The 57671-nt window shown below is 24.8% G+C and carries 76 protein-coding genes (2 of these 76 only partly in view); 59 read left to right on the top strand and 17 right to left on the bottom strand.

The genetic code is table 4. The annotated features are described in order from the left end of the window. The 11 genes from ACICQF_RS01310 to ACICQF_RS01260 all read left to right on the top strand — a co-directional run. A protein-coding gene (locus ACICQF_RS01310; RefSeq protein ID WP_395473393.1) for a hypothetical protein crosses the window boundary here: on the top strand, positions 1-350 show its end. The gene continues 748 nt to the left of window position 1, outside the view; only the last 350 of its 1098 coding nucleotides appear in the window; its start codon lies beyond the left edge, outside the window; its stop codon occupies positions 348-350. A gap of 213 nt (positions 351-563) precedes the next feature. Beyond that, a complete protein-coding gene (gene rpmG, locus ACICQF_RS01305; RefSeq protein WP_174481441.1) occupies positions 564-713 on the top strand; it encodes a 50S ribosomal protein L33 in 150 nt (49 codons plus the stop codon). 11 nt (positions 714-724) lie between these two features. Next, complete coding sequence (gene secE, locus ACICQF_RS01300) at positions 725-1156, top strand: preprotein translocase subunit SecE (protein WP_338958642.1); 432 nt, start codon at positions 725-727, stop codon at positions 1154-1156. 19 nt (positions 1157-1175) lie between these two features. Beyond that, positions 1176-1808, top strand: a complete 633-nt coding sequence (locus tag ACICQF_RS01295; RefSeq protein ID WP_338980176.1) for a transcription termination/antitermination protein NusG — start codon at positions 1176-1178, stop codon at positions 1806-1808. Between the two features lie 178 nt (positions 1809-1986). Further along, a complete protein-coding gene (rplK, locus tag ACICQF_RS01290) occupies positions 1987-2433 on the top strand; it encodes a 50S ribosomal protein L11 (protein WP_338958646.1) in 447 nt (148 codons plus the stop codon). Position 2434: 1 nt separating this feature from the next. Next, positions 2435-3115 carry a 50S ribosomal protein L1 gene (gene rplA, locus ACICQF_RS01285; RefSeq protein WP_338958648.1) on the top strand — a complete coding sequence of 227 codons (681 nt, stop codon included), beginning with the start codon at positions 2435-2437 and terminating at the stop codon, positions 3113-3115. Between the two features lie 177 nt (positions 3116-3292). After that, positions 3293-3673 carry a hypothetical protein gene (locus ACICQF_RS01280; protein WP_395473392.1) on the top strand — a complete coding sequence of 127 codons (381 nt, stop codon included), beginning with the start codon at positions 3293-3295 and terminating at the stop codon, positions 3671-3673. 19 nt (positions 3674-3692) lie between these two features. After that, on the top strand, positions 3693-4058 hold the full coding sequence (locus ACICQF_RS01275) for a hypothetical protein (protein WP_338958650.1): 366 nt from the start codon (positions 3693-3695) through the stop codon (positions 4056-4058). Positions 4059-4197: 139 nt separating this feature from the next. After that, positions 4198-4692, top strand: coding sequence for an alkaline phosphatase family protein (locus ACICQF_RS01270; protein ID WP_395473391.1), 495 nt, complete (start codon positions 4198-4200; stop codon positions 4690-4692). Between the two features lie 86 nt (positions 4693-4778). Beyond that, entirely contained in the window at positions 4779-5477 is a 699-nt protein-coding gene (locus ACICQF_RS01265) for an IS30 family transposase (protein ID WP_395473266.1), read from the top strand. A gap of 492 nt (positions 5478-5969) precedes the next feature. Next, positions 5970-7592, top strand: coding sequence for an MATE family efflux transporter (locus tag ACICQF_RS01260; RefSeq protein ID WP_395473390.1), 1623 nt, complete (start codon positions 5970-5972; stop codon positions 7590-7592). Between the two features lie 173 nt (positions 7593-7765). Here ACICQF_RS01260 and ACICQF_RS01255 read toward each other — a convergent pair whose 3' ends face one another. After that, positions 7766-8080 (bottom strand): HU family DNA-binding protein, encoded by a 315-nt coding sequence (locus tag ACICQF_RS01255; RefSeq protein ID WP_286641782.1) that lies wholly within the window; start codon positions 8078-8080, stop codon positions 7766-7768. A 222-nt stretch (positions 8081-8302) separates the two neighbouring features. Here ACICQF_RS01255 and ACICQF_RS01250 point away from each other — a divergent pair, with 222 nt between their 5' ends. The 7 genes from ACICQF_RS01250 to ACICQF_RS01220 all read left to right on the top strand — a co-directional run bounded on the left by ACICQF_RS01250 (position 8303) and on the right by ACICQF_RS01220 (position 14813). Continuing rightward, the gene (locus ACICQF_RS01250; RefSeq protein ID WP_395473389.1) at positions 8303-8674 is read left to right on the top strand and encodes a spiralin repeat-containing protein; all 372 of its coding nucleotides are present in this window, start codon (positions 8303-8305) and stop codon (positions 8672-8674) included. A gap of 186 nt (positions 8675-8860) precedes the next feature. Beyond that, a complete protein-coding gene (gene rpsL, locus ACICQF_RS01245) occupies positions 8861-9280 on the top strand; it encodes a 30S ribosomal protein S12 (RefSeq protein ID WP_252320120.1) in 420 nt (139 codons plus the stop codon). A 14-nt stretch (positions 9281-9294) separates the two neighbouring features. Next, positions 9295-9762: a 30S ribosomal protein S7 gene (gene rpsG, locus ACICQF_RS01240; protein WP_174481359.1), complete on the top strand. Its 468-nt coding sequence runs from the start codon at positions 9295-9297 to the stop codon at positions 9760-9762. Positions 9763-9777: 15 nt separating this feature from the next. Further along, positions 9778-11880, top strand: coding sequence for an elongation factor G (fusA, locus tag ACICQF_RS01235; RefSeq protein ID WP_338958672.1), 2103 nt, complete (start codon positions 9778-9780; stop codon positions 11878-11880). Positions 11881-11983: 103 nt separating this feature from the next. Further along, positions 11984-13240, top strand: a complete 1257-nt coding sequence (tuf, locus tag ACICQF_RS01230) for an elongation factor Tu (protein WP_395473388.1) — start codon at positions 11984-11986, stop codon at positions 13238-13240. Positions 13241-13342: 102 nt separating this feature from the next. Then, positions 13343-13993 carry a nitroreductase family protein gene (locus ACICQF_RS01225; protein ID WP_395473387.1) on the top strand — a complete coding sequence of 217 codons (651 nt, stop codon included), beginning with the start codon at positions 13343-13345 and terminating at the stop codon, positions 13991-13993. A gap of 22 nt (positions 13994-14015) precedes the next feature. Beyond that, entirely contained in the window at positions 14016-14813 is a 798-nt protein-coding gene (locus ACICQF_RS01220; RefSeq protein WP_252320128.1) for a hypothetical protein, read from the top strand. 55 nt (positions 14814-14868) lie between these two features. Here ACICQF_RS01220 and ACICQF_RS01215 read toward each other — a convergent pair whose 3' ends face one another. Then, entirely contained in the window at positions 14869-15087 is a 219-nt protein-coding gene (locus ACICQF_RS01215) for a hypothetical protein (RefSeq protein ID WP_342266614.1), read from the bottom strand. Between the two features lie 666 nt (positions 15088-15753). On the opposite strand from ACICQF_RS01215, the gene ACICQF_RS01210 reads away from it, so the two are divergent. From ACICQF_RS01210 to ACICQF_RS01195, 4 genes are read left to right on the top strand one after another with little or no spacing between them, the layout of a single operon-like run. Next, the gene (locus tag ACICQF_RS01210; protein ID WP_395473386.1) at positions 15754-16404 is read left to right on the top strand and encodes an NAD(P)-dependent oxidoreductase; all 651 of its coding nucleotides are present in this window, start codon (positions 15754-15756) and stop codon (positions 16402-16404) included. A gap of 27 nt (positions 16405-16431) precedes the next feature. Continuing rightward, positions 16432-17307, top strand: coding sequence for an aldo/keto reductase (locus ACICQF_RS01205; protein WP_395473385.1), 876 nt, complete (start codon positions 16432-16434; stop codon positions 17305-17307). 24 nt (positions 17308-17331) lie between these two features. Continuing rightward, entirely contained in the window at positions 17332-19995 is a 2664-nt protein-coding gene (locus ACICQF_RS01200; protein ID WP_395473384.1) for a cation-translocating P-type ATPase, read from the top strand. A 20-nt stretch (positions 19996-20015) separates the two neighbouring features. Then, entirely contained in the window at positions 20016-20537 is a 522-nt protein-coding gene (locus tag ACICQF_RS01195) for a hypothetical protein (protein ID WP_338958691.1), read from the top strand. A gap of 69 nt (positions 20538-20606) precedes the next feature. Here the strand turns inward: ACICQF_RS01195 and ACICQF_RS01190 are convergent, their stop codons facing one another. Beyond that, positions 20607-20777 (bottom strand): hypothetical protein, encoded by a 171-nt coding sequence (locus tag ACICQF_RS01190; RefSeq protein ID WP_395473383.1) that lies wholly within the window; start codon positions 20775-20777, stop codon positions 20607-20609. A 40-nt stretch (positions 20778-20817) separates the two neighbouring features. Between ACICQF_RS01190 and ACICQF_RS01185 the strand changes: the two genes are divergently transcribed. After that, positions 20818-21768 carry an IS30 family transposase gene (locus ACICQF_RS01185; RefSeq protein WP_395473382.1) on the top strand — a complete coding sequence of 317 codons (951 nt, stop codon included), beginning with the start codon at positions 20818-20820 and terminating at the stop codon, positions 21766-21768. Positions 21769-21787: 19 nt separating this feature from the next. On the opposite strand, the gene ACICQF_RS01180 is transcribed toward ACICQF_RS01185, so the two are convergent. From ACICQF_RS01180 to ACICQF_RS01145, 8 genes are all read right to left on the bottom strand, one after another. Continuing rightward, the gene (locus ACICQF_RS01180; RefSeq protein WP_395473381.1) at positions 21788-22306 is read right to left on the bottom strand and encodes a hypothetical protein; all 519 of its coding nucleotides are present in this window, start codon (positions 22304-22306) and stop codon (positions 21788-21790) included. A gap of 790 nt (positions 22307-23096) precedes the next feature. After that, the gene (locus ACICQF_RS01175) at positions 23097-23264 is read right to left on the bottom strand and encodes a hypothetical protein (protein ID WP_174480246.1); all 168 of its coding nucleotides are present in this window, start codon (positions 23262-23264) and stop codon (positions 23097-23099) included. Positions 23265-23284: 20 nt separating this feature from the next. Beyond that, positions 23285-23641, bottom strand: a complete 357-nt coding sequence (locus ACICQF_RS01170) for a cation:dicarboxylate symporter family transporter (protein ID WP_395473686.1) — start codon at positions 23639-23641, stop codon at positions 23285-23287. 38 nt (positions 23642-23679) lie between these two features. Continuing rightward, complete coding sequence (locus ACICQF_RS01165) at positions 23680-24783, bottom strand: cation:dicarboxylate symporter family transporter (RefSeq protein ID WP_395473380.1); 1104 nt, start codon at positions 24781-24783, stop codon at positions 23680-23682. A 59-nt stretch (positions 24784-24842) separates the two neighbouring features. Further along, positions 24843-25322, bottom strand: coding sequence for a hypothetical protein (locus ACICQF_RS01160; RefSeq protein ID WP_395473379.1), 480 nt, complete (start codon positions 25320-25322; stop codon positions 24843-24845). Between the two features lie 77 nt (positions 25323-25399). Then, the gene (locus tag ACICQF_RS01155; protein WP_395473378.1) at positions 25400-26266 is read right to left on the bottom strand and encodes an FAD-dependent oxidoreductase; all 867 of its coding nucleotides are present in this window, start codon (positions 26264-26266) and stop codon (positions 25400-25402) included. Positions 26267-26336: 70 nt separating this feature from the next. Next, positions 26337-27350 (bottom strand): alpha/beta hydrolase, encoded by a 1014-nt coding sequence (locus tag ACICQF_RS01150; protein WP_395473377.1) that lies wholly within the window; start codon positions 27348-27350, stop codon positions 26337-26339. A gap of 30 nt (positions 27351-27380) precedes the next feature. Continuing rightward, positions 27381-27692: an HU family DNA-binding protein gene (locus tag ACICQF_RS01145; protein WP_174480240.1), complete on the bottom strand. Its 312-nt coding sequence runs from the start codon at positions 27690-27692 to the stop codon at positions 27381-27383. Between the two features lie 171 nt (positions 27693-27863). Here ACICQF_RS01145 and ACICQF_RS01140 point away from each other — a divergent pair, with 171 nt between their 5' ends. From ACICQF_RS01140 to ACICQF_RS01110, 7 genes are all read left to right on the top strand, one after another. Continuing rightward, positions 27864-28844 (top strand): IS30 family transposase, encoded by a 981-nt coding sequence (locus tag ACICQF_RS01140; RefSeq protein ID WP_395473376.1) that lies wholly within the window; start codon positions 27864-27866, stop codon positions 28842-28844. Between the two features lie 397 nt (positions 28845-29241). Beyond that, positions 29242-30246, top strand: a complete 1005-nt coding sequence (locus ACICQF_RS01135) for a fructose-bisphosphatase class II (RefSeq protein WP_395473375.1) — start codon at positions 29242-29244, stop codon at positions 30244-30246. Positions 30247-30267: 21 nt separating this feature from the next. Next, complete coding sequence (locus ACICQF_RS01130; protein WP_395473374.1) at positions 30268-30840, top strand: GNAT family N-acetyltransferase; 573 nt, start codon at positions 30268-30270, stop codon at positions 30838-30840. Between the two features lie 268 nt (positions 30841-31108). Next, entirely contained in the window at positions 31109-31897 is a 789-nt protein-coding gene (locus ACICQF_RS01125; protein WP_395473373.1) for a hypothetical protein, read from the top strand. 491 nt (positions 31898-32388) lie between these two features. Then, positions 32389-32685, top strand: coding sequence for a DNA methyltransferase (locus ACICQF_RS01120; protein ID WP_395473372.1), 297 nt, complete (start codon positions 32389-32391; stop codon positions 32683-32685). A gap of 97 nt (positions 32686-32782) precedes the next feature. Next, the gene (locus tag ACICQF_RS01115) at positions 32783-33172 is read left to right on the top strand and encodes a hypothetical protein (protein ID WP_395473371.1); all 390 of its coding nucleotides are present in this window, start codon (positions 32783-32785) and stop codon (positions 33170-33172) included. 57 nt (positions 33173-33229) lie between these two features. After that, positions 33230-33385, top strand: coding sequence for a hypothetical protein (locus ACICQF_RS01110; RefSeq protein ID WP_395473370.1), 156 nt, complete (start codon positions 33230-33232; stop codon positions 33383-33385). A 19-nt stretch (positions 33386-33404) separates the two neighbouring features. Here the strand turns inward: ACICQF_RS01110 and ACICQF_RS01105 are convergent, their stop codons facing one another. Next, on the bottom strand, positions 33405-34355 hold the full coding sequence (locus ACICQF_RS01105; RefSeq protein WP_395473369.1) for an IS30 family transposase: 951 nt from the start codon (positions 34353-34355) through the stop codon (positions 33405-33407). A 308-nt stretch (positions 34356-34663) separates the two neighbouring features. Between ACICQF_RS01105 and ACICQF_RS01100 the strand changes: the two genes are divergently transcribed. Then, the gene (locus ACICQF_RS01100; RefSeq protein WP_395473368.1) at positions 34664-35452 is read left to right on the top strand and encodes an exonuclease domain-containing protein; all 789 of its coding nucleotides are present in this window, start codon (positions 34664-34666) and stop codon (positions 35450-35452) included. A 574-nt stretch (positions 35453-36026) separates the two neighbouring features. After that, a complete protein-coding gene (gene mnmG, locus ACICQF_RS01095) occupies positions 36027-37910 on the top strand; it encodes a tRNA uridine-5-carboxymethylaminomethyl(34) synthesis enzyme MnmG (RefSeq protein ID WP_395473367.1) in 1884 nt (627 codons plus the stop codon). On the opposite strand, the gene ACICQF_RS01090 is transcribed toward mnmG, so the two are convergent. Beyond that, positions 37907-38263, bottom strand: coding sequence for a hypothetical protein (locus tag ACICQF_RS01090; RefSeq protein WP_395473366.1), 357 nt, complete (start codon positions 38261-38263; stop codon positions 37907-37909). The two genes, mnmG and ACICQF_RS01090, sit on opposite strands and share 4 nt — an antisense overlap. A gap of 521 nt (positions 38264-38784) precedes the next feature. Between ACICQF_RS01090 and ACICQF_RS01085 the strand changes: the two genes are divergently transcribed. The 5 genes from ACICQF_RS01085 to ACICQF_RS01065 all read left to right on the top strand — a co-directional run bounded on the left by ACICQF_RS01085 (position 38785) and on the right by ACICQF_RS01065 (position 44065). After that, a complete protein-coding gene (locus tag ACICQF_RS01085; RefSeq protein ID WP_395473365.1) occupies positions 38785-39903 on the top strand; it encodes a hypothetical protein in 1119 nt (372 codons plus the stop codon). A gap of 2 nt (positions 39904-39905) precedes the next feature. After that, the gene (locus ACICQF_RS01080; protein ID WP_395473364.1) at positions 39906-41600 is read left to right on the top strand and encodes an ATP-binding cassette domain-containing protein; all 1695 of its coding nucleotides are present in this window, start codon (positions 39906-39908) and stop codon (positions 41598-41600) included. 3 nt (positions 41601-41603) lie between these two features. Continuing rightward, entirely contained in the window at positions 41604-42806 is a 1203-nt protein-coding gene (locus tag ACICQF_RS01075) for an ABC transporter permease subunit (RefSeq protein WP_395473363.1), read from the top strand. 2 nt (positions 42807-42808) lie between these two features. Further along, positions 42809-43723 (top strand): ABC transporter permease subunit, encoded by a 915-nt coding sequence (locus ACICQF_RS01070; protein WP_338958854.1) that lies wholly within the window; start codon positions 42809-42811, stop codon positions 43721-43723. A gap of 138 nt (positions 43724-43861) precedes the next feature. Beyond that, the gene (locus ACICQF_RS01065; RefSeq protein WP_395473362.1) at positions 43862-44065 is read left to right on the top strand and encodes a hypothetical protein; all 204 of its coding nucleotides are present in this window, start codon (positions 43862-43864) and stop codon (positions 44063-44065) included. 80 nt (positions 44066-44145) lie between these two features. On the opposite strand, the gene ACICQF_RS01060 is transcribed toward ACICQF_RS01065, so the two are convergent. From ACICQF_RS01060 to ACICQF_RS01050, 3 genes are all read right to left on the bottom strand, one after another. Continuing rightward, positions 44146-44532, bottom strand: coding sequence for a hypothetical protein (locus ACICQF_RS01060; protein ID WP_395473361.1), 387 nt, complete (start codon positions 44530-44532; stop codon positions 44146-44148). A gap of 243 nt (positions 44533-44775) precedes the next feature. Further along, the gene (locus tag ACICQF_RS01055) at positions 44776-45135 is read right to left on the bottom strand and encodes a hypothetical protein (protein WP_395473360.1); all 360 of its coding nucleotides are present in this window, start codon (positions 45133-45135) and stop codon (positions 44776-44778) included. A gap of 460 nt (positions 45136-45595) precedes the next feature. Next, entirely contained in the window at positions 45596-46153 is a 558-nt protein-coding gene (locus ACICQF_RS01050; RefSeq protein WP_395473359.1) for a hypothetical protein, read from the bottom strand. A gap of 49 nt (positions 46154-46202) precedes the next feature. Here ACICQF_RS01050 and ACICQF_RS01045 point away from each other — a divergent pair, with 49 nt between their 5' ends. The 18 genes from ACICQF_RS01045 (at position 46203) to ACICQF_RS00960 (ending at position 53149) form a co-directional block, all read left to right on the top strand. Next, complete coding sequence (locus ACICQF_RS01045; protein WP_395473358.1) at positions 46203-46637, top strand: hypothetical protein; 435 nt, start codon at positions 46203-46205, stop codon at positions 46635-46637. Between the two features lie 211 nt (positions 46638-46848). Then, positions 46849-47043, top strand: coding sequence for a hypothetical protein (locus tag ACICQF_RS01040; RefSeq protein ID WP_342257314.1), 195 nt, complete (start codon positions 46849-46851; stop codon positions 47041-47043). Between the two features lie 134 nt (positions 47044-47177). Beyond that, positions 47178-47342 (top strand): hypothetical protein, encoded by a 165-nt coding sequence (locus tag ACICQF_RS01035; RefSeq protein WP_395473357.1) that lies wholly within the window; start codon positions 47178-47180, stop codon positions 47340-47342. Between the two features lie 2 nt (positions 47343-47344). Next, positions 47345-47782, top strand: coding sequence for a hypothetical protein (locus ACICQF_RS01030; RefSeq protein WP_338957565.1), 438 nt, complete (start codon positions 47345-47347; stop codon positions 47780-47782). Then, on the top strand, positions 47772-48065 hold the full coding sequence (locus ACICQF_RS01025; protein ID WP_338957564.1) for a hypothetical protein: 294 nt from the start codon (positions 47772-47774) through the stop codon (positions 48063-48065). The genes ACICQF_RS01030 and ACICQF_RS01025 overlap by 11 nt, the downstream gene beginning before the upstream one ends. A gap of 3 nt (positions 48066-48068) precedes the next feature. After that, the gene (locus ACICQF_RS01020) at positions 48069-48230 is read left to right on the top strand and encodes a hypothetical protein (RefSeq protein WP_338957563.1); all 162 of its coding nucleotides are present in this window, start codon (positions 48069-48071) and stop codon (positions 48228-48230) included. 65 nt (positions 48231-48295) lie between these two features. Next, on the top strand, positions 48296-48454 hold the full coding sequence (locus tag ACICQF_RS01015) for a hypothetical protein (RefSeq protein WP_395472769.1): 159 nt from the start codon (positions 48296-48298) through the stop codon (positions 48452-48454). Next, positions 48454-48633 (top strand): hypothetical protein, encoded by a 180-nt coding sequence (locus tag ACICQF_RS01010; protein WP_395473356.1) that lies wholly within the window; start codon positions 48454-48456, stop codon positions 48631-48633. The genes ACICQF_RS01015 and ACICQF_RS01010 overlap by 1 nt, the downstream gene beginning before the upstream one ends. Before the next feature lie 100 nt (positions 48634-48733). Beyond that, positions 48734-49246 carry a hypothetical protein gene (locus ACICQF_RS01005; RefSeq protein WP_395473355.1) on the top strand — a complete coding sequence of 171 codons (513 nt, stop codon included), beginning with the start codon at positions 48734-48736 and terminating at the stop codon, positions 49244-49246. After that, positions 49246-49389 (top strand): hypothetical protein, encoded by a 144-nt coding sequence (locus tag ACICQF_RS01000; RefSeq protein WP_338957559.1) that lies wholly within the window; start codon positions 49246-49248, stop codon positions 49387-49389. Before ACICQF_RS01005 ends, ACICQF_RS01000 begins: the two co-directional genes overlap by 1 nt. Next, complete coding sequence (locus tag ACICQF_RS00995) at positions 49382-49657, top strand: hypothetical protein (protein ID WP_338957557.1); 276 nt, start codon at positions 49382-49384, stop codon at positions 49655-49657. Before ACICQF_RS01000 ends, ACICQF_RS00995 begins: the two co-directional genes overlap by 8 nt. Continuing rightward, on the top strand, positions 49626-49898 hold the full coding sequence (locus tag ACICQF_RS00990) for a hypothetical protein (protein ID WP_342257221.1): 273 nt from the start codon (positions 49626-49628) through the stop codon (positions 49896-49898). The genes ACICQF_RS00995 and ACICQF_RS00990 overlap by 32 nt, the downstream gene beginning before the upstream one ends. A gap of 115 nt (positions 49899-50013) precedes the next feature. Then, positions 50014-50397 (top strand): hypothetical protein, encoded by a 384-nt coding sequence (locus ACICQF_RS00985; RefSeq protein ID WP_395473354.1) that lies wholly within the window; start codon positions 50014-50016, stop codon positions 50395-50397. 15 nt (positions 50398-50412) lie between these two features. Beyond that, complete coding sequence (locus tag ACICQF_RS00980; RefSeq protein ID WP_338957552.1) at positions 50413-50571, top strand: hypothetical protein; 159 nt, start codon at positions 50413-50415, stop codon at positions 50569-50571. A 34-nt stretch (positions 50572-50605) separates the two neighbouring features. Next, positions 50606-50797: a hypothetical protein gene (locus tag ACICQF_RS00975; protein ID WP_395473353.1), complete on the top strand. Its 192-nt coding sequence runs from the start codon at positions 50606-50608 to the stop codon at positions 50795-50797. A 16-nt stretch (positions 50798-50813) separates the two neighbouring features. Next, complete coding sequence (locus ACICQF_RS00970; protein ID WP_395473352.1) at positions 50814-51191, top strand: hypothetical protein; 378 nt, start codon at positions 50814-50816, stop codon at positions 51189-51191. Positions 51192-51209: 18 nt separating this feature from the next. Then, positions 51210-52394, top strand: a complete 1185-nt coding sequence (locus ACICQF_RS00965; RefSeq protein WP_395473351.1) for a hypothetical protein — start codon at positions 51210-51212, stop codon at positions 52392-52394. Positions 52395-52405: 11 nt separating this feature from the next. After that, on the top strand, positions 52406-53149 hold the full coding sequence (locus ACICQF_RS00960; protein ID WP_395473350.1) for a hypothetical protein: 744 nt from the start codon (positions 52406-52408) through the stop codon (positions 53147-53149). Positions 53150-53161: 12 nt separating this feature from the next. Here the strand turns inward: ACICQF_RS00960 and ACICQF_RS00955 are convergent, their stop codons facing one another. Further along, positions 53162-53992: an IS30 family transposase gene (locus ACICQF_RS00955; RefSeq protein WP_395473349.1), complete on the bottom strand. Its 831-nt coding sequence runs from the start codon at positions 53990-53992 to the stop codon at positions 53162-53164. A 40-nt stretch (positions 53993-54032) separates the two neighbouring features. Between ACICQF_RS00955 and ACICQF_RS00950 the strand changes: the two genes are divergently transcribed. The 4 genes in view from ACICQF_RS00950 to ACICQF_RS00935 are tightly spaced (at most 13 nt apart) and all read left to right on the top strand, a layout consistent with a single transcriptional unit that may run on beyond the window. Beyond that, on the top strand, positions 54033-54932 hold the full coding sequence (locus ACICQF_RS00950; RefSeq protein WP_395473348.1) for a hypothetical protein: 900 nt from the start codon (positions 54033-54035) through the stop codon (positions 54930-54932). Between the two features lie 3 nt (positions 54933-54935). After that, positions 54936-56828, top strand: coding sequence for a hypothetical protein (locus tag ACICQF_RS00945; protein WP_395473347.1), 1893 nt, complete (start codon positions 54936-54938; stop codon positions 56826-56828). A 4-nt stretch (positions 56829-56832) separates the two neighbouring features. Beyond that, positions 56833-56955, top strand: coding sequence for a hypothetical protein (locus ACICQF_RS00940; RefSeq protein WP_395472761.1), 123 nt, complete (start codon positions 56833-56835; stop codon positions 56953-56955). A gap of 13 nt (positions 56956-56968) precedes the next feature. After that, positions 56969-57671, top strand: partial view of a hypothetical protein gene (locus tag ACICQF_RS00935; RefSeq protein WP_395473346.1) — the 5' portion only. Its footprint extends 536 nt past the window's final position; the window shows 703 of its 1239 coding nt (coding positions 1-703); the start codon lies at positions 56969-56971; its stop codon lies off the right edge, out of view.

The raw sequence follows: 57671 nt of genomic DNA, 5'->3' as shown, positions 1-57671 counted from the left end.
ATAAATATTTAAAGGAAATATATGAGTATTTAGAAAAAAATAATTGAGATAAGTTTGAAATGAGACATTCAGATAAAACAATTCCTAGTTTTGTTAAACCCGGAAAAATAAAAGATTGAAGACCAACATTGACAAAGTTTAAAGAATGAATAGATAATTATACTCCCGAAAATAAAAAGGTGGAATTAGTAACGGAGATTGAAGATAGTAGTCAACGAGAAAGAATAAAGTTAAAAATTCCTGATTATGAGTTTGAACCGGAATTTGTTACAAATGCAAATAATGATATGCCAGAAGTTATCATAGAACCCAATGAAAGACAACCACTTTTAGGAAGTATTAATGGTTAATTAAAATTAGTTTTTATATTATAATGTTTTTTTAAAAAAACATTATTTTTTATTTATTATTTTATTTTTTCTTGTACAATTATTTTAGAAATGATGAATTTTAAAGAAAGATTAAAAATTTAACTTTGTTTTTAAAATAAAAATATTTTAAAATTGACACTTATTTTAAATAATAATATAATTAAAAATGGTTAAATTTTCTAGGTGAATTTAATGAACGAAAAAATAATTTTAATTTGTACTGTATGTTTAAATCGTAATTATCATACATACAAAAATAAGATTAAATATAAAGAGCGTATGGAACTAAAAAAATATTGTGAACATTGTCAAAAACATACTTTACATAAGGAATCACGTTAGGAGAAATTTTCATGAGTGCAGAAGACAAATCAAAAGAAAAACCAAAAGTTAATCCTGAAAAATTGGCTCTTTTAAAAAGTAAATTTAATATTTTACGTAAAATTAAACCTTTAAGAACAAAAAGAACTTCTGAAGGAAAACCAAGTTTTGATCCACGAACAGCCGATAAAAATAAAAAGGTTAATATTAGCGAAATTTGAGAAAAAGAACGTAAAAATCGTACGCCTGAAGAACGTTTTTATTATAAAAAAGAAGCGAGAACTTATCATAAATATTTTTTCTTATACTTATCAAGAGAAATTAGAAGAACTCGTTGAACACCAAGAAAACAATTAAATAATAAATTTATTACAACAGTATTATTTATTGCTGTCTTAGCACTATTCTTTTATGGAATTGAGCAGTTATTACTATTTGTATTACCTTTATTAAAAATAATGTAAAAAATGGAGATGCCAAAAAATGAGCGAAAGAATAAAAAAAGAAACCCCTTTAGTGAAAACTACATCATTAGAAGAAACACATAAACATCGAATTGAGCAAGCACAATGATATATTGTTAATTGTAACAAAGGTCATGAAGATAAAGTTGCTGCTGATTTGAAAAATAAAATTGAAAAAAAATTAAATTTAAAAGATAATATTTTTCAAGTTAGAGTTGTTAAAGAAGCAATACCAGATAAAGATAAAAAAATAACTGAAAAAAATATTTTTCCGGGTTATATTTTTGTTCATATGATTTTAACCGAAGATACTTGATATGATATTCGTAATACAACAGGAATTAATGGTTTTATTGGTTCTAGTGGTAAAGGTGTACCACCAACTCCACTTTCTACTAAAGAAGTTAATGAAATGTTATATCGTAATTCTAAAAATTCATCACAACCTAAAGTTAAAGAGACCAAAAAAATTATTCGTGATTTTGAGTTAAATGATTTTGTTCATATTACTTCTGGTGCTTTACAAAGCCGAGAAGGACAAGTTATTAAATTAGATGAAGATAAGGGTGTTGCAACAGTTTCTGTTGATATGTTTGGTCGTCAAACCGAAATTAAAGTAGAATATGATAGTTGTAAAAAAATTAAAGTTTAGTTTAAACTATTTAATTTTTATGTAAAATAAAATTAAAATATATTTGACTACTAATTATAATGATGTTATTATTTGTAAAGTACTATTTATATATATAAATAGACTTTAATTATGTTTAAACTTGTGGAAGATTTATTCGTTTGGACCACAGTGAGAATCCATTTAGGAGGAGTTGCTCATGGCAGATAAAAAAAATATTAATCGTGAAGGTATTATTCAATTACCAGCTGGTAGTGCCAAACCAGGTGCTAGTTTAGCATCATTCGGTATTGATATGCCACGTTTTTGTAGAGAATTTAACGATAAAACCAAAGATCAAAAAGATGATGTTAATCCGGTTCCAATTCCAGTTTTTATTACATCATATAAAGATAAAACTTTCGACTTTAAAATAAAAACTGCACCAACAACATTTCTTTTAAAAAGAGCATTGAAACTTGCAAAAGGTTCATCAAATGCTAAATTAACAAAAGTAGGAACACTTACTATTGCTCAAATTACAGAAATTGCTCAAATTAAATTACCTGATTTAAATGCTTATTCTTTAGAAGATGCAATTAAAATTGTTGCAGGAACAGCCAAGAATATGGGCATTACTGTTGAAGATGGAAAGCAAGGTGTTTAATATGAATAGAAGTAAAAGATATCTTGCAGTTGCAAAATTAGTTGATAACACTAAAGTTTATCCAATTGATCGTGCTTTAGAATTAGCTAAACAAACTTCATCATTAAAATTTGATGCAACAGTTGAAGCAGCATTTCGTTTAAATGTTGATCCAAGACATGCTGATCAAATGTTACGTGGTTCTATTGTTTTACCAGCAGGGACTGGAAAAACACAACGTGTTTTAGTGATAACTACTACTAAACAAAAAGAGGCAATGGAAAGTCAAGCTGATTTTGTTGGTGGTAAGGAAATGATTGAAAAAATTCAAAAAGGTTGATTTGATTTTGATGTTATTATTGCAACACCCGAAATGATGGGTGAATTAGGAAAAATTGGTAGAGTATTAGGACCAAAAGGATTAATGCCTACAGCAAAACTAGGAACAGTAACAATGGATGTTCAAAAAGCAATAGCTGATATTCGTAAAGGTAAAGTTGAATATCGTGTTGATAAACAAGGTAATATTCATGTTATTCTTGGTAAAGTGTCATTTGCACAAGAAGGGTTAAAAGATAATTATTTAGCAATTCTTAACACTTTAAGAAAAGTTAAGCCTGCAGCAGTTAAGGGCGCTTATATTAAAAATATAAGTATTACTACGGCAATGGGCCCTGGTATTAAAGTATTAATTGAAGAATAATATAATAATATAAAAAAATCATTAGTAAAAGTACTAATGATTTTTTTATGTTTTTATTCATAATTTTTTTATTATTTAAAAAAATTTTACGCTATAATTTATTTATTGTGATAATACCAATTAATACATTATTTTGGTAAAATAATAAAATAATTAGGTAGTAAAGGAGAAACCTTAATGAAAAATCTTATAAATATTTTTAAGAAACAAAATTGAAGAATAAAAATTGGCTTTTCCTCACTGGTAATTAGTTTGCTTTGTTTAGCATTAGGACTAATTTTAATTGCAACAGCCAATTTTAAAGCCCCAAGTGGAGGAAGTTCACAATATGCTGGAAATGGCTTTCATGCTATTTCTATATGAGGACTTGATAGTTTTTTAAGCAAAGCTGGCTATGATCAAATGTGAACAGATGCTACTAGTGATAAGCTTTTAACTTATCCTCTTGCGCAAGTAGTTGTCGGAATTGTATTTACAGTAATTTTAACTGCTATCTTTCTTGGTGTTAGTGTTTTATCTTTAATATTTGGTTATTTTAAACGTTGATTATATTCTTAGTGTTTAGTAAGTGTTAAATATGGATAAAAATGTAGAATATAAAAAAGTTACATCTTGGGATTGAAAGCAAAAACTAGGATTATTCTTATGCATTTTAACTTTGTTTTTTCTAATAATTAGTTTAATATTATTTGGAACAGCTATTTTTAATGATCATTATAATAATTTTCTTGGTAACGGTTTTTGAAGTTTAAAACACTATGGTATTATTAATTTGTTTTATAATTGAGATCAACTAGATATAGAAGCGGCTAAAAATACTTATGTTTCTCATCCTTTTGAACAAGTTTATTTTGCAATTATTTTTTTAATTATTATTGTACCAATATGTTTTGTTCTTGGAGTTAGTTTATTAGTTAGAGGATGATGAAAGTCAAGAATTTAATATATAGTTACTTCATAAATTTATTTATAGTAAAATTTAATAATCATTATTTCATTAAAAAGGGTGTATTATGATGTTTAATTCTAAAAAAATAATTGTTTTTTTACTAATAAATATTGTGTGAGTAGTAGTTTGGATTATGATAACTATTAGTTACGATAGTTATCATGATCCAATTTTAAATTATGTACCACATAGTAACGATTATTTAACAAATGAACCAACTAATCAATTGGTTCCCAAAGCAAAAAAACCTAAACATGTAGTTATGGTGGGTGTTGATGGTATGGCCAGTTATGCATTAAAAAGTGGTTATAGTCCAAATATGAACTATTTAATGCATCATGGTGCGTATACACTGGAAGCACGTGATGTTTTACCAACTTCTTCTGCTGCAAATTGAGCAAGTGTTATGTTTGCTACAGATCCTATTAAGCATGGTGTTGTTGATCAAGATTTGTGGAATGTTCATCATACTGTTCATGCTGAAGTAAAAGCTGATCAAGTAAGTATTTTTAGTTCTATTATTGATAAGTATGATCCTTCAAAAAAATTATTTGGTTATGCTAGTGAAGGTGAAATGATTGCTAATTTTCAACCCAAAGGCCAAGAAAATGCTGAATTATACTTGTAAGTGCAAGTAAATAAAATTGCAAAAAATTCTCATATAAAAATTTCATAATGCTAAATTTAGTTTAGAAAAAAGTAAGGAGTTTTTATATGAGTTATAAACATCTTGGCATAGATGAAAGGATTTATATTGAGAATCAATTGAAATTTAAATTTAAAATTAGTGAAATAGCTAAAAATCTTAATCGAAGTATTAGTACTATTATTCGAGAAATTAATAGAAATAAAGATAATAATCATTATTTTTCATTAATTGCACAAAATAAAGCTGAAAATCGAAAACAATCACATATTAGTTTTCATAAGTTTAAAAATAAGAATTTAGTAAAATATGTACAACAAAAATTACTATTAGGTTGATCACCTGAACAAATTTATGGCAGAATTAAAAATTTTCATAAAGAGTGAGTTATTAGTTTTAAAACAATTTATACTTGAATTTATTTTGGAATGCTTGATAAAGTTACTAGTAAAAATTTAAGAAGAAAAGGTAAAAAACGAAAATCTAAAGAAAATCGTGGCAAGTTTAATGGTAAATCAATTAAAGAACGAGATATAAATGTTAATGATCGTATAACACTTGGTCATTGAGAAGGAGATACTATAGTATCATCACGAGGTAAAAGCAAATCATGTTTAATAACTTTAGTTGAAAGAGTATCACGATTTACTTTAGCAATATTAGTTAAAAACAGAACTACTAAAGTTATTAATAAAAATGTCAGTTATTATTTATCAATTCTTCCTAAAAACATTGTTAAAACTATTACTTTTGATCGTGGCAAATAATTTTCAAATTGACAACAACTTGAAAAAAATTTAGATGTAAAAATTTATTTTGCCAATCCATATTCACCTTGACAAAGAGGTACTAATGAAAATACTAATGGTTTAATTAGAGAAAAATTTCCTAAAAAATTTATTTTTTCAAAAACTAATAAAAATGAAGTTCATAAATTTATATTGTCTTTAAATCAAAGACCGAGAAAAATATTAAATTATCTTTCACCAATCGAATATTTGGATAGAAAAATAATTTAGTTGCACTTACCTTTACAATTTAGCAAATTAAAGAGATTATTTTTAAATATTTATTTATTATTAGGTTATAATGTGATTATATTTTTTATAAAAATTTATATTTTAATTTTTTTCTTCTAACATTTTTTAAAATACTAAACATGTTTTTTATTTGTGACAGCAATAGATATTTTAGTTATGAGCTTTTATAAAATATAATATTAATTAGATTAATTTTGTTAGATTAGAAAGGATAATATTATGGAAAAAGAAAATCTTGCTAAAGTTACTTTCAATAAAAGAACAGAAAGAAATTCAATAAACAAGTTGAAAAGACAAGCTATTTTTAGCACGACAAATCCATGAAAAGCAATCTTTATTATGGTCACACCACCTTTAATTGCTGTAATTATTTTTTCTACTTATCAAATTTTTGATAAATGAATTGCTACACAATGAGGTGGACAAAGTATTATTGTTCGTTATAATAATTATCAAAATTCAGGAATAATGATAACTGCTGAACAAGCATTAAAAATTATTAATATTGCTACTACTTATGCTGCTGTTCCTTCTTCAATGATGGTTTCCTTTGCTTTAATGGTTGCTACTGGAACAGGTATTAAGTTTTCAATTGCATATGGTCAAAATAAACGAGAACAAATGTCAGAATATTTAGGAAATGGCTTTCTATTATCTTTTTTAGTTTCTATTGTTCTTATGATCATTATGTATTTTAGTTGTCAGAGTATTATTGAATTTCAAGCTGGAAGTGATGCTGGAAGTAATCCAGTAATTAGGGAAATAATAATTAAAGAAGCAGTTAGATTTTCACAAATTTTAATTCTTGCTACACCATTACTTTTTTTTGCTTATTTTTTAGTTTCATTGTTACGTAGTGAAGGAATGATGTTATGAACAATTTTAATTAATGTTGCAGCTTGTTTAGTAAATATATCTTTAGATTTTATTTTTGTTATTCCTGATAAATTAGGAATGGAAGGTACTGCATATGCAACTATTATTGCTTGAGCAAGCATTAATTTATTTTCAATAGGTATTATTTGATATAGTGCCGATAATTTAAGATTTAAAGTAGCACACTTAAAACTTAAATGAGTAATAGTAACGGGCATTTTATTAATTGGTGCAACTTCTTTATTACAAAATATTGCCCAAAGTATTTTGGCAATGGTTACTACTAAAATTTTAAATACATTGCCACCTCCAGACTATCATGGTGGAGGAAGTACTGGTATTCCGGTTTTTGTTCAATTATATGGTGGTATTATGCCTTGGTTAATTTTAATTAATGCACCTATTATTGGAATTACGCAGGGAGCAAGAGCATTAATTGGTTATGTTTATGGTTCAAAGGACTTTAGTCGTGTTTGACAATTGATGTGACGTTTAACTTTATTACTTTTATTGTTGCTAATTGGTTCAGTATTATTAGTAGTAATAGTAGGACAATATATGATGCATTTCTTTGGCGTAGATTTAGAAATGGCAAGATTCTTTAAAGTTTATATCATTATGCAGTTTGCTTTTTATCCATTAGCTACACTACATTATGTTGCTGTTATTTTCTATCAATCAATTAATCGTGGTAAATTGTCATTATTTGCTAGTTTACAACGAACAATTATAATGCCAATTGTTTGTTTAAATTTAGGATATTATGTTGCACATGTTTCTCATAATGGTTTTTATTTTTATTTATTTCTTGGCTTTATTGATTTATTTGCTGCTTTTATATTATTACCATTATTAATTTATACATTTTTAAAATCTAAACCATTTATTCATACAACTAAAGATAAAAAAATGCAAATATCTAATTTATCAGAAAAAAAAGTACTTAATAAAAATATAATAGATTAAGTAATTTATAAAAATATATCTTAATATTAATATATGAAGAAAATAAAAAATACTCATTTAAAACAGAGTATTTTTTTAATTATTTAAGATTAAAAAAGGTTGCTAATTTTACAAATTAAAAGGAATGAATATACAATCTATATTTGATTGAAGTCATTCCTAAAATAAAATATTTATTTACCTTCATTAACTCTTTTTTTTAATGCTTTACAAGAATTAAATTTAACTACTCGCTTTCTAGGAATAGCCATCGGTTCTGAATTTTGTGGATTTACTCCCGGTCGAGCTTTGCGGTATTTAATAGTAAACGTTCCAAAGTTACGTAGTGTTACTTTTTCTCCTTTAATTAAAGCAGTAGCAATTTTATCTAAGATAAATTCTAACACTTCTTTGTATTCTTTTTCTGATAATTCTAATTTTTTTTGTACAGCTCGTGCTATCTGACTTTTTTGCATAAAATTTTCAACCCTTTCTTCACCAATTACCATAAGTATGCTATAAAAACATGCCTTAAATGATACTTATTATTATATAACATTTTTTAAAAAAACCTTATTTAATGAAAATAAAAGACTAGTAAAAAAAATAAGATTTGAATATATAAATTTATATGTTAATTAACATGTGCAAAGCAAAAAATTTTTACATTAATTTTCTTGTATGTTAAAATTCAAAAAATAAGTAAATAACTATTTCGGAGGTACTAAGATATGCAAATGAAAAATTTATTAATACTTATGGGTGCATTAGCCCTAACAACAGTAGCTACTACTTCAGTTGTAGATTGTGGTGATCAAACTGATAAGCAAGATATTAAAGATGTTAAAGTTGATGATCTTAAAACAGCAGTAGATAGTGAAAAAACTTTTGGTGATTTAAATACTAATAAAGAAATTACTGATGCAGTTGCAGCAGCGATTAAAAAAACAACTAAATTAGATGTTAGTGTAGGTACTGATTTTACTTTAACTAATGATAAGAAAAAAGAAGATAAACAAGTTGCTGGTGAAGTTAAATTTACAGTTACAGCACAAGGTGATAAAATTTCAGGAACATTTACATTTACAGATACTATTGAATAAATAATTAATATATATTAATTTAAAATGACATAATTTAAATTGTGTCATTTTTTTCTAATTATTTTTCAAAATTTATTTGACTATTACTATTAAAAACTGGTATTATACTTATTGGACTAAATTTTGATACACTAGGAATTGTGTATATAATTAATTCTTTAAAATCATAAAGGAGGCTCACGATTAATGCCAACAATGAACCAACTATTACGTAAAGGACGTACAGATAAAAAATACAAATCTAAATCACCAGCGTTAAATGTTTCATATAATTCATTAACAAAAACAACTTCTTCAATTAGCAGTCCGCAAAAAAAAGGTGTAGCGCTTGTAGTTACTACAAGAACACCAAAAAAACCTAACTCAGCTTTAAGAAAAATTGTTCGTGCTCGTTTAACTAACGGTATGGAAGTTACTGCTTATATTTCTGGAGAAGGTCATAATTTGCAAGAACATGCTATTGTTGGAATCCGTGGTGGGAGAGTTAAAGACTTACCTGGAGTTAGATACCATGTTATTCGTGGGTATTCTGATACTGCCGGAGTAGTAAATCGTAATCAAGGTCGTTCTAAATACGGAACTAAAAAACCAAAAGATAAGAAATAAGGAGGTAAAACTAAATGCGTAAAAATCAAGCTATTAAAAGAGAATTAGTTGCTGATCCAATTTATGATTCAAAAATTGTTACTCAATTAATTAACGCCATTATGATTGATGGTAAAAAAAGTGTAGCTCAAAAAATTGTTTATAATTCTTTTAAAATTGTTGGAGAAAAAACCCAACAAGTACCATTAGAAGTATTTGAAAAGGCAATTGCTAATATTACACCACAATTAGAAATTAAAACTCGAAGAATTGGTGGCGCAAACTATCAAGTTCCTATTGAAGTTAGTGCTACTCGTAAGATAACTTTAGCAATTCGTTGATTAGTTTCTTATTCACAAGCAAGATATGGTAATAGTATGCAAGATAAACTTGCAGCTGAGATTATGGATGCTGCTACTGGTAATGGTTCATCAATTAAAAAACGTGATGAAATTCATCGTATGGCTGAAGCTAATAAAGCCTTTGCTCACTATAAATGATAATAAAGGAGAGAGAAAATGGCAGAAAAATCAGGTCGAGAATATTCACTAGCAAATACTAGAAATATTGGAATTATGGCTCATATTGATGCTGGTAAAACTACAACAACAGAAAGAGTTTTATACCATACTGGTAAAATTCATAAAATTGGTGAGGTACATGAAGGTGCCGCAACTATGGACTGAATGGAACAAGAACAAGAACGTGGTATCACTATTACTTCAGCTGCAACAACTGCTGTTTGAAGAAATAATCGAATAAATATTATTGATACTCCGGGTCACGTTGATTTTACTGTTGAAGTTGAACGCTCATTAAGAGTTTTAGACGGAGCAGTTGCTGTATTAGACGCGCAAACTGGAGTTGAACCACAAACTGAAACTGTTTGAAATCAAGCAACTAGGTATAATGTACCAAGAATTGTTTTTGCAAATAAAATGGATAAAATTGGGGCTGACTTTGCTCATTCAATTCAAACATTAAAAGATCGTCTTGGTGCTAATGCTCATGCAATTCAATGACCAATTGGTGCAGAAGATGCTTTTGATGGAATTATTGATATAATTGAGATGAAAGCATACCATTTTGATGGTAAACCAAATGAGGATTATAAAGAAATTGCAATTCCTGAAGAACTTAAAGATGTTATTGCAAGTAGACGTGAGGAATTATTAGAAGCACTTTCTCACTTTGATGATGATTTCTTTATGAAATATGCTGAAAGAGAAGTAACGGTTGCTGAAATTAAGACAGTAATTCGTAAAGCAACAATTGCTGCTGAGTTTTTCCCAGTATTATGTGGTAGTGCCTTTAAAAATAAAGGTGTTAAATTAATGTTAGATGCAGTTATTGATTACTTGCCTTCACCATTAGATGTACCTGCAATTAAAGGAATATTACCTGTTTCATCAAAAGAAGTAGAACGTCATTCTAGTGATGAAGAACCTTTCTCAGCGTTGGCATTTAAAATCATGACTGACCCTTTTGTTGGAAGATTAACTTTTTTTAGAGTATATTCGGGAACATTAGAATCTGGTAGTTATGTATTAAACTCAACTAAAGAAAAAAAAGAGCGTGTTGGTCGAATTTTACAAATGCATGCCAATAGTCGTGCCGAAATTAAAAAGGTTTATGCTGGTGACATTGCTGCTATTGTTGGTTTAAAAGATACAACTACTGGTGATACATTATGTGATGAAAAACATGAAGTTATTTTAGAAAAAATGGTATTTCCAGAACCAGTTATTTCATTAGCGCTTGAACCAAAAACAAAAGCTGATCAAGAAAAAATGAGTTTAGGTTTACAAAAACTTGCAGAAGAAGATCCAACATTCCGTGTTTCATCAGACAAAGAAACAGGACAGACAATTATTTCAGGAATGGGAGAACTGCATTTAGACATCTTAACTGATCGTTTAAAACGTGAATTTAAAGTAGCAACTAACATTGGAAATCCACAAGTTGCTTATCGTGAAACAATTAAAGCAGTTTGTGAGCGCGCTGAGGGTAAATATATTCATCAATCAGGTGGTCGCGGCCAATATGGACATGTTATTATTAAATTTGAACCAAATCCAGATAAAGGATTTGAGTTTGTTGATAAAATTGTTGGTGGTAAAGTGCCACGTGAATACATTAAACCAGTACAAGAAGGATTAATTGAATCATTAGCTAATGGTTTAATTGCTGGATATCCAGTTATTGACGTTAAAGCAACATTATATGATGGTTCATTCCACCCTGTTGACTCTTCAGAACGTGCCTTTAATATTGCAGCTTCTAAATCTTTACAAGATAATAAAGATTTATTAAAACCAGTATTATTAGAACCAATTATGAATGTTGAAGTTATTATTCCAGATGAATATTATGGTTCTATTGTTGGTAAAATTTCTGGTAAAAGAGGTACTATTGAAGCAGATGAAATGCGTGGTAACAGTAAAGTTGTTAAAGCTAAAGTGCCTTTATCTGAAATGTTTGGTTATGCTACTGAATTACGTTCAATGACCCAAGGACGTGGAACATATACAATGTCTTTTTCACACTATGAAGAAGCACCAAAATCAGTTGCTGAAGCAGTTGCTGGTAAATATCAAAAAGGAAGAATTACTAAAAAATAAAATAATTTAATTGAAAGTATAATAACTTTACTTTAAAATTATCTTAGTGTTTAATTTAATTAAATAAAAATAAGTATTAATTATTTCCAAGGAGGAAACAAAAATGGCAGAAAAAGAAGTAAAAAAATCAAAGCCTGTATCAACAGGCCCAAAACAAAAATTTGAACGTACAAAACCGCACGTTAATGTTGGAACAATTGGTCATGTTGACCACGGAAAAACAACATTAACTGCTGCAATTACTAGTTATTGTTCAAAACATGAAGCAGATGGATATAAAGGTATGTTTAAGGACTATGCTTCTATTGATGCTGCTCCAGAAGAAAAAGCACGTGGTATTACTATTAATACAGCTCACGTTGAATATGAAACACCAACTCGTCACTATGCACACGTTGACTGTCCAGGTCACGCTGACTACATTAAAAATATGATTACAGGTGCAGCTCAAATGGATGGTTCAGTGTTAGTTGTTTCTGCAACTGATGGTCCAATGCCACAAACACGTGAACACATTCTATTGGCACGTCAAGTTGGAGTTAAAAAAATTGTTGTATTCTTAAATAAGTGTGATATGGAAAGTGTAGACGATGACGTATTAGAACTTGTTGAAATGGAAATTCGTGAATTACTAACTAATTATGAATTTGAAGGTGATGATACACCAATTATTCGTGGTTCTGCAAGAGGAGCATTAGATGGTAAAAAAGAATGAGAAGAAAAAATTAAAGAATTATTAACAGCAATGGATGAATGAATTCCAACACCAAAAAGAGAAATTGATAAACCAGTATTATTAGCTGTTGAAGATGTTTTCACTATTACTGGACGTGGAACAGTAGCTACTGGAAGAATTGAACGTGGAACTTTAAAAGTTAATGATGAAATTGATATTATTGGTATTAACAAAGGTCTTAAAAAAGTTGTTGTTACTGGTATTGAAATGTTCAGAAAATTATTAGATGAAGCACAAGCTGGTGATAACGTTGGAGTATTATTACGTGGAGTTAAACGTGAAGATATTCAACGTGGACAAGTTATTGCTAAACCAGGATCAGTTACTCCGCATACTAAATTTAAAGGTGAAGTTTATATTCTAACTAAAGAAGAAGGTGGACGTCATACTTCATTTAATCCAGGATATCGACCACAATTTTATTTCCGTACAACTGATGTTACAGGAAGTATGGGAGACTTTATTAATAAAGGTGAAAAATCAGAATTAATTATGCCAGGTGATAACGTTACTATTACTGTTGAATTAATTCACCCAGTTGCCCTTGAGAAAGGTACTCAATTCTCAATCCGTGAAGGCGGAAGAACTGTTGGTGCTGGACAAGTTACTGAAGTTATTAAATAATCACATTAAATTAAAAATCTTTATTCTCAAAAGAGAATAAAGATTTTTAATTAAAAATATTTTAGTAGTAAAATTAATTTATAGAAAAGAGATGACAAATCAATGCCTTATGTTAAAGAGCTGGAAAGTCTAATTTTAAATCGTAAATCAATTCGTAATTATGATCCTAGTAAAATTATTAGCGATAGTAAAATTAACGATATTCTTAACTATGTGCGTCATACCCCATCTTCATATGGTTTAGAACCATGAAAAATTTTAGTTATTAGTAATTCTAAAATTAAAGCACAATTGCAACCAATCATAAATAATCAACAACAAGTTAGTACTTGTTCACATTTATTTATTTTATTAAGTTATAGTGGTGAAAATTTCAATACTAGTAATCAATGATTTGTTGATACTGTTATGAAAAGACGTAATTTAACAAAACCACAATACGAAATTTATAAATCAACATTTAATAATTTCTTTGATCATGACAAAAAAACACAAATAAATCATTGGGCACAATGTCAAACTTTTATTTTATTACAAAATCTTTTATTATTATTAACTGCTCATGAAATTGATAATGTTGTATTAGGTGGTTTTAATGAACAACAATTATTAACTTACTTAGAATCAAATAAGATTATTGAACCTAATAAGTATCATGTTACAATTTTAGTGTCTGCTGGTTATGGTTATCCATCAAAAACTAAAATTATTAAAAACGAAGTTAGTGAAATCAGTACGCTTATCAACAAATAGATGTATTAGAAAAGGTATTGCAATGGAAAAATTAAAAATAAATAACTTAGATATTGAATTAAATATTAATGTTATTGGTAAATTTTTAGATAAGATTGAATATCCAATTCTTATTTTTGATTTTGAGACTTTTCGTAATTTATTACATAAAAAAAAGAACAATTCGTATGCTCATGATTTTGAAAAAATTTTTTCAATTGCATTATTAATTATTAATAAAAAAGAAGATTTAAGTGTTAGTAATTTACAAAATAAAAAGTTACATTTGTTCGTTAAAACTGTTATTCCGCAACCAAATATTTTAAATGAAGATTTAAAGCTTGTTAAACATCAGCAACAGTTTTTTAAATTTTTAACTAATAAGTTATTGAAACATAACATTAAATCTTTGATTTTACTTGGTGCTAGAACTGAGATATTAATGCTAAAAAACTATTTGAGTTATCATAATGATGAAAGTAAATTCAAAAATAAAGTTAGTTATTTTTTTCAAAAACATAAAATTTTTGATTTATATGACATTTGAAATAATGATCAAGTTTTAAATTTACCTTTATATAAAAAAGGTTTACATCTTGATGTTGGTGCTACTAAAAAAACTTCAATACTAATTAAAAATAATAATGATTATTGTAAAATATTAAAAGAACAATTTTCATTAACAAATAATAATATTGGAAGAATTATTGATCAATATTTTTTTAATAATATTTGTTTATTACCTAGTTTTACTACGCAAGTAGCAAATCATAATCAAAATGATGTTCTAATTGGCGCTGCAATCTTATCATTACTTTATACTTTTTGTGATAAATATTAAGAAAATAAAAAATATTAATTATTTAAATTAATATTTTTTATTACATTTTATTTTTTTAGTTCAAATTTTTTGGTGTTTGTGAATTATATATTGTTGTATTTGTTGATAAAGGCATTAAATTATTAATTTCATTAACATTCAATCTTGTTTCACTATTTGAACTTACATCTTGAGTTTCTAAATTATCATCATTATTTGTTAATTTAAGTAAATTTTGAAATTGTTCTTCAAGTTCTGTTTTAGATTGACTAATTAAATAAGTATTTTCAAACACTGATTTTTTGCAAGGATATAAATATCCATCTTCATCTCAAATTAAAACATCTTCTTTAGTATATTGTACTTCTTTTTTAGTACCATTTGGACCCCAAGGTAATGATAATTTTCCACTTTTATTATCTTTATTAAGATTAACTATTTTTATTTTAGAATCGGGATTTGCTCAAGCTTCCCCCTTACTTATATTATAATAACTGGAATATAAGTAGTTTTAATTTTTTTTTGGTTAACAACTCAATGTTCACCAATAACTCCTGTAATAATATAATCACCGCGATGACAAGTTACTGTTACTTTTTCTAGTGTTTCAATTTCTAATGGATTATTATCTTGATGTAATTGAAATTCATATTTTACAGTAGGGTTTTTAATACAAAATGTAACATTTTAATTTTCTGTATTTTCTTTAAATAACATATTTTCTCCTTCATCTTTTTGTTTTTTTGAATAAAGACTTTATTTTAAAAATATTTTTGTAATTAAATTATTATATATAATTGTAAATTTATGAGTAAAAGTAGCAATATTATAAATTAAAATCATAATTTTATGATTTACTAACACCCAAACTAATACCTAATATAAGGTGTACTTATGCTATAATTACTATAGTATATTGTTGACTCTTCGTTAAAATTAAGTTTGAAAAGGAGTATTAACTATGAAAATTGGAATTATTGGAGCATCAGGAAAATCAGGACTTGCTTTAACTAAAGAAGTTTTAAAACAAGGATATCAAGTTGTTGCCATTACTAGAAATCCTATTAAAATGCCAATTCTTAATAATGATAATCGATTGACCATTAAAAAAGCTGATCTTACTAATAAAAGTAGTATTAAAGCGGTTGTTAATGATGTTGATATTTTAATTAGTGCTTACGACCCTACTATTGATAATCCCCAAAATATTAATCAGCAAGTTGCTAAAAACTTAATTACTATCATGCATGAATGTCAAAATATTAAAAGGTTATTAATTGTTGGTGGTGCTGGTATTTTGTTAGATGATAAGAACGAAATATTAGTAGAAACAAGTGCATTTCCTGAAGCATGAAAAGAACATGCACAACAACAAGTTAAAGCATTAGCTACTTATCGTAGCAGTGACATTAATTGAAAATATTTTAGTCCTTCTTTATACTATGACCCAGAATTACCAACTTTAGGTAAATTTAAAATTGGTAACAATCATTTAATTGTTAATAAAGAAGGAAAAAGTGAGATTAGTTATGGTGATGCTGCAATTGCTATTATTAATGAGATTAAAGAACAAAAATTTATTAAAAAACGTTTTACAGCGGGTTATAATTAATATTTTGTTTGAAAGGATATTAGACAAATGGTAAAACTTACAAAAGAACAAATTTTACAAAAAACGATAACTCTAAATAATGGTGTCAAAATTCCTCAATTTGGATTAGGTACATATTTAATGGTTGATAGTAAATCTATTTATAATTCAGTAATTTGTGCTTTGCAAAATGGTTATCGTCATATTGATACTGCAGAATATTATAAAAACGAGGAGATAATTGGTAATACAATTAAAGATTTTTTAGCAGAAAATCCAGAAGTTAAAAGGGAAGATTTATTTATTACTTCTAAAATTTGAAATGACAATCATGAATATGAACTTACTAAAGATGCTTTGCGTGGTATCCTGACTCGTTTAAAACTAGATTATTTAGATTTATGTTTAATTCATTGACCAACTAAACAAAGTTTTGAATGTTGAAGAGCCTTAGAAGAATTTTATGAATATGGTAAAGTTAGGGCAATTGGTGTTTCAAATTTTAATAGTTCACAATTAAAAGATTTTTTAAAAAAAATAAAAATAAAACCAGCAATTAATCAAATTGAAACACATCTTGGTTTTAATCAAAAAAACACAATAGATTTTTGTTACGAGAATAATATTGCTGTTACTTCATGAAGAACAATGCTAGGTGGTAGAGCAGATGAAATACCATTATTACAAGAATTAGCAAATAAATACAAGGTTACTACTAGTCACATTGCTTTAAGATGAGCTTGACAATTGGATCAAGTAGTTATTCCTAAATCAACTAATCCAGAGCGAATTATTAGTAATCCCGATATTGGGGGTTTTGAACTAACAGAAGAAGAAATGTTAAAAATTCAAAAATTACCACAAACTGCTTTAGGCCCACAATCTAATGATAAAAAATTTTGAAAAGGAATTATGATGGATTAAATTTAAAAAGGGGGTTAAATAATTGTGATTTGAAATGATACAACTAAGGAATTAGCAAAAAAACTAAATACTAATTTTGTTACAGGTTTAACTGAAGAAGCCGCAGCTCAATTGTTAATAGAAACAGGACCTAATCAATTACCAGTTACGAAAAAAAAGCCAATTTGAAAAATAGTTTTAGCACATTTTATTGAACCATTTGTTTTAGTATTAATTGCATTAGCAATTATTGCTACTGTTATTGGTCAATGACAAGAAGCATTAGTTGTTTTTTTAATTGTAATTGTTGATGCTACTTTGGCTACTTATCAAGAAGTAAAAGCTGCAGCTTCTTTGGACTCTTTAAAGAAATTAGTTTCTTCACAAGCAGTAGTAATTCGTAATGGTAATAAATACGATATTGATGCTAAAGATTTAGTGGTAGGTGATTTGGTTTATTTAGATGCGGGAATGTTTGTACCTGCTGATCTGCGTATTATTCAGTCTTATAATTTACGTACTAATGAATCACTTTTAACTGGTGAATCAACCTTAATTAGTAAAACTACTGAAGCATTAACTGAAGAAAAATTATCAATTGGTGAAAGAACTAATCTTGCTTTTATGTCTACTTCTATTGCGACAGGTAGTGGTCTTGGTTTAGTTTATGCAACAGCAAAAACTTCTGAAATTGGAAAAATAACTAAGTTATTACAAGAAGAAAAAGAATCTAAATCACCATTAACGCGACAAATGTCTTTTTTAATTAGAATAATTTCAGTTTTTGCTTTATTATTAGGTTTAGCTATGTTTTTACTACAATTTTTCTTAATTAAAGTACCTGCTATTAATGCTTTAATTTTTGGAATTGCTTTAACAATAGCAGTAATACCTGAAGGTTTGCAAGTTATTGTCACCGTTTCATTATCACTGGGAAGTTCAAGAATGGCAAAAAAACATGCTATTGTTAAACATTTACCTGCTGTTGAAACATTAGGTCAAGTTGATATTATTTGTTCTGATAAAACCGGAACTTTAACACAAAATAAAATGACTGTTAAAAAATATTATTTAACAAAATCAGTTAATGATAGTAATGACTTTAAAAAGAAAACTAAACAAGAACAATTATTTTTAGATTGTTTAGTATTATGTAATAATAGTGAAGTTAGTAAAAATAAAACTATTGGTGATCCAACAGAAGCAGCACTTATTAATTGATCAGAAACATTAAAGTTTCCAACAAAGGCACTTAGTGATAAACATACTCGAGTTCATGAAATACCTTTTGATTCCAATCGTAAATTAATGTCAACAATTAATGAATATGATAAAGAAACTTATGTTTTTGTTAAAGGCGCGGTTGATAATATGATTAATATTTGTACTCATACGCTTATTAATAACGAAAGAGTAGTATTAACTGCACAAATTAAAAAAGAAATAATTGCAAGTATGGAAGAAATGTCAAATTCAGCATTACGTGTTTTAGGAGCAAGTTATAAAACTGTTAATAATACGAAAGATTATAGTAATATTAATGAAATTGAAAGTAATTTAACTTTTTTAGGATTAGTTGGAATGATTGATCCACCAAGAAACGAAGTTAAAGATTCTTTAGTTAAAACTAAAAAAGCAGGTATTGATACAATTATGATTACTGGTGATCATTTAAATACTGCTGTTGCTATTGGTCAAGAATTAGGTTTGATTGAAAATAAAACACAAGCACTTAGTGGTAATACAATTGATGATATTCCAGAAGAATCATTTAATGCTAATATTAATCAATATCGAGTTTTTGCTCGTGTTTCTCCTGAACATAAAGTTAAGATTGTTAAAGCATTACAGAGTCATAATAAGGTTGTTTCGATGACTGGTGATGGTGTTAATGATGCTCCTAGTTTAAAAGCAGCAGATATTGGAGTAGCGATGGGTATTACGGGAACCGATGTTGCTAAAGAATCTTCACAAATAGTATTAACTGATGATAATTTTGCTACTATTGTTGATGCTATTGAAGAAGGGCGTAATATTTACAGTAAAATTAAAAGAATTGTTATTTTTATTTTAATTACTAATATGGCCCAAGTATTTTCAATTGTTATTAGTGCTATTTTTGGATGAAATGAATTATTGCAACCAATTCAAATTTTATGAATTAATTTAATTGTTGAATCTGTTATTGCAATTCCAATGTCAATGGGACCTAATAACTCTGATTTAATGCTTAGAAAACCAACAAAACGGAATGATAGAATTCTTACTGGTAGTTGAGGATTTATTGGTATTGTTAGTATAATATTAAGTACCTTGTTACTATTAGCTTTTCATTTTTTACCTCAAATTTTACATGAAAATAATAGCGAAGGTTTTGTTTTTGTTTTTGTTATAATGACTAATGCTCCTTTTTTTTATGCATTTTCTTTTGTTTCAGGTGCTAATACAAGTATTTTTAATAAGATTACTTGAAAAAATAAATATATTTGAGTTGCGGCGATTAGTGCTTTTGCTATTAATACTTTTATTATTTTTACACCTGTTGTTAGCAATGCTTTTGGTATTGGTGCTGGTTTTCGTGCAGTTGATTGATTACTTTGTATTGCTTTATCAACAATACCAATGTGATTATTAGAAGTGTATAAAGGAATTAGACTTTTAGTTAATAAATTAATTAAAAAAGAACAAAATAAAGTAAAAGTTAAATAATATAGAATGGAAAATTAATAATGAGAATTATTCCGTATGAATTATTTAGTTATACACCAGATATGAGTTTAACTGCATTGCGTAAGGAATTACTAATGTATGATCATTGTTTAAATAAAAAAATTACAAATATGGCAATGCAACCATTTTTAGATTTGGAACGCAACTACTTTAATTTACTTTTATGTAAATGAGAATTAGAAATGCAAAAACGAAATCATTATGTTAATTCATTATTTAAATGTTATACTAAATACAATGATTTTGAATTTGTTGCAACTCCTGATTTTTTAATTATTGAATGTTGCATACAATGAGATTTAAAAGGTTTTCAGCCATATAAATGTAATTTAAATTGATATGAAATTATGATGATGACAATTAAAAACAAAGATAAAATAAATAAATATTTTTATGAACAACTTTCTTTGTGATATAAAGAAATGTTTATGAAAATTAATAACAATGGTTCTTTTAAACCTAAGAAATTAAATATGAATGTTGTTTTTGAAAAAATAAATAATTTTTTACTAACAGCATAATAGTTTTTGAAAAAAATTTTGATTTTATTTTATAATTTAATTATAAATTACTTTAATAGAATGGAGATTTTATTTTTGAAAAAATAAAATTAAAGATAAAGTATATAAATATGTTGAAAAATTTCTCTTTGAAAATAGAGAAATATGAAATAGATTTGATTTTATTAGTAAAAATTGCTGAATTATACTTGTAAGTGCAAGTAAATAAAATTGCAAAAAATTCTCATATAAAAATTTCATAATGCTAAATTTAGTTTAGAAAAAAGTAAGGAGTTTTTATATGAGTTATAAACATCTTGGCATAGATGAAAGGATTTATATTGAGAATCAATTGAAATTTAAATTTAAAATTAGTGAAATAGCTAAAAATCTTAATCGAAGTATTAGTACTATTATTCGAGAAATTAATAAAAATAAAGATAATAATCATTATTTTTCATTAATTGCACAAAATAAAGCTGAAAATCGAAAACAATCACATATTAGTTTTCATAAGTTTAAAAATAAGAATTTAGTAAAATATGTACAACAAAAATTACTATTAGGTTGATCACCTGAACAAATTTATGGCAGAATTAAAAATTTTCATAAAGAGTGAGTTATTAGTTTTAAAACAATTTATACTTGAATTTATTTTGGAATGCTTGATAAAGTTAATAGTAAAAATTTAAGAAGAAAAGGTAAAAAACGAAAATCTAAAGAAAATCGTGGCAAGTTTAATGGTAAATCAATTAAAGAACGAGATATAAATGTTAATGATCGTATAACACTTGGTCATTGAGAAGGAGATACTATAGTATCATCACGAGGTAAAAGCAAATCATGTTTAATAACTTTAGTTGAAAGAGTATCACGATTTACTTTAGCAATATTAGTTAAAAACAGAACTACTAAAGTTATTAATAAAAATGTCAGTTATTATTTATCAATTCTTCCTAAAAACATTGTTAAAACTATTACTTTTGATCGTGGCAAAGAATTTTCAAATTGACAACAACTTGAAAAAAATTTATATGTAAAAATTTATTTTGCCAATCCATATTCACCTTGACAAAGAGATACTAATGAAAATACTAATGGTTTAATTAGAGAAAAATTTCCTAAAAAATTTATTTTTTCAAAAACTAATAAAAATGAAGTTCATAAATTTATATTGTCTTTAAATCAAAGACCGAGAAAAATATTAAATTATCTTTCACCAATCGAATATTTGGATAGAAAAATAATTTAGTTGCACTTACCTTTACAATTTAGCAATTAGTCGTTCCAACAAAATCAATTGAATTTCATTGAGCAGTAATTTTAACTTTGACTATTTTACTAGTAGTTGATAAATCAATAGTAGTAATTCTATTAATGCAATCTTCATCTATTATATCATATACATAATCAAGTTCTTTGATGACAATATCGTCATAACATATTTTTTGTACAGAATTATTGATGATTGAATCTAATGAATTTTCTAATTCTTCTTTTGTAACAGCATTCGGGTCAATGGCCTCAATTTGACTTGGACTATCAATATTAGTAATTTGGTTTAAATCAGTTCATGATTTTAATAAGCAGTAACTAATTGTAATATTATTTTTTTCTCCTTTAAATTTGGTTCCATTTTTAGCAACAATTTTAATATTTAAATTTAAAGTTAAAAAATCATTTTGTTTGAAAATATCAATAAAGTATAAATCTTTAAAGTAAAAATATTTTTCAAAAATTTTTATATAAACATCATAGTCATTACTTGTAATAGTTTTTAAACCTAACATTGTTACTAATTTTTCTTGTAATTTATTTAAAAATTCAGATTTTATATTTTTTTTAAATTTTAATATCCCTAAATCTATATTATTAGGAATTTTTGTTGAAATATCAATTTTTGTATCTTTTTTTGAGTCTGGTGTATCACAAGCAACTACAGTTAATGGTATTGGTGTTTATATTGCTAAAATTGATAATAATTTTAATAAATTTTTCATTTTATTTTTCTCCTTTAAATTCATTTACTTTCATATAAATTATATAAAATAGAACTTAAATACCATTATATAATATTATTCACGGCAATAAATAAGAATGACAAAAAATTTCTAAAATAAAATGTAAAAATAATTAGTAGTTTTAATGATAAAAGTTATCAAGGTTCAATAATTATTGATATAACTAAACAAACAAATATTTCAGATATTTATATGCAAAATTATTTTGCAGAGAAAAATAAACCAGTAACATCAAATAAACAGCAGGCAATTGCAAATGTTACAGATAGTTTAAAGAAAATTCAAAAAAATGAATATCTTATTAAGTCAATTAGAAGATATGTATAAAGAAAAAAATGATTTTAATCAAAGGATAATGATTATACATTAGGATTTGATAAAAGTCCTTTAATAAAAGGTATTATTGAAGGTAGAAATATATTAGCACATCAATTAATCTTTATTAGTCCATCTCAAAAAATTAGTTATTTTCCTCATTTAATTTCTATTATATATTTAGTTTTGTGATATCTTTATGAAATAGATTACTAAAAATATTTAATGTAATAATAGTTGGAAATTATACATCTTTGCCATTCTTAATTGCTTTAATATCTTTTTTTAACTGCTCTTTTAAAAATTTAATATCATTCTCACTATTTTTTACTTTTTTTAATGCTTCAATTTTAACTTTAGTATCTTTTTTTAATGCTTGAATCTTATCATTTTTTTCAGATCTAATTAACAATTTGGCTCCAACTTTCTTTGTTAAAATGTGTAAACTCTTAAAAGGGTATTTTTTAATAAAAGTTTTTCATCTTCAATTAATTCTTGATTGCGAGAAACAATAACAGTAGCTTGTAAACCACCAGAAATATTAACTGCAGTTCTGCCCATATCAAATAAACCATCTAAGGCACCAATAATACCATAAACAGCAGCATAATAGCTACCAAAACCAAGACCACCTAAAACACCAGCCGTTACAACAGCAGCAGTTCCTGGCACTCCCGCAATTCCTAATGAAGCAACTAGTGTTACAATTAAACCATTAATAAATAAAATAGCGATTGTTCAGTTGGGAAAATTACCAGGAAGGATAACACTAAATCATAAGAAAGATAAAATAATTCCAGCTTGTACTCCAGCACAGCCACTTAAACCTATTGTTGTTGAAAGTGTGGCATTACTGTATCACTACCCTCTTCTTTCACTTTTAAATCTTCTTTTAAGGTATTCATAGCAATTGGTAAAGCGGCATTAGAATACTGAGTTGTAAAACCAGCAATAATTGGTTTCTGTGCTTTTACTAATCAACGATAAGGATTAATACCAAATAAATATAATGATAATAAATGTCATAAGAAAGTAATAAGTAGTGCTAAATAAGCAACCCCAATAATAATGCCAATATTAGCAAGTGCACCAATTGGTTGATTAATAATTGCTGTTGCTAGCATACTCATAACAGCAAATGGCATAATTTTAATAAACATCATTAATATTGAAATAATAATTTTTCACATTGTTTCTAAAGTGTTTCTTGCTTTGTCCATTCGTTCTTCATTATGCTTAGTTAGTTTTTTAATTGCAAATCCAATTAAAGCACCAAGTACAATAATTGGAATAATTAATGTTTGAGTAAAAACACCAATTAAGCTGCTAGGAACGTAACTAATGATAATTTCGAGAATTGTTTTGGCAGTAGTTTTATCGTAATTACCACCATCAGTTAAATTAAAACCTTGCCCAATTTTGAAAGCAATTCCTAGTCCAAAGGCAATAGTAAAAGCAATAGCCACATTTATTAATAAAATAGTAATACCAACTCCTGAAACTTTAGTTATTGTTTTTGAGTTACTATTTTTTTTACTAGTAATTCTAGCGATAGCTAAAAATACTAATGGAATAGTTAACATAGTAATACCAATAATAAAAATAGTTTTTAATAATTCAATTCAGTGTACAATTTCTGCAACTCAGGGTATATAGTCAGGATTAGGTTTTATTGGTGTTCCAGGTAAGTTAGGATAAGTAATGTTATGACTATTAAAACCAGTAATAGTTTGGATAGTAATACCAAAAATTAGTCCTAATCCCATTCCAGTAAAAATACGAATTGGAAATTTAGGTTTAGTTTTTTTAATAAAAATAGAAAGTGCTAGGATAATACTAAAAAAGACAATTATCCCGATTAGACTTTGTCAGTGTGAAATACCAACAAAGTCTCTTAATAAGTTAATATTGTCATTACTAAGAGTTGTCATAGTTGCTACCTCATTCTTTTTATTTTTTATAGGTTATGACGATGTTACTTTTCTGCTTGCTATATGAATAATATCACACTAGTACGAGCAAAAGGAGGTGAATAAACTAAATCTAAATTTTGTAAATCACTGATGTCCATTTTATTTCAAATGGCAGTAGCAAGAGCATTAATTCTTAATGTGGCATGATTATAACCTGCCATTTGTGCTGCCAGTAATTGGAAATTTGTTTTATCATAAAATAGTTTTAAGTATAAAGGACGAGATTGTTTTAAGTATCTTGGTAGATCATAATCTTTAATATAAACACTACCAATTTTATTTTTATCAATCGTATCAAAACTACCAGTTTTTGTTATTTCTAAATTACCAACACGTAAAATACTTGACCCTAAAGTTCCTGGATATTTATGTTCTGGGTTTTTAATATTATCAGCAATAATACGTGCCATTTTATTAGCATTAGTTGCCAAGGGAACATATATTGATGATTTATCAAATTGACTATATATTTGTGCACAATCACCACCACTATACATATTTGAAAACTTTTTTGTAAGATTTTCTTTAGAAGGAATTTGACAGAATTCGTTAATAATAATTGCTTTATTTTTGTTTAATTCAATATTGCTATTTTGTAAAAATTCGTATTTGGTTCAAAACCAACTGCTAGTATTACTAAATCACAAGGTATTGTTTTTCCGTTTTTTTTATCATTTACACTTCTTAAACGCAAATCATTAACATTATTATGAGTCATCATTAGTTCTTCAACTTGATAGTTTAGTAAAATAGTGGCATTGTTTTTTGATTTAGTTTTATGATTAATATTTTTTTTGGTTAGTTCATCATAAATTAATTGACTAAATTCTTTATCAACAACGTCTGCCATTAATCGATCTTTCATTTCAACGATTGTGACATCTTTTTTTTGTTTTAAGCACGCTTCTGCCATTTCCATGCCAATAAATCCACCACCAATAATAACTATTTTTTTAGCATTTTTCATTGCTTTTTTTAGATTTATGGCATCTTCTTTAGTAAAAACATTATAAACATTATGTGGTAAAATACCATGACTAAAAGGTGGCGGAATTTTTGGTTTGGCTCCTGTTGCAATAACTAAGGCATGATAAGATACAACTTTTGCTTTAGTTTTATCGTCTATTGTTTTTTTGACATGAATTTCTTGTTTTGCTGTATCGACTTTAATAACATTTTGATTTAAATGAATTTTAATTTTATTTTTATTATTAGTTTTTTCTGAAAAATCTTTTTTTGTACGGTCATTTAAAAGTTTTTTATCTTTAAATTCATTAGCAATATAATAAGGAATACCACAAGCACCAAGTGAAATATAGTTTTTTTCTTGATAAACATGGATATCAAAGTTTTTATCACTATTTTTTTCACTACGTAATAATTTATTCGCAACTCCCATCCCAGTCGCACCAGCACCAATAATAATAACTTTAATTTTCATTTTTATCATCGCTCCACTCTCATTAATTATAATATATATTTAATAAAAAAATCAATTAATAGTGTTTATCTTAAGTATTGATTCATTTTTGAACAAATTCTAAAGTAGTGTCACTAATACCCTTATCAGTTACTAAATTATATTCATTAACAACTGTGTAGTCTAAATCACCAATTAAAAAACTTTGACCGTGGTTAGCATCAAGGATAGTGTATAATGAACTTTTTTTTGGTATTTCATAGCGAATTTTTTCTTGAAATAATTCGTTAGCATTAGTGTAGTTAATAAAGTGATCATTTTGACCATGAAGAAATAACATTGGCATATCAGGTATTAGTTTTAAATATTTAATTGGTTGTATTTCTTGTAAACCATCAACACCAAATGCTTTTTGTGCTTTTTTACGACTTAATTTCAGCATTAAATTAGTAGGTAAGAAAGCATAGTTGTATAGTTTTTCACTATAGGTACGATCTAAGCGACTAAATGTACAATCAGAAATAATGAATTTTACTTTTTGATTAATTTTATGTTTTGCATATAAATTGCTTCACATTACTACTGTTGCGCCACCTAATGAAAAACCATATAATCCTAAAGCAGTAGTTTCTTGTTTATATGTTTTACAACAGTATTCAATAATGTCTTGTAAATCTTGTGATTCTTTTAAACCAAAAGTTGTTGGTGATGCATCACTTTCACCATGGTTACGAGCATCATATCAAATAACATTGTAGCCAGCACGTAAAAAAATGAAAGATTGTTTAAATATTCAAAATCTTGTATTAGTTATTCCGTGTAATAGAATTATTGTTTTATTATTATTTTCATTTTTAAGGGGACTTTTTAAAAGATTACCGTATAATGTTAAATTGTCAATTGATGTTTTAATTGAAAAAGGAATTATATTTTCATGTTTTTCTAGGTATTCTCAATATTCAAAATACATTGGCCATTTTGCTAATTCAATTTTAACTTTCGGTTGAAATTGTGAATTATATTGCAAGCATGCTTTAAACATTTCAATTGAATTTATATTAACTTTTTGTCTTAATTTTATTCTATTAATACTACTTTGTTTCATTGGTTTTCCTCACATTTTAGGTCATACATTTTAATAGTCGACATTATTTAGTATTGTTGGTTTTGGTTTACAACGAATATATTTTTTATATTTTTTATAAGGTATAAATTTAATATATTTGTATTTGCTAACTACGTGTTGTCCATTATTTTTACTATTTCGTCGTAAACAGGGTTTTACTTTTTTGATTTTAAAAGTACCAAAATTAGGAATAGTAATTACTTTACCTAGTTGGTTAATATTTTTAATTTCTTCAATTACACAATTAAAAACTATTTCAATATCTTGAATGTTAAATTTAGTTTTATCTGATACTCTTGCAATTAATTCTTTTGCGTTCATAAAAATCAACCCTATCTGTTTGCCCATATCCTTTTAATATTATTTTATATTATTTTATTGCTAAATTGCTGAATTATACTTGTAAGTGCAAGTAAATAAAATTGCAAAAAATTCTCATATAAAAATTTCATAATGCTAAATTTAGTTTAGAAAAAAGTAAGGAGTTTTTATATGAGTTATAAACATCTTGGCATAGATGAAAGGATTTATATTGAGAATCAATTGAAATTTAAATTTAAAATTAGTGAAATAGCTAAAAATCTTAATCGAAGTATTAGTACTATTATTCGAGAAATTAATAGAAATAAAGATAATAATCATTATTTTTCATTAATTGCACAAAATAAAGCTGAAAATCGAAAACAATCACATATTAGTTTTCATAAGTTTAAAAATAATAATTTAGTAAAATATGTACAACAAAAATTACTATTAGGTTGATCACCTGAACAAATTTATGGCAGAATTAAAAATTTTCATAAAGAGTGAGTTATTAGTTTTAAAACAATTTATACTTGAATTTATTTTGGAATGCTGGATAAAGTTACTAGTAAAAATTTAAGAAGAAAAGGTAAAAAACGAAAATCTAAAGAAAATCGTGGCAAGTTTAATGGTAAATCAATTAAAGAACGAGATATAAATGTTAATGATCGTATAACACTTGGTCATTGAGAAGGAGATACTATAGTATCATCACGAGGTAAAAGTAAATCATGTTTAATAACTTTAGTTGAAAGAGTATCACGATTTACTTTAGCAATATTAGTTAAAAACAGAACTACTAAAGTTATTAATAAAAATGTCAGTTATTATTTATCAATTCTTCCTAAAAACATTGTTAAAACTATTACTTTTGATCGTGGCAAAGAATTTTCAAATTGACAACAACTTGAAAAAAATTTAGATGTAAAAATTTATTTTGCCAATCCATATTCACCTTGACAAAGAGGTACTAATGAAAATACTAATGGTTTAATTAGAGAAAAATTTCCTAAAAAATTTATTTTTTCAAAAACTAATAAAAATGAAGTTCATAAATTTATATTGTCTTTAAATCAAAGACCGAGAAAAATATTAAATTATCTTTCACCAATCGAATATTTGGATAGAAAAATAATTTATTTGCACTTACCTTTACAATTTAGCATTTAGTTTGCGATGAGTTTAATATTTGATTAATTTTTTAAAATATATTGCTATTTATAATCATATTAGTACTTAATATACTAGTTAAAATTAGTATTACTAAATACTTAATTCTTTTTTATTTTCTTACTAAATTTAATTTATTTAATCTGTCAAAATCTTTATTTTAAATTATAAAACTTTAAAATAATTTTTCATGAAATAACTTTTGGAAATTATTAAAATTTTTAATATTTTTTAGGCAGTGTTTTTTAAATTCAAAATTTTGTTCATAAATTTTTTGTAAAACTAAGTATCAATAGCGTTAATATTTAAAAGTAATAAAAAAGAGATTTAATAATTAGGTTTTTTGTTAAAAATTATCATATAATTAACAATGAACATTTTAATTATGGAGAAAAATATGAATAAGGATATGTATTTAATTAGAGCAGTAGAAATGGCAACAATTGATGCTTATAAATTTATTGGTCGTAAAAATAAGAATGCTGTTGACTTTGCTGCTGTTGAAGCAATGACAATTATGTTAGATAATGCCCCTATTAAATGTCGTATTATCGTTGGTGAAGGTGAGTTAGATCAAGCACCAATGTTATTTGTTAATCAAGAGTTAGGAAAAGGAAAAACTTTAACTTATGATTTAGCAGTTGATCCAGTAGAAGGTACTTATCCTGCTGCTTATAATATTGCTGGTAGTATTGCTTGTTTAGCAGCAGAAGCACCTAATACTATTTTAAAGTTACCAGAAATGTATATGGAAAAATTATTTGTTGGACCCGATTTAGAAGATGCTATTAACAATGAAGATGATTTTATTACTAATATTAAAACTATGCAAAAGATGAAAAAACATAATGATTTAATTGGTATTATTTTAGATAAACCAAGACATCAAAAAATAATTGAAAAGTTGCATGATTTAGGTATTATTGTTCGTTTAATTGGTGATGGTGATGTGCTTGCTGCTATTGATGTTATTAATAAGGAAGCAGATTTTGTTTATGGTATTGGTGGTGCTCCTGAAGGAGCATTAATGGCAGCATTAGCATTAAGTGCTGGTGGCAATATTAAAACTAAGTTAATTTCCTATCAAACAATATGACCCACTGATGAAGATACTAAAATTCGTATTAATATTGAAGATATTGCTATTAAAAAATATAAATTATCATATTATTTTGCTAAAGATTTAGTAAAAGATGAAAATGTCCGTTTTGTTGCAACGGGTTTAACAGCTGGTGGAAGTTTAAAAGCAATTAAATATTATTATGGTAAATATTATTTAAATACTTTTTTTGTTTCACATGGTGTTGTTAGAAATATGGAAGTTACTTATAGTGTTAGTCAGGTTAATAAACTATTGACAAGTGTTGAAAAAATTATGAAAATATATAATAAGTATGTTTAAAAATATTTAAAGGAGAAAATTATGAATGATATTGATCTTTTACCTGCTATCCCAGTTTTAGAAAGTCAACGTTTAAAACTACGACCTATTACTTTAAATGATGCACAAGCATTATTTAATTATGCAAAGAATGAAAATATTACAAAATATGTACCGTGAAAAGCTCATAAAAGTATTAATGATAGTATTGGTTTTATTAATTCTTTATTACAAGAATATAAACAATTAAGTTCTTTAATGTGAGCAGTGCAATTAAAAGATGATGAAACCAATACGATGATCGGTACTTGTGGTTTTATTAGATATTTTACTCATACTAAATGTTTGGAAATAGGTTATGCTTTTAATCCAAAAGAGTGGGGTAAAGGTTATGCCAAAGAGGCATTGTTGACTGCTATTAAGTATGGATTTGAAAATACTAATAGTATTAGAATTGAAGGTAGTTGTGTTAAAGAGAATATTGCTTCAGCGAAAACGATGGAAAGTGTTGGCATGAAGTTTGAAGGAATTTCTCGTAGTAATTTTATTAAAGATGGTAAAGTTAGTGATTGTAAAATATTTAGTATTATTCGTAGTGAGTATTTTAAAAAATAAAGTTTTTTTAAAAAAAGTAGGATTATAGTTTAAAAGTTTTAACCCTCTAGTAGTTAATTTATTTTCTAACGTTTTTTCAACTAAAAATAAAATTAATTTATTCATTTTATCTTCTTATAATTTATATTCTATAATAAAATCTTCATAATTATATTCAATTTCTAAATATTTATTTAATGTAACTTTATTAATTTTTAGCATACTTCTTAATTATATTTGTTAAAATAAATATAAGTATGAAGATTTATTTTAGAATAAGGTGAATATTTTGGAACAAAAATTTACAATAGTTGAAAAAAAATATAATGATTTAAGAATGTTGCCTGTAAACCCTAGAATTCTAGATCTTAATATTAAATTAGATAAAATATATTATGATAACTATTCAATTTTTGTTGAAATTAAAAAAATATTAAATTTAGAAAGAAAAAACTTAGAAGTTTTATATGAATTAATTTCATCTTTATCTGATAGATTTACAGCTTCTAATGATAATATTCATATTATTCCCGATGATAAAGAACAAAATTTCTATGTATTAGAAGGTAACAGAAGATTGATGTGCATGTATTTATTAGAAGAATTTTCTTTCAATAATTCTGAATGAAAAGAAATTAATGATTATATAGTTAATGAATTAGGAAAAGAAAATTCAGCATTGAAAGACAATTGAGAAAAAATTTTAATTTGTATAAATGATTATCAAAAACTAAATGTTCATTATTTTAATAACATTTCTATTACATTAGTTAATAGAAAATTATCTACAGAAGAAGAATTATGACAAATAGTAAATAATAGACATACTGCAGGTAGTACAGGAAAAAGTGCATTTCCTAGACTTCTTTATTTAAGAAGATTAGGTAAAAAATTTTCTGATTTATATAAAAAAAGTAAAGAAATTAATTTTCAAAATAAGGATATTAGGCAGATTAAAAAAGAAATTTTAAAGAAAATTCATTTTAAATATGATAGAACTATTGAAAATTTAAGTAATGATATTAATAAATCTTTATGGTGTACTTGAGTTATTTCAAAATATAAACAAATTAATTAAAAAGAACAGAATAAATTCTCTTTATGGAATATTAAATAAATTATTTGATACGTCTAAAACAGGATTACAATTTAGTAAATATTTTGAATTATTTATTCAAGATTTACTTGAGATGAAAAAAATAGATGAAAATACTAAAAATGATATTATTTCAAATAAATCTTCTATTAAGGAATTAGTTACTGCGAAATATCAAAATTCTCCTAGAAGTATATTTAATGATACAATTCATAATATATATAATATATTTGAAAGTGAAAAAATTTTAAATTTATGAGTAGAAAATATAAAAAATTATATTCATTTTTATAATTGATTTTTAACTAAAATAGGTTGATTTCAAGAAAAAAAATAACAAAATATGAAAGTAGGTGAACAGATGGAATTTAATTCAAACATAGTAATATATGAAAAATTAATTAATAATATCAAATTAGAATTACCAAAAGAAAAAACATGAAAAAAACTTTAGTCGTGTTTGAGGTGATTCTATGCATAGAATTTGTTCTTATGTGGCTATGTTTTCACCAAGTTTAGCCGATTATTTTATTCAAAAGTATTCAGAAGAAAATGACATTGTATTAGATACTTTTTCTGGTAGAGGAACAATTCTTTTACAATCACGTTTATTGAATAGAGAAACTTATGCAATAGATTTAAATCCATTTGCTTATGTACTTTCTCGTGCAAAATCTCAAAGTTTTAAACTTAATGAAGTATTAATTAGAATTAAATATTGAGAAGAAAAATATTGCAAAGATAAAAAAATATATTTCAGCAATTGATAATTTTATTTTAGCTATAACATTAGGATTAATGCATGGTCCAATGAAGAAAAATGGTTAATCAATATATTTTTCCTTAGGTATGAGTAATCACACTTCAATGTCAGTTAACTATGTTAGAAAATATGCATTGAAAAATAATCTTAAAAAACCAAAAGATAATATTTTTGAAAAAATAAGTAATCGTGTAAAACGTGTATTATCAAAAGCTCATTATTGTAATAAAATTGCTAATGTGAAGTTGGGTAATGCTTTAAAAATAAAGGATTATTTTGATATTAAACCTAAATTAATTTTTACATCACCACCATATTTAAATTTAATTAATTATACAAGACAAAATTGGCTTAAGATGTGAATATTAGGATTTAATACTAATAAAGATAATAAAAACATTAAGTTAGATGATAGACATGATTTAGAAACGTATAAAATTTTTATGAAAGAGTATTTATTACAAATTTCAAAAATATGTAATAAAGATACTTAAGTTATTTTAGTAGTTGGTGATGCAAATAATAGAAAAGTATGTAATTATTTTGATATTATGCGGGATAGTATTAAAATTGAAATTCCATTAAGATTAGAAGAAACTTATGAAGATTCAATAATTCAAAAGAAAAAAGCTACTAATTATCTTGGAAGCAAAGCTGGTAAAGCAACAAGAATTGATAAAATATATGTTTTTAAATTAAAATGCTAAATTGTAAAGGTAAGTGCAACTAAATTATTTTTCTATCCAAATATTCGATTGGTGAAAGATAATTTAATATTTTTCTCGGTCTTTGATTTAAAGACAATATAAATTTATGAACTTCATTTTTATTAGTTTTTGAAAAAATAAATTTTTTAGGAAATTTTTCTCTAATTAAACCATTAGTATTTTCATTAGTACCTCTTTGTCAAGGTGAATATGGATTGGCAAAATAAATTTTTACATCTAAATTTTTTTCAAGTTGTTGTCAATTTGAAAATTCTTTGCCACGATAAAAAGTAATAGTTTTAACAATGTTTTTTGGAAGAATTGATAAATAATAACTGACATTTTTATTAATAACTTTAGTAGTTCTGTTTTTAACTAATATTGCTAAAGAAAATCGTGATACTCTTTCAACTAAAGTTATTAAACATGATTTGCTTTTGCCTCTTGATGATACTATAGTATCTCCTTCTCAATGACCAAGTGTTATACGATCATTAACATTTATATCTCGTTCTTTAATTGATTTACCATTAAACTTGCCACGATTTTCTTTAGATTTTCGTTTTTTACCTTTTCTTCTTAAATTTTTACTAGTAACTTTATCAAGCATTCCAAAATAAATTCAAGTATAAATTGTTTTAAAACTAATAACTCACTCTTTATGAAAATTTTTAATTCTGCCATAAATTTGTTCAGGTGATCAACCTAATAGTAATTTTTGTTGTACATATTTTACTAAATTCTTATTTTTAAACTTATGAAAACTAATATGTGATTGTTTTCGATTTTCAGCTTTATTTTGTGCAATTAATGAAAAATAATGATTATTATCTTTATTTCTATTAATTTCTCGAATAATAGTACTAATACTTCGATTAAGATTTTTAGCTATTTCACTAATTTTAAATTTAAATTTCAATTGATTCTCAATATAAATCCTTTCATCTATGCCAAGATGTTTATAACTCATATAAAAACTCCTTACTTTTTTCTAAACTAAATTTAGCATTATGAAATTTTTATATGAGAATTTTTTGCAATTTTATTTACTTGCACTTACAAGTATAATTCAGCATAATATTTTATTCATAATATTATTTTTAAAAATTATATTAAGTTAGTTGTTAAAGAATGATAATTAATAAATGAATTTTGTAAAAAATGAAGTTTTATAAGTAAAAATATAGTTACTCTAACTTATCAATGTTATAATTTATCAAAGGAATAACTAATATTAATTTATGAAAATTTAGATAGAAAGGTGCTATTGCCATTAATATGTTTTTTAAAAGTGTAAAATTCAAGAAGACAAATGATGATTTTGAAACAGATGATAACTCTGAATCAGAAGTTAATATAGAAGGAAAACAAGAAATAATTACACCTTTTAAACAGTATAAAAGTAAAGATAGTAAAAATCTTTTTGCTAAAAAAATGTTATTAAAAAGAAAGCAATTAAAATTAAATAGTAAGAAAAAATTTAGTGTTCATGATTGAGGGATTGATAATACTAATTATGTTTTTATTGATTTTGAAATTGCAAATTCGAATAAAACAAGTGCTTGTCAATTAATTATGATAAAAGTAACACAAGGTAAAATTGTCAAAACTTATAGTTCGTTAATTAAACCACATCCTGAAGAATTTACTTTTTCTCATGTTCATGGAATTACAAATGAAAGCGTATCTTTAATGTCAAATTTTAAAGAATTATGAGTAGACATTGTTACTTTTTTTACTGAAAATACTGTTGTTATTGCTCATCATGCTAACTTTAACATTAATATCTTAAGATCATTAATAAATCATAATGATTTAGAGTGCTCTAATTTTTTTTACATTTGTTCAGTTAAGTTATTTAGAAGAACATATGATTATCCTAATAACCGTTTAAGTGCTCTTGCTCATAGTAATCAAATTAAATTTGATCATCATGATCCATTGGCAGATGTTACCACTTTACATAAATTAATTAATATACATTTCAGTGAACATTACCATTTAAAAACTTTATGTAATAATCTTAATATTAAAATGGGGAGATTATTTGGTGATTTTTTATCTTAATTAATATAAGATGTATTTTTATATATAAAAATACTTTTTAAGTTTAAAGGTATAGTAAATAAAAATTTGCAAATTTAAAAATTAACATTATAATTATACTTATGTAGGGATATTAAGATAAATTATTTAAGTCAAATTGTATACAAAAGAGGTTACAGTTATGGAAAAAGAAATAGATGTTGCATATGTTTTATCACCATTGGATACAGTCACTAATGTTAATGACAAAAGTGTCTTTTCAATAAAAACACATCTTGTGATAATAAATAAAATACTTAAAAGTAAGTAATTACTGGTTTTAAATTAGTATTAATGATTACTAGTTAAAACAGTTGCTATTTTTAAGTGCAGCACTAATTCTTTAAATAATATTTATATCTTGTATAAAATATAATGAATTATAATCGAGAAGATTATTAACTAAAATTCAATTTTTATTTAATAAAAGTCTAAAAAGTACATGAATATTTTGCTTGTTTATGATAACTTTACTAAAGAAATTAAAAATAAAATTTCTTATTTTTGATGTTATTAATTTTGATATGTAATATTTTATGAAATGGAGGTGAAATCAATGAAATATGACTATGAAATTATTGTAATTGGTGCGGGTCATGCTGGTGTTGAAGCGGCATTATCTTCTGCACGAGCAGGTCATAAAACTGCTATTATTACTCTTGATAAAACTAAAATTGCATTAATGCCATGCAATCCTTCTATTGGTGGACCCGCCAAAGGAGTTGTGGTTCGTGAAATTGATGCACTTGGTGGCGAAATGGCTAAAGCAGCAGATGCTACTGCTTTGCAAATGAAACTATTAAATCATTCACGTGGTCCAGCAGTTTGAGCTATTCGTGCTCAATCTGATAAAATTGCTTATTCACAATATATGCAAAATGCAATAAATAAACAAGAAAATTTAACAATTTTAGAAGTTATGGTACAATCATTAATAATTGAAGAAAACACTGCTAAGGGTGTTATTTTAGAGAATGGCGAAAAAATTACAAGTGAAATTGTGATTTTAACTACTGGTACTTATATGACAGCTTTAACTTTACAAGGTCATAATAAGAAATCAGAAGGACCAGATGGTCAAAGAACAAGTAATGGTATTTCTGAACAATTAAAAATTGTAGGCTTTAATATGATACGTTTAAAAACAGGAACACCACCTCGTATTAAAAAAAATAGTATTGATTTTGACAAAACTAATATTGAACTAGGTAGTGATTTACCTTTAGCATTTTCACATGAAACTAAAAATTTTTTACCATTAGCAAAACAATTACCTTGTTATTTACTTTATACAAATGATAAAACTCATACCATTATTAATAATAATTTAGATAAATCACCAATGTATAATGGTGAAGCACAAGGTACTGGACCACGTTATTGTCCAAGTATTGAGGATAAGGTAGTACGTTTTGCTGATAAGCCTCGTCATCAAATTTTCTTAGAGCCAGAATCACTTGCTTTGGATTCAATTTATGTCCAAGGTTTTTCAACATCATTGCCAATTGATGTGCAAGATAAAATGTTGAGAACGTTACCTGGTTTAGAAAATTGTGAAGTATTAAAATGAGCATATGCTATTGAATATGATGCTTTTGAACCAACACAATTATGACCAACATTGGAAACTAAATTAATTAAAAAATTATTTAGTGCTGGTCAAATTAATGGTACTAGTGGTTATGAAGAAGCAGCGTGTCAAGGTTTAATAGCCGGAATTAATGCCCATTTAAAAATAAAAAAAGAAAGACCATTAATTTTAAAGCGTGATGAAGCATATATCGGAGTTTTAATTGATGATTTAGTAACAAAAGGAACAGTTGAACCTTATCGTTTATTAACTTCTTTAGCTGAACATCGTTTATTATTACGAAATGATAATGCTCAAACAAGATTAATTAAGTATGGTTATCAAGTTGGCTTAGTTAGTGAACAACGTTGATCACAATTTAATATTCAACAAACATTAATGTCCAATATTGTTGAAAAATTAAAAACCATTAAAGTTAGTCCCAATTCAGAAGTTGCTAAGTATATTATTAATAATAATTTAGGTCCAATTCCCGATAATCATATTATTGCTTATGAATTATTAAAACGCCCAGGTGTCAAATTATCAATGTTTACTTCACAGTTACCTTTAATAAATGATTTACAATATCATGAATTAATGGAATTAGAAATTACAATTAAATATTCAGGGTATATTAATCAGCAACTAAAAATGGCGCAACAAACTAATAGTTTAGAAAAAAAACAAATTCCTAGTGATATTGATTATGATTTAGTAGAAAGTATTACTGGTGAAGCTAGAGAAAAATTAAAGCGCGTTAGACCATTAACAATTGGTCATGCTACAAGAATTTCTGGTGTTAGTCCTGCTGATATTCAAGTTTTATTATTTTTTTTAAAACGCAAATATCCAAATTTAAATATTTAATAAATTAGCGATCTTTTAATTAAGATCGCTAATTTTATATATTTTGCATAAAGACTACTTATTTCTTCTAATTCATTAGCTGTTTCTTGCATATTTTCACTCTCTGTTAAAATAATAGAAACTGTCTCTGGATTTTCTATATGACTTTTTGATGGGTTATCATTAATTATTACATCTGTTAATTGATTATTAGTGTTATTAATTTTATTAAATTTAAATGTTAACCCACCATGTCTTTCTTTTTTTCTTCCTTTTTTATTTTTAAATGTAGAATTTGATTGGTTTAAAATATCTTTCATTTCTTTTTGTGCTGTTATTTTTTGAAATATTTCTGATTTATTTTTGTTTGCCATTTTAATACCTCCTTTTAACAAAAAAATCCATTTACTTTCCTATAAAAGTAATTGGTTAAAACTTATGTATACTAATAATAATTGTATATTATCAAATTTTATGTATTTTACAATTAATTAATTTATTATTAAAAATAAATATAAAGTATGTAAAATTTATATAAATAAGTCAAAGTTAATAGTAAATAATTTATTTTTTTTGTTTTTTAAAATCATTCAAAAATTAGAATTTCAAATAAATGATCTAGCAAAAGATATAAATAAGAACGTAAATGCGACTAAAAATAAAATTAAAATTCCTCATCATTACATTTTAGGAATAACAAAAGAAAATAACTTTGAAAATAATAACAAACCAAATATTACTATTAATAAAATTAATTGTCATAAATCCTTTTTATCTATATTCTTTATTATTTTTTTAATAAACCGTTTAATTAATTTGCAATAAATTGATTGTTTGATATTAAACTAAGATTTCTTGTATAATTATAAATAATTATTATTAGTAGGTGGTTTTTATGTTTCGACGTTTTCTATTATTCACTATAATTTTGCCAACAATAACTACTATTAGTAGTAGTATTTATGCTTGTACTTGGAATTTAAAACCAACAGTTTTATTAATAACAAGTTATCAACAAGCACAAAATCAAAACATTTATGACCGACTTGTTTATCAAAAGTTACAAACTTTTTATGGTAAAGATCATGTAGTAACATTGTTTAGTTCTCAAGATGATAATTATTATGCATTAATGTTGAGGAACTTTTTATCTACATATAATATCAAAAAAGTTTATATTTTAAATCCTAGTTTTCAAAAGTATATTCCACATCATAGTGAAACTAGTAGTTATTCTACTAAAAACTTAATTAGAGTATTACAACAATTTCAGAATGTTAAATTTTATTTTTTTAATAACATTATTGCTGATACGGTTAAAGTCACTAATAATATTTATGATATTAGATATAATACTGATAACGTAACTAGTAGCCATTTAAATTATGGCAGTAAAATTGCTGAACATTTTCAACAAAATGTTCAGGATGGAATAATAAATAAAAAATATAACTTTGATGTTGATGACAACGGTAAATTGATAGTTAGAATTGGTATTATTAATAATATTGGTATTGATTATGATCAAACTATTTTGAATCAATTTGCTGAGATAATTAATGGTATTGATAATCCAAAAATTACATATAAAATTATTTATGCTAATCCTCATGATAGTTTTGTAACAAGTAATATTTATAGTGCTGATAGTGTTGCCGGTGTTGGTCAGATTGCCCAATCATTATATGAAACACATGGTGTTAATTTTATTATTAATACTAATTATTGATATAACAGTATTATTGCTTATACTGCTAGGTTAATATCTTCCCGTCCAACTTATAGTAAAACTATTAGTTTTATTGGATATAATGTCATTAATAATAATGATTATGTTTATGATGATATTAATTATTTAGCTTTTGGTTTTATGCCTGGTTTGGAAATTTTTGATGAGACATTTAACGAAGAAATTAATCCTAATTTTAAAATTATACCTAGTGCTTCAGAAAGTAAAATCCAAACTTATGGTGTTAATAACATTGATTTTACTAATCAGTATGGAGATATATAATTATGGAAAAAACAATATTGAAGTTACAAAAAATTAGTAAATATTATGATACTCGTGTTATATTTGAAAATGTTAATTTAGAAATAACACAAGAAATTCATGCCATTGTTGGTAATAATAGCGTTGGTAAATCAACGTTAATTAGAATGCTTGCTGGTTTTGAACAACCTTCTAAAGGAAAAATTGTTATTAATAGTTTAAGAAAAGGATGTTATTTTCCTCGTGATCCTAGTGAAATGCTTTATTTTAGAATAGCTTATGCTGGTCAAGAAGATTTTTTCTTAGACAATCTTACTGTTAAACAAAATATTATACTTGGTAATGAACCAACTATTGCCAAAATTTTTCCTAATTGAAAAGAAGCTGAATTTAAAATTAATAATTTAATGGAAAAATATAAAATTAAGCTTAATTTAAATAAGAGAGTATCAACACTTGCGATTGAAGAATTAAAAAAATTATCTTTGCTTCGTGCTTTATTCAAAGAACCTAAAATATTATTGTTAGATGAACCAACTGTTGGTTTATCTGATAGTCAAAAAGTAGAGTTTTGAATGATTTTTAAAACATTTCGTAATGAAGAAATAACGGTCCTTTTCACAACTAGAGATGAAGAATTTGCTAAAATGGTTGCTAACCGAGTATCTTGAATTGAAAACTTAAATATTGGTAAAACAAAAGTAATGAAATTAGAAGAAAATACTAAATTATTTACAACTAATTATTGAGGTAAGATTTTTAATTATAAAAAGCCAAAATCGATAAATTCAGTACCAATGCTTTATATTGATAATCTTTCTTTGAATAAACCTAATATTTCAAATTTTCATAAAATTGAATTTGCAATTCGCCCTGGTGAAATATATGGTATTTATGATTATGAAAACCTTTATAGCGAGGTTTTACTTGAAAGTATAGTACGTATGATTAAAACGCAAACAGGACGCATTTTTTTTCAAGAACAAGAAGTAACTTATTTTAAACCGCAAGAAATTAGTAATTTAGGAATTGATTGAATATCTGGACATTATAGTAATACTGCTATAATTCCTGATGCCACTTTATTTGAAAATTTTACCTTTTGAAATTATAATAAAGAAAAATATGTAACTAAATCCGGAGTTGTCAAAACAGCGGTTGTTAATAAAAAGGTACGAGAAATTATTAAAAAATATCAAATATTTAACGATAATAATATTTTTATTAAAATTAATAAATTATCAAAAGGAGAAATGCAGAAATTTGTATTAGCAAGAAGTATTGAAGAGCAACCACAATTATTAATTTTATCTAATCCATTTTCTGATTTAGATGAAAATTCTTCATTATTAATTATTAAAAAGATAATAGAGTTACGCGAAAGTGGCTCAAGCATTTTAATTATTGATACTGATCCCTACTTATTACAATTATTGTGTCAACGAGTAGCAGTTATTTACCACAAACAATTTGTTTGTAAATTGGAAAATAAAGATGTTAAAGTTGAAATAATGAACAATCCAGCACTATGACATGATTATCCTATTACAAATGAAATAATTGTTAAAACTGATAAAATGTATCAATTACCACAAACAAAGTGAAGTTTGAAAATGAAAAAAATAATTAGAACAATTAATTATTTGAAAAGACCATTTGTCAAAATTACTAGTTGAATTAATAAAAAAATGGAAAATATTAGGTCAAGGTTGGGTTAAAAGATGTTGGAAAATATTAAAAAATGAAATTTTTGATTAGTGGGTACATTATTATTACTAATAACTCTATTTTTTGTTAGTTTATTAATGCTATGTTTACAAGTTAATCCATTATCATTTTGGAAAACTATTTTTATTAATCCTTTAACTAATTTAGTAAGTTTTAGTAATTTAATTGAAACATATAGTATATTAATATTAACAGGATTAGCAGTAGCTATTACTTTTAAGTATCGTATTTATAACTTTGGAGTTAGTGGTCAAATGTTATTTAGTGCTATGGTAACATATGTATTGGCAGTAGCTATTTATAAGAGTGGTGGTCATAGTCAATGAATTACTCCTTTTCTTTTATTAATTGCAGTTTTAATTGGTGGTTTAGCCGGTTTAATTATTGCAATTTTAAAAACTTATTTTAAAATTCATGAAATTATTAGCACTATTTTATTTAATTTTATTGCTTGAGAAGGATATAAAGGTTTAATAGCCAGTAATGTTTATCATAACTTAAACATTCCAACGCAAATTACTAATATTAGATTTTCATTAATTAGTGGACCTTTTAGCATTAGTAATTTATTTTCTGCTGGTATTATTATTGCTATTATTGTCTTATTAATCGCAATTATTATTTTTAATAATCGCATTCTTGGTTTTAAATTAAACGCAATTGCTAAAAATCCCGTTGCTGCAAAATATGCCAGATTAAATCCTCAATATCAGGGTTTAATAATTTTACCAATTTCAGGAGCGATAGCAGGAATTGCTGGTTATCTTTATTTTTTAGGAGTTAATAATAATTTACCTTCGCTTTCTGCTCCAATTCAAGAAGGATTTTATGGGATAGTAGTAGCTGCTTTAGCGGGATATACACCAGGAGTTATTTTATTTTCATCATTTTTTATGAGTTTATTTATTAGTCCTATTGAAAATAATGCTTTTATGTATTTTAAAAATCCAGAAATTGCAATAATAGTATTATCAATAACCATTTACATTATTGGTATTTATCCTTTTATTTGGCATTACTTAACTCATTCTATTGCTATTAAAGAATATTTAATAAGACTAAAAAAGAAGCTAATATGAAAAAAAGAATTAATTAAGGATGAACAACAAAATGTTAAAATTGTTAATGTTGAATCAAAATCTTCAAAAATTTTTAAAAAAAAGAAAATATTTAAAAAGAAAAGGAGAAAAAAATAATTATGTTACTCTCATTTTCAACAATTTTAGTTAATACATTATTATTTGCTTGTCCATTATTATTGTTATGTACAGGTGGAATTTTAAATACTAGAGCAGGAATTGTTAATTTTGGTTTTGATGGTATTATGTGTACTGGTGCTGCTACATATTGTATAATTGTTTCACAATTAAAAAATAATTTTGGTGGTGGAGTTGCAATTTTGGCATTTTTTATAACTATTATCATCGGAATTGTATTTGGTTTAATTCATAGTTTAGCAACCTTATTGTTTAGAACAAATCAATTTTTAGTATCAATGGTTATTAATTACTTTGGTTATGGATTAGCAGTAATTTTACCATTAACATTTACTGGAGAAATAAATTATTCATTAGCAAGTATTTATATTTATCAATTTTCTTGAATTGCAATTTTGGTAACCTTTTTAGCAATTTATATTTTTGCAGCTATTTTGTTTTTAACTAAGCTTGGATTATACATTAGAGGAATTGGTGAGAATCCAACTGCAGTGGCTTTAAATTATATTCATGTTCGTCGTTCTCGATTTTATATTTCGCTATTTTCTAGTTCTTTAGCTTGTTTTTCGGGTGCTTTATTTGTTTATGTACTTCCAAGTACTTTTATTTATAGTAATAATTTTGCTGGTATTGGATTTTTAGCAATTGCTTTATGAATGATGGCACATAGTAGATTTTTTTTAACTTCTATTATTTGTTTTATTTTTTCTTTTTTATATCAGTATATTAATGCTTCACAAACATTTATAGTTATTAGTAATAATATTCCAAGTTGATTATGAGGAATGTTTCCATATTTAATAGCATTAGTATCATTAATGATTTTTCGTCCTAATACAGAATTGGTAAAAAGTTGAGCGCAACCTTATGTTAAAGCAGGTAGAAAATGACAATAAAATTATATGCTAGCAATATTTTAAACCTTTATCAGGTTTAATAAATATAATGTTTTAAATGTTTTTTAATAAATTCAGTTTTTATTTTTATTCTGTATAATAAATTTATTAAGCAATGAAAAAGGGGAATTTTAAATTATGGTAAAAAACTTAAATGACAGTTTTGAGAAATTGATTGAACAGAACAATGACAGTTTAGAAAAAATATTAAAAAAAAGAAAAACATTTAAAAATAATAAGAAAAAAATAATTAATAAAATTTCTAATATTAACTATCAAAAAATTAATGATGATGAAGTAATAAGTTTTAAATCTAAAAAAAATAAATGTATAGTAATGTAAATTAGATTAAAGCATTTATTTTTTAAGAAAATATTTTTTATAATTTGTATAATAATTTTTTAAAAAAAGATTGTTAATTACTAGTATTTATTAATAAATTTATTAGTTGTTATATTAGGAACTTGGGTTTCATATTTTGTTATTTCTTCATACAAAGATTTTGATCATTTAAGGTGTGAATTTAATGGTTTCACATTTTTTAATAATATAGATTCTTTATATTCTTGATTTCCACCACTAAGACTTTGTTTTTTTTGTGCTTCTTGTTGGTAAATTTTTTTTGTTAAATCTTTTTTAGATTTGGTTTTTTGTTCTTGATTTTGATATTTATTAATTAATAATTTTAATATTTTTCTTTTTTCTGGACTTAATGCTTCCATTTTTCTTGGACTTAATGCGGGTATTTGTTCTTTTGTGAGTGCTTCTATTTGTTGATTTGTAAGTCAACTAATTTGTTCTCTTGTCAATCCTTCTATTTGTTCTGATGTTAGTGCTTGTATTTGTTCAATTGTGAGTGCTTGTATTTGTTCAATTGTAAGTGCATATATTTTTTTTGAAATAATTAGTGCTGAGATTTGTTTTGTTGTGAAATATGGTATTTGTTCAATTGTAAATGCTGGTATTTGTTTTTTGGTAAATGATTGAATTTGTTCAATTATGAATCATTGTATTTGTTTTGAAATTATTCCATTTATGTATTTAATTGGAAACTATTGTATTTGTTCTGGTGCAAATGATTGTATTTGTTCTTTTGTGAGTGCTTGGATTTGTTTTTCTGTAAATACTCTATTTTGTCTTGGTGTTAGTGCTTGTATTTGTTCAATTGTAAATCAACTAATTTGTAAAATAGTTAATGAGGGTATTTGCTTTGGTGTTAGTGCTTGTATTTGTTGATTTGTAAATATTTGTATTTGTTCTTTGGTAAATTCTGGTATTTGTTCATAATCAATTCATTGAATTTGTTGTGTTGTGAAAGCTTGGATTTGTGAAACTTTGAATTTCTTAGTTCATTGTGATGTAAATATTCTAATTTTATTGTAGTTAAGTGAACTTATTTGTTTGGTTGTCAAAGCTTGTACTTGTGAAATTTTTAAATAATAAATTTGTGAATTTGTAAATCATTGGATTTGTTGTGTTGTGAAAGCTTGGATTTGTCTTGATGTTAAGATAATAGTTTGTGAAGTTTTAAATGACGCTATTTGATTTTCTGTAAAAGATTGTATTTGCGAGACTGTAAATGCGGGTATTTGTTTTTCTGTTAATGCTTTAATTTGTTTTTCTGTAAAAGCTTGGATTTGTTTTGTTATAAATATTTGTATTTGTATCGGTGTAAAAGTAGAAATTTGTTTTTCTGTTAGTACTTGTATTTGTTTATAATCAAATAATTTAATTTGATTTAGAGTTAATGTTTTTATTTGTTTTTCATTGAGTGCTTGTATTTGTTCTATTGTAAATTTTGATATTTGTTCTGTTGTAAATGACTGAATTTGTTCTTTTGTAAAAACTTGGATTTGTTCATAGTAAAATCATTTAATTTGTTGTGATGTTAATACTGGTATTTGTTTTATTGTGAGTGCTTGGATTTGATCATCATGAAATCATGAAATTTGAATTGGTGGTATTGCTGCTATTTGTTTTGTTGTGAAGTGGGGGTATTTGCTCTGCTGTAAATGGTTGTTTTCATGTAAAATTTTTTATTTGTTTTGTTGTAAAACTTGGTATTTGTTCTTTTGTGAAGTGTGGTATTTGTGCTTCTGTGAATTCTTGTATTTGATCTTCTCTCAATGCTTTAATTTGTTGTTGTATAAATGCTGGTATTTGTTCGCTTGTAAATGCGGGTATTTGCTCAGTTGTCAGTCAAGTAATTTGTCAATCTGTAAATCAGGGTATTTGTTTTTTTCTAAAATAACTAATTTGTTCTTTTGTGAAGTGTGGTATTTGTGCTTCTGTGAATTCTTGTATTTGTTCTTGTGTTAGTGCTTGTATTTGTTCAATTATGAACACAGATATTTGTTTTGTTGTAAAACTTGGTATTTGTTCTTTTGTGAAGTGTGGTATTTGTTCGCTTGTGAGTGCTTGTATTTGCATTTTTGTGAAGTGTGGTATTTGTTGAATTGTTAGTGCTTCTATTTGTTCAATGGTGAATCAAGTAATTTGTCAGTTTGTGAATGCTTGTATTTGCTTGATTGTGAATGCTGATATTTGTTCTTTTGTGAAATATGGTATTTGTTCGATTGTGAATGCTGGTATTTGTTCAATTGTGAATGCTTGTATTTGTTCTTTGGTGAATGCCGGTATTCCTAAATTAAGAAAAGCTGCTATTTGCTCAGTTGTAAATCAGGGTATTTGTTTTGTTGTAAATAAACTAATTTGTCATTCAGTCAGTGCTTTAATTTGTTGTGGTATAAATTCTGGTATTTGTTCGATTGTGAGTGCTTGTATTTGTTCTTTAGTAAATATTTCAATTTGTTTGATTGTGAATGCTTGTATTTGTTTTTTAGTAAATCAAGAAATCTTATCTTTTGTGAATACTGCTATATGCGTTTCTGTAAATTGTGGTATTTGTTTTTAGTAAATCAAGTGATTTGTCAAACAGTAAGTGCTGCTGCTTGTTCGCTTGTGAGTGCTGGTATTTGTTTTTTGGTTAATGCTTTTATTTGTATTTCTGTAAATGATGCTATTTGTTTTTTTCTAAGCCAAGTAATTTGTAAGTTTAAGAATATTATCTTAATGATATAAAACTTGAACAATTAACATTTTATGAACAGCATAATAGTTGATTTATGGGTGAAATAACAGATAACAAAACTAAAATTACTAATCCTTGTTTTAAATATAACATTACGTGAGAAGAAAACAGAAAAGGTTTTAAAATAAATAATCCATATAAACATGATGATTTACCAATTAATTATATAGTTACTTCTTATAAGGAAATTTCAACTCATAATGAAAAAGTATTTTTGTTGAACATGTAAACAAAATAAATTAGATTATTTATTCTTTAATACTAATGATATAAAAACAAGAAAATATTTTTTAAGAGATAAAAATAGTAAAGCAATTTGTTATGACTGTATTTTAAATATTAGGTTAAGTAGGAGGTATAAATATGAATAAAGAAAAAATACTTGAATATCTTAAAGATGAATGAGAATGAAATAAAGAAATGAGAGACGATGAAAAAGTAACTAAACTTTGAAAAAGTTGTTTTAATAGAAGATTAAATCTTATATCTCAATTAAATCAAAAAATTAAAAATGGTGAATTTGATTAATAATGCAATATGACTTAATTATTGGGATTGACCCCGCTGGTATTGGTAATAATGGAATTGTTATATATTCAAATGAAACAAATAGGATTATTTATACAGAAACATTCAACACAACACATGTTTTTGAAAGTAAAAATCGTTATAAAAGAATATTATCAATAATCAAAGAACAATTTTTTGAAAACAAAATATTAGTTATTGTAGAAAATTTCTTTTTAAGTTCAAAACAATTATTAACTAATCCATTAGCAACTCCTAAAATTATTGGTTCATTAATGGTATTAGTACAAGATGTTTTCAACTGAGATTATCTAGAAAACCAACCAAAAAATAAAAATAAAATAACAAATTATAAAGGAAATATAAAATTAACAAAACATGAACAAGATGCATATAAACACATTCAATACTATTTAAGGAATTATAAAAATGAAAGATAAAGCCAATTATGTCAAATTAACAGTAAAACTAAGTAACACTATTGAAGCAAAATATTACGAAAAAGGTAATAAAGAATTATATTATAGTGTTCGTGGTCAATGAAATGGTTTAAACTATGTTACTTTAATTTTTAATAATCCAAAATTTTATAACCGATGTATTTTATTAAACAAAAACGATGAAATTATTGTAACTGGTCAAATTTTTAATACTTTAAACATTCCTAAAAATCGTGTATTTTGTTCAATTAATGTTAAATGATTTAAAAAATGAAAAGAGTAAAAAATGATATGATGAGAAATTTTATTAATAGCACCAATATTAATAACAAGTATAACACTAATAATATTTTTAATATTTATTATTAAAGAATTAAAAAATGAATATAAAGTATTAAAAATATTAAGTGAAATTGCTAATCAAATTGAAAATAAGGAGAATAAATAATGAAATGTTTTCTTTGCATGCACGGAGAAATATATTCTCCAAAAACCTTGTATAAAATAAAAAAATTGAAAAAAATAATTTACCAAGATAGAGATATTGATAGTGAAGATTTTAAGAAAAGATATGAATATCTTTTAAAAAAATTAGGTGATGGTGATAATCAAATTATTTGAATAAATTTATTAATAAAGCAAGAAAGAAATAATAGAAAGGAGAATAAATAATGAATAAAGAAGTATGTTGTGAAGATTGTTGTGTATGTGATAAAAAACATGATTTATTTACTTGTGAAAAAAACTGCTGAGAAAATGTATGTGAACATTTTTATCAAGGTGATAAAGAACATAGAAATAAAGTTGATGAAATTAATAAATCAAGACATAAAAATTGTATTAATAAATAAAGATTTATGCAATATCTTAAAAACACATATCGCTTAAACGGATATTATGAAGAAGTTTATAAACCAATTAAAACCAGAATTAAAGACCGGTGATTTGATAATGACTAATTATTTACTTTCAATTGACCCAAGTATTAAAAATACTGGATTTACTTTATGAAAAAAAGTTTATTTACATGATAAATATGATTTTTGAAATTGAAAACCAATATTTGTTAAAAGTTATAATTTAAAAGAATATGATGGACAAAGAAAATTTTATTGAGATATAAAAGTTAATGATAATGAATTGGATTTAATTATTGAACGTGGTACTTTTAATTGAAAAAATGGTATTGGTTATGAAACTCAAGAACATTTACGTGGTTTTATTGCAGGACAATTTAATAAATTATTAACAAAAGATATGTTAATAAGTCAAAGTGAATGAAAGAAATGATATGAACGTTATGACCCACCTATTTTTTGATTAAGACCTTGAGATAAAGAACTAAGTATATATGTTGCTGAAGAAATTATTAAAGAAAATAATCGAAATATAAAAATATCAAATCATGATGAAGCAGATAGTTTATTAATTGGTTGATATTATTTAAATAAGGAGAATAAATAATGAATAAAGAAAAATTACTTAAATATATGAAAGATATAATTAAATGAACTAAAAAAATTAATTATACAAACTCTGATTTGGACAAAAATATTTTAAATTTATTAATTGAAAAAATAGAAAAAGGTGAATTTGATAATGACTAAATTAACAGATTTATTTGGTCAAGATAAAATAGAAATATTTTCACCAAATCCCAAAGATTTAACAGATAGTAATGATATAAAAGCAATTATTTTATGAAAATATCCTAATGTTATTGCTGAATATTTAGTTGTTTCTCAACCACATGCAAATACTGCTATTTTAGTTGGTGATAACGTTCACTATACAGGTTGAGTTGAAGTGTTTATTAAACCAAAAAATGAAGGAGTAAATGAAAATGCCAAATGACACGAATGTACAATCAAATAACTATACTTTATTAAAAATAATAAGAATTGGAATAAGTCCATTATCAGCAATGATTGGTACAAGTGCTTATTATGGTCAAATTATTGGTAATCCAGTATTAGGAAGTATTAATGCTTTATTATTTAGTAAAAAGTTAGGAATTGATATATGAAACTTAAATCAAATGCCAAGTACTAAAAAGAAAATATTAAATTCAAGTAAAAAAAATATTATTAGGTTTAGGAACTATTGGTTTAATTAATTATGCAAAATTTACAAAAATCAATCCTAATCCTGAACCACCACCTTGATTAACAACTACTACCACAGAAACACCACCATGACCATTATTATTAACTAATGATAATAAACAACAAATGGATTGAGATACATATATTAGTTTAAGTACTTATGGTATATCAAATCTAATTGGTGGGTTAAGTGAACTAATACCTAATAGATTTGAAGTAATAAGAAAAATATGTAATATGGCAACTAGTGTATGTCTAATTTCAAGTGGTGTAGCTATGGGTATAAATAATGATTTTAATAATGCTTATGCAGTACCAACAATAGTTGCTGGTGCAAGTGAAATTATACATAATTTATTACCTATGGAAACTAAAAATCATAATCAAGAAATGCAAGAAACATCATTTACAAATGAAACAAGAAGATTAATTAATAGTGATGCTATTAGTAATAATAGTGGAAGTAGTGATGTTTTATATGAAAGACCAACTACATATGATAGTTTATAAAGGAGATGATAACTAATGAATAAAGAAAAATTGATTGAATATTATAACAATGAAATTCAGACATATAAAGAAAGAATGGAACAATTAAATAAAGAAATATCTTTATTGGTAACTATTATAAGTAATTCAAAATCAATGATTGAAAGAATTAATAATGGTCAATTTGACGAATAATTAAAAATAAATAATTGAAAGGAAATAATTGAAAATGAAAGAATTTTTACATGAATTAATTATTATTGGAACAAGTGTAGGAACATTAATTTGTAGAGAATTAATTGTTTGATTTAAAAGATTTATTACAACTCCAAAAAATATTAGAAGAAATAATAAAGTGATGAAACATCAAAAAAAATTAGCAAAACTTAATGAAAAAATTAATGGAAAAGAAAATAAATAATAAAGGTGTGATTTAAATGTTAGAAAATGAAACTAATGTTGAACAAAATACTGAACATTTAATTGAAAATAATAATTTACAACAAGAGCAAGAAATTAAGATTGTTGAATTAGAAAATAAGTTAAATAAACTTAATCAAGAAATTAAAGAAAAAGAAATAATTAATATATTTAAAAAATATCAAGTTAAAAAAGAATTTTATGAATTTTTAAAATTTAAAACAAGTAATATAGAAAATTCAAAAATTGAAGAAACTATTAAAAAAATGATTAAAGAACAACCACTATTTAAAGAACCAATTAATACAGGTGGTAAACAAGAAACAATATTAACAAATCAAGAAACTTCAATAAAAAGTAGTTTATTAGATTATAAAAAGAAAAATAATTTATAAAAGAAAGGAAAATTTAAAATGCCAAATCCAGTGCCATTTAAACAAAATTTAGATAATACTACAAAATTAGTAGAAACACCTGAATTTATAGAATTTTATAAACAATCAAATAGTCCATGAGCAATTTTTTTTCCAATTGAAATGGTTAATTCTACAAAAATTGAATTTATAGTTAAAAAACCAAAAGACCCAACATTCAAAATACTTCATTGAAATGATAAAAGTAAAGGATTAGAAGTTGGTTATGTTGATACTGATAAAATTATTAAAGAAATTACAAAAGAAGCTAGTACAGGAGAAATGATTGGTGAAGTTGATTTATTTGCAGATAATGGGCAAAATTTACTAGAAAGTATGCAATATGAAGTTGCTAATGATTTAGCAGATTATTTAGCAAATAATGATACAAATACAATTGCTAAATCTGCCAAAAAAGTAATCATTACTGATACAACACCAGTAGGATATTTAAAATCAATGTTATCAGCATGAAATACTTTATTTCCATTAAGAAATAGTAATAATTGTAAATTTTTTATAACAAATAGTCTTTATGATACTTTAGTTTATTTAGCAGATAATAAAGGTTTAATTACTGATAATCAACTAGCACAACAATTAAGATTAAATGGAACAAATTTATATATTAAAGGTGTATTATGTCAAATTGTTATGGATGATTATATGACATTTAAAAATACTGAAAATAAAAATCAAATTATGAATTTTGTTTTAGCAACACCAAAAGCAATGAAAAGATATATGTTACAACAAACTAGTATATATGTTGAAGATATTAAAGATGGTAAAGTTCCAAAAAGATATTTAGTTGGTGGACAAGTAACAGGAGAATCTATTCCTTATATGTCAAACTCAGAAACAGAATCAAGATGAATGTTATGTGGTATTGTTAATAAAAAATATTTAAGTGAAGAAATTACAACATTAACAACTAATATTACTGCTGATACTACTAAAAAGAATAAATTATTAGATACAACAATTAAAAATACAACTGAAATAAATAATTTAAATCCAAATTTAACAACTCCAATTATTAATTATTTTAGTGATGCCCAAGGTCAAGTTGATGTAAGTAATCAAAACCAAAAAGCAGGAGATTTATATGTAGTAATCACTACTAATGACACTGATAAAAATTATCAAGGTTCAACAAATCCTATAAAAATAACTCTTAAATAAGGATAATTATTATGCCAATTGGTACAACTAGTACAGCAATACTTTTAAACATAAATAAACCAAAACATACTAGAACAAGTCAACAACAAGAACATAAAAGTTGATGATGAGAAATTTTAGAAATGATTGGTGTACAAGTAATAGCAGTAGCACTTGCTCCTTTTACTGGTGGATTAAGTGAAAGTTTAGCACTTGGTTTAGGTGCAAGTGATTTACTTGCTAGTATTAGTGCTGTTGGTGTAGAGTTTTTAACTGATTTTACTATTAATCAAGTTTATGATTATTTAAAAGGAAATGTTACACCATTAAATACTTTTTTTAATATATTACCTGCATTTGCTGGACTTAATAGAATTAGTCGTGGTTATCGTACAACTAAATTTATTAGTTTAGCAGAAAAAACTAAAACATTAAAAAAAATTGGTATTAAAAAAGCAAAAAATTTACAAGAAATCATTAGTCAAGTAAGTGAAAAAGAAATTTTAACAGATAAAATTATTGGAAATAAACGTTATTTATTTAATTATAACCATGCTCCAAATCGCGAAACAATAATACAAAATTTAGGTTTTGTTGCTGAAAGACAATATAAAAATAATTTTGCAAAATTAGAAGTACAAGAATTAAAAAATTATTTATTATTACAAAATGAATTAATAAAGTTAAGTCCACAGTTAACTCCTAAATTTAAAATTAAAGATATTGATAAAGCAAACAATTTTTTACAAAAATATAATACTGATGCTAAATTGTAAAGGTAAGTGCAACTAAATTATTTTTCTATCCAAATATTCGATTGGTGAAAGATAATTTAATATTTTTCTCGGTCTTTGATTTAAAGACAATATAAATTTATGAACTTCATTTTTATTAGTTTTTGAAAAAATAAATTTTTTAGGAAATTTTTCTCTAATTAAACCATTATTATTTTCATTAGTACCTCTTTGTCAAGGTGAATATGGATTGGCAAAATAAATTTTTACATCTAAATTTTTTTCAAGTTGTTGTCAATTTGAAAATTCTTTGCCACGATCAAAAGTAATAGTTTTAACAATGTTTTTAGGAAGAATTGATAAATAATAACTGACATTTTTATTAATAACTTTAGTAGTTCTGTTTTTAACTAATATTGCTAAAGTAAATCGTGATACTCTTTCAACTAAAGTTATTAAACATGATTTGCTTTTACCTCGTGATGATACTATAGTATCTCCTTCTCAATGACCAAGTGTTATACGATCATTAACATTTATATCTCGTTCTTTAATTGATTTACCATTAAACTTGCCACGATTTTCTTTAGATTTTCGCTTTTTACCTTTTCTTCTTAAATTTTTACTAGTAACTTTATCAAGCATTCCAAAATAAATTCAAGTATAAATTGTTTTAAAACTAATATGTGATTGTTTTCGATTTTCAGCTTTATTTTGTGCAATTAATGAAAAATAATGATTATTATCTTTATTTCTATTAATTTCTCGAATAATAGTACTAATACTTCGATTAAGATTTTTAGCTATTTCACTAATTTTAAATTTAAATTTCAATTGATTCTCAATATAAATCCTTTCATCTATGCCAAGATGTTTATAACTCATATAAAAACTCCTTACTTTTTTCTAAACTAAATTTAGCATTATGAAATTTTTATATGAGAATTTTTTGCAATTTTATTTACTTGCACTTACAAGTATAATTCAGCATTTTAAAAATAGTTCAATTCATAAATTAGTATTAAAAGCAAATCAAACTTTTAAATATTTTGATATTAAATTTTATTTTAAAAAAGGTTTAAATAAATTTTGAAAAGATACTTCATATTTTGAAAAAATAAGAATAAATATTTATAAATTACAAGAGAAATTCGAAAAATTAGAAAAACAAGCATTTGAAAAAATTAATAAATTAAAAGAAAAAACAATTGATGTATTTACAAGTGCTGAAAAGAAAGCAATTAAACATGCACAATTAATTCCATTAAATTCACCAGTATTTATGGCTTGTAAAATTCAACCTTTATCATTAGATAAATGTGGAATTACTATTTATCATCGTAATCCTAAATATAAACCAATTGTAGTTATTGATAGTATTATCAAAGCAGAAACTTTTGTTATTCAAATACATCCATTTCATTGATATAGATGATATAGCGGTTGATATATTGGATATGGAGTTATTCAAAATAAATGATTAAAAAGTATTGCTTTTTCTCCACCAGTTGTACAACAAATGATTAAAGATAGTTTTAAAATTTATAGGCAAATATTAAGGACAATTAGAACTTATCATAAAGTAGTTAATGTTATTAATAATCCTATTGATAATGTCAATAAATCATTTAAAAGGGTGGGTTTAAAATTCTCAGTTAATACTGTATTTGGTACTGGATTGTTAAGACATTTAGAAAAATTTGCATATAATCAAGTTGTAAAAAAAGGAAAGAAAAAATTACAAAAAGAAATTATACATATATCACATAGAAAAACTAAATCAAAAACCAAACGTTATAAAAAAGCATTTTTTAAGGAATGATAAAATATGATTAACAAACTTTGAACTGGTGTCAGTTTAGAAAATTATAATAACTGATATCCATTAACTGGAACAATTACAGAAACACCACGACAATATATAAATACATGACCAAATGTTGATGATTGATTTAAAACATTTGCTATTCGTGCTCAAAATGATATTAATGCTTATCTTGATTTTATTTTATCTAAATTTCCTTTTGATAGTTTTAAAGATGAATTAATTAAAGAAACTTTAAGAGATATGGTTTATGTTATGGTTGAACATTGAGTATTTAATCGTACACCAATTGAATTTAATGTTGATGCTACTATTCAATTTAATAATGGTAATCAATTTAGTGCAAGTAGTACTCCTACGATTAATATTTGAGATTTAACACCTAGTAGAATGAAAATATGAGCAAGATTAACAGAATTAAAACAAATATTTTCAAATTATAATAATGATGAAATAGATGTTGAAAAAATTGACTTAAAAGCATTTTATACTAGAAACAAAGTTAATGAATTAATTCAAGAACAAAAAGAATTTACATTATCAAAGCAAATAAAATTATATGATGATACCATTAATGGTAATAAAAATGAAACATATAGGGGACCAGTTAAAAATTTAATAAATAAAGGTTATGTTGCAACAGAATATGACTCAAAAACTGAAACTATGATTTTAGATTGACCTAATGAAATCGGAACATTACCACCTGATGTTTTACAAAACAATCCACAAATTGGTGATTATACACATGCACCAACTTGTGATTTTTCTGCTAAACAACAAAAACGAATTACTACAAATGAAAATGAAATTACCAAATTAAATAGTGAATTAATTAAAACAAACGAAAATATTAATGATGTTAAAAATAATTGATTTAATATTGAAACTAGTCCCTTATGAAAAAAAGTTGAAAATAATAATATAGAAATATTTAAATGATATTTTATTAAAATCAGTTATCAATATTCAACAGAAAATAACTTTATGAAATTTTATAAAGTAATTAAAATTTATTTAAATAATGTTTTTAACGAATTTGCATTGTTAAATGTTGATTCCATGACTTATGGAGAACAAATACAAAATAAAAATATTTTAAATATTGGAACTATTTACTATAACAATAAAAAGAAACAATTTAGTGGTGGTGGTAATTCTTATCCTGAACTTGGAAAAATTAATTTAATTGGTGATATAGAAGAAATATATCAATATCAAGGAATAGATACACCAACTGAATTTATAGCAGAAGAAAATACTGAACATGATTATTATACAAAACTAGAAACAAATCAATTATTAGATAAAAAACAAGATAAGTTAATTGCTGGTGAAAATATTAAAATTGATGAAAATAATAAAATTAGTGCTACTTGCGGGAAAACTGATTTAACTGATTATTATAAAAAAGAAGAAGTAGATAAAAAATTAGACAATAAAATGGATAAAGACCAATTCAAATATGCTTTTTCTATAAATACTATTGGTACTGAAATTCCTAATTTAGAAACTACTGATAAAACTGTTGCTGGTGCTATTAATGAAATTATCAAAAAACAACCACAACCAATTCCAATTCCTCCAAGTAGTTCAATTTGAAAAGAAGTAGGAATAAGAGAAAAAAATAAATGAGATAATTGACAAATTACTTATGATTTTATAGTTAATAAAAGATATAAAGTTTATTATTCTTGAAATATATATAATAATGTTTTTGCAATTAAAGAATTTATTATAACTAATACAAAAATAGCAGGTGTAACAATAGAAGTTTTTAACAATAATACTAATGTCTTAGTTTTATCAGTACAACACTCAAAATTTATTACTATTTATTCTTTAAAAGGTAGCGATAAAGGTAATACATGAAAATTAGAAGAATTACAGGAATAAAATTATGATTTGAAAAATTATAAAAATTATTTTAAGTTTAATTGGAGTTTTATTATCTTCTGCTGTTGTTGGTTTAATTATATTTATTATAGTAAAAATTGTCTTAAAAATTAATCAAATATTTTAGAAAGGAGAAAAAAATGAAACCTTTTTGACCAAGAAAAGATAAAACAAATATTAATAATAATGAAGAAAAATCTAAATTAATTTTTTTAGAAAATAAAAGTACACACACTTCTATTTTAAGTTATTTTGGTTTTAATGATTTTAATCATGAGACTTATTTTACTGATTTTGTTGCTGAAAATAATGCTAATTTATATAATGCTCCATTGGATATTAATAATGAAACTATTAAACAATATTTAATTAAACAAGAATTTTATAGAAAGAATTGAAATTCTATTTTTAAATTAAGCAAATTAGGAATTAGTGGTTATTTAATTTATATTGCTAATGATGATTTATATTTTCAAGTAGTAGATATACAGCAAAGAATTTATGATATTACTGGTAAATTAATTCAATGTACTATTTTTTATGATAGTTATCAACAAAATGCACAAACAGTAAGATTATTTGAAGTTTATAAATTAAATAATGAACAAGTAACTATTAATCGTGCAATTTATAGTATTAGTGATAATAAAAAACAATTTCCTTTACCTTTTAAAGAATATAGTAATAATCCTAATTTAGAACAAGAACAAACATTAAATATTAATTATATTCCAATAGCAATTATGAGAAATAAAGCAAATGAGTTAGCAGATTGTAATAAAGTAATGGATAAAATTAAAGCATTAGATGTTATTTATGAACAAATTGTTTTAGATACTATTT

It is taken from the genome of Spiroplasma endosymbiont of Nomada rufipes, assembly GCF_964277355.1.
Lineage (GTDB): Bacteria > Bacillota_I > Bacilli_A > Mycoplasmatales > VBWQ01 > Spiroplasma_E.
The sequence above is the reverse complement of the archived record's forward strand: the minus strand, read 5'-3'. Positions and strand labels throughout refer to the sequence as shown.